We start from the raw sequence: 47019 nt of genomic DNA on the forward strand, positions 1-47019 counted from the left end.
TCTATTTAGCCGAGTTTTACAGGCGGATTTTGGACAATAATTCTTTAAAACTGGTTTCAACTCTGGACAATAATTCTTTAAAACTGATTTAATTGCTGAAAGCCGCATAACTACGTAACTTATGCCCCTAAACTTGGAAAAAATGGACATTAATTCTTTAAAAGTGACAATAATTATTTTGTACATTCGCATATTAAATGTCGCAATTCGCAGATGTGTCGCAACAGCATCTAAATAGCTAAAACCATTATCCTGTAAGGATATAAACTATTTAGTGACATAGGAAATAAAATTGCTTAATTCGCATTTTCTAAGTCGCAAATCCTAGATTCTCAAATTAAATGTCGTTTGTTAAGACTTAGGTATTTATCAAATTGTATGTCGCATTCTTAGTTAGATAATGGTACATTAGTACCTTAATTATTCATGAGTGTTTTTCACTCCAATGGCAGACAAACAATTTGAATCCACGGAAGAATTAACGCAAGCTCCAGATGCTATTTTTCTTGACAAGAGTAATTTTGTTGTAGATCCATCTCAAATTATTCTGGAAACATCAGATAGGCATAAACTGACATTTAATCTGATCCAGTGGCTTGCTGAATCACCGAATCGCACGATTAAGTCTCAGAGAAAGCAAGCTGTTTCAAATACTCTTGGTGTTTCTACTCGCCAGGTGGAACGTCTCCTCAAGCAATATCATGATGACAAGTTATCAGAATCAGCAGGAGTACAGCGCTCAGATAAGGGAAAACATCGAGTCAGCGAAGACTGGCAAGAATTTATCAAAGCAATTTATGAAAAAAGTATTAAAGACAAACATCCAACTTCACCAGCATCTATAGTTCGAGAAGTAAAGCGACACGCGATCATTGACCTTAAGCTGAAACCAGGAGATTATCCTCATCAAGCTACTGTTTATAGGATTTTAGATCCTTTAATCGCACAACATAAACAGAAGACAAAAGTCAGAAATCCGGGTTCGGGATCTTGGATGACAGTTGTAACACGAGATGGGCAACTACTGAAGGCTGACTTTAGTAACCAAATTATTCAATGCGACCATACCAAGCTGGATATTCGCATAGTTGATAGTGATGGTAATTTATTGTCTGACCGTCCTTGGCTAACTACTGTTGTGGATACTTTTTCAAGCTGTGTTGTTGGTTTCCACTTATGGATCAAACAACCAGGTTCTACAGAGGTGGCTTTAGCCTTAAGACACGGCATTTTGCCCAAAAACTATCCTGACGACTATAAGCTAAATAAAGCATGGGAGGTATGTGGGCCTCCTTTTGAATATTTTTTTACTGATGGTGGAAAAGATTTGGGATCAAAACATCTAAAAGCCATTGGTAAGAAACTAGGATTTAAGTGTGAACTACGTGATCGCCCTCCCGAAGGCGGTATTGTAGAACGGCTTTTTGGAACTATTAATACTCAAGTTCTCAAAGATTTACCTGGTTATACAGGGTCAAATGTTCAGGAACGGCCTAAAAATGCAGAGAAAGAAGCGTGTTTGACAATACAAAATATAGACAAGATATTAGCTAGTTTCTTTTGTGATATTTATAACCACGAACCATATCCCAAAGATCCCCGCGAAACAAGATTTGAGCGCTGGTTTACAGGAATGGGAAGAAAACTACCTGAACCTTTGGATGAGCGAGAATTAGATATCTGTTTGATGAAAGAAGCGCAACGAGTTGTTCAAGCGCATGGATCTATACAGTTTGAGAACCTGATTTATCGAGGAGAATCACTCAAGGCATATAGAGGTGAATTTGTAACGCTTAGATATGATCCAGACCATATTCTGACTTTATACATCTACAGTTGCGAAACTAATGATAATGGAGAAGAATTTTTGGGTTATGCTCATGCCGTCAACATGGATACCCATGATTTGAGCGTAGAAGAATTGAAAGCCTTGAATAAAGAGCGAAGTCAAGCTCGTAAGGAGCATTTTAACTATGATGCCTTATTAGCATTAGGTAAACGGAAGGAACTTGTAGAGGAACGTAAAGAAGACAAAAAGGAAAAAAGACGCTCAGAACAAAAGCGTCTACGTTCAGCTTCCAAGAAAACCTCAAATGTTGTTGAATTGAGGAAAAGTAGAGCTAATGTTTCTTCAAAGAAAGATGACAAGCTGGAACTCTTGCCAGAGAGAGTTTCAAGGGAAGAAATACAGGTTCAGACAACAGAACTTCAACCAGAACTATCTGGTCAAGTTGACACTCAAGAGCAGGAGAGACACAAGCTGCTTGTCCCTAACCGTAAACAACATTTGAAGAAGATTTGGTAATTAATTTATGGCGCGATCGCAACTTTCTATTCAGTCCTCCGTTGAAGCCTTAGCTCCTGAGCTAGATTTAAATGCTCAACTTGCTAAAGTCGTTGAAGTTGAAGAGATATTCAATAATTGCTTCATACCAACTGATCGTGCTTCAGAATATTTCAGATGGTTAGATGAGTCGCGGATATTGAAACAATGCGGTCGAGTAATTGGCCCCAGAGATGTGGGGAAAAGTCGAGCGTCTCGTCACTATCGAGAAGAGGATAGGAAAAAACTTTCGTATGTAAGAGCTTGGTCAGCATCGAGTTCCAAGCGTCTATTTTCGCAAATTCTTAAGGATATTAACCACGCAGCACCAACAGGTAAGCGGGTAGATTTACGTCCAAGATTGGCTGGTAGTCTTGAATTATTTGGGATAGAACAGGTCATTATTGACAATGCTGAAAATCTCCAAAGAGAAGCACTGCTAGACCTCAAGCAACTTTTTGACGAATGTCATGTTCCTGTCGTCTTAGTTGGAGGACAGGAGCTAGATAAAATCTTGGCCGATTTTGATTTGTTGACTAGCTTTCCAACACTGTATGAGTTTGACCGCCTAGAATACGATGATTTTAAGAAAACACTAAGTACAATTGAATTCGATATTCTGGCTTTGCCCGAAGCTTCTAATTTATCTTGTAGTCCTATATTCGAGATTCTAGCTGAAAGTACAGGTGCGCGAATAGGGCTGCTAGTCAAAATACTCACTAAGGCAGTTTTACATTCACTCAAGAATGGCTTTGGCAAAGTTGATCGAGGCATTTTAGAAAAAATCGCTAGTCGGTATGGCAGAAAATACATTCCCCCAGAAAACAGAAATAGCAATAAATGAAGATTATGACATTCTGCCAAGGTTAGGCTATGTTGAGCCATACCCAAATGAAAGCATCAGTCATTATCTGGGACGCTTGCGCCGATTTAAGGCTAACAGTCTTCCTTCAGGATATTCTTTAGGAAAAATTACTGGTCTTGGTGCTATCACAACGCGATGGGAGAAGCTTTATTTCAATCCCTTTCCGAGTCTTGAGGAATTAAAAGCTTTGAGTAAGCTAATTGGTGTGCAGGTCGAGAGGTTATATGAGATGCTGCCACCCAAGGGTGTGACTATGAAACCTAGACCAATTCGGTTATGTGGTGCTTGCTATGCAGAAGTTCCTTGTCACCGCATTGAGTGGCAGTTTAAGGAGAAAATGAAGTGCGATCGCCACCAGTTGGGTTTATTAACAAAATGTACTAACTGTGAGACACCATTTCCAATCCCTGCTGATTGGGAGCTAGGGGAATGCGCTCATTGTTCCTTGTCTTTTGCAAAAATGGTGAAGCGTCAGAAGCGCTATTGAAAAAACTCTAAATAAGAAAAAGACGTGATTCAGTTCACGTCTCCAGGTAATGGAAAATTAATGTATGAAAGTTATTAGGCTACATCCGCTACTAGCAAACCGTTGACAGCGACGATGAAAATCTGTGCTAACTCAGGAGTGTTGCAACAAGGTCTTTCATCTCTATTACAGGGTTGTGCTACCCATTTGCCCTCAAAATTTTGATAAAAAGTTCCCAGAAGCTGAGAACCATACCAAACTCGGTACATTTCTCCAAGATCATCTGGCACTGAGTCGATTTCAATTTCTGGTGCTACTGCATCAGCTAACTCGTCAACGTATTCCTCAAACTCTGATTGTGCCAAAGTTTGGTTGTCAAATACTTCTTGTGTAATCATGTGAATGACCTCATCAATGGGGTTGTACAAAAGGCGATCGCAGTCTCTTCCCGGAGTGGCGATCGCTTTTGTTTTGTCTATAACTTAATCTACGTGACACGTATAAATACGTCAAGTGTAGATTAATAAAACTTAGAATGTTATATATCTACTTGTTAAAATCAAATACTGAAGAGTAGATAAATCTACATCTAGCAGCGACTAAACTGGTGATGTAGTGTATGTCTGAGAATCAAGTGATTCGCTGGAAATTAAATGAAGTGATGGCACGAAAGCGGGTTAAAAATAAGGATCTAGCCAAGCTACTTGGTATAACTGAAAACTCAATTTATAGATTACGTAAGGTTGATGAAATGCCAAGATTAGCACCGGAACGATTGAATGGCATTTGTAAAGCGTTGAATTGTCAACCAGGGGAACTGTTGGAATACGTATCAGATGAAGGTGAAGAGAATGTTGTTTCTCAGGTTGATATAGTTTGAGTGCGATCGCTACAACAATCAAATCCCAGGAATAGGACGCAGGATTTTGTGAGACACCGAACTGTCAAACTACAAGCGCAAGGCTTGGGCTGTTGCTGAATCAGTGAGCAACACACCTGCTTCAATATTGCGTTTCTGGGCGGTTTCTGTATCTGTCGCAAACATTTTTTGAATTAGTATAAGTTTTTAAAGGAATTGCTTTTTTGGTATCATTTTTTTAGCAATTATCCTTAGTTAAATTTCCTTTGAAAAAAATATTTACCTAAAAATCCTAGATAAATTTATTTGAAAAATTACTTAATTGATACTTTTACAGATATTCACAAGCTAATTGAATTATGACTCGTAAACTTTTAGAACTGAATACAGAGGATGGCGGAACGATTTTGGTAGCAGTTGATGTCCCAGATGTATCAGTGGGCCGTGTATCTGCTCCTGGTGAGTTGCCTATAGAAAAAATAGAGGCGAGCTTTGATGCAGTGAGGGATTTGATTGTTCATGGGTGTCGCCCAATTACAAAGGCATTTCGTACTTTGCAGCAAGAATCGCAACCCATGAGTGGAGAAGTTGAGTTTGGCGTGAATTTTACTGCCAAAGGCTCAGTCTATGTAGTCGAATCTGCTGGACAAGCATCACTTAAGGTGAAAATCACATGGAATCTGACACCAGAAGTAAACAAGTAATAAATTTTCATGAGTTGGGATTTAGTTAAAGCTTGTACAGTGGCGATCGCTACTCCAGAAGGTAATATCCAAGGTACAGGCTTTTTCGTCTTACCTACAGGATATTTACTTACCTGCGCTCATGTAGTTGAGTCAGTTGGTGGTTGGGAAAAAATCCGAATCAATCGTCAGAGAGTTGAGTTAATTTATTTGGGCAATCGCACCAGCGATGATTTTGCCATCTTGCAATTACCTGGTTATCAGGGTGCTTCAGCGCCCATATCTTTAAATTTTCAGCCAATGGATCGATTTTTGTCTATTGGCTATGGACGGCTAGATTTTCCTCTAGGCGCTTCGATTGATGGCACGATCACTGACATTAACTCCCAGTCCGAATTTGGCAACTTGCCAATGCTGCGATTGCGTGTCAAGGCGAATTCTCAACAGGTACAAGGAGGTTACAGTGGTTCACCTGTGTTTGACGCGGAAACTCAACGAGTCATTGGATTAATTGCAGCTTACGACAACACAGAAGGTGCATTGGCTCTACCACTATCGACAGTGTTAGAAAAATGGTCAAATTTGTCAAAATTTATAGATATTCATCCCAATGTGCCACCATTACCACCAGCCAGCAAAACTGCCAGAGTTTTCATTAGCTATCGCAGTCAAGATCCAGATTTGAGCCTCGCCCAGAATTTTTACGAAGCTATCAAAGCTGCTGGGCATCAAGTATTCATGGCGGGGGAGAGTATTCGCTTAGGAGAAAACTGGCCCCAACGTATTGATAGAGAATTAGAACGTTGTGATTACTTCTTACTGCTGTTGTCTCCACAATCAGCCACTAGCGAAATGGTGACAGAAGAGGTAAGACGGGCAAAACAGTTGCAGGATTTACGTTCAGAACATAAACCAGTAATTTTGCCGATTCGCGTCAACTTTCCTTGGAGTGAACCACTCAATTATGATTTGCGAGGTTATTTAAATCAGATTCAGCAGCGAGAATGGAAGTCGCCTGCCGATACTTCTAGAATTTTGCACGAAGTCTTGAGTTTACTGACAGGTAGTGAGGAAGCTAAAGACTTTACCACTCGCATAGAGGAGAAAATCATCCTTCTGCCTTCAGATCCACCCATGCCAGTAGCAGAACCAGAATTACCTGAAGGACAGGTGGATTTAGCTTCAGAGTTTTATGTTGAACGTCCTCCTATTGAATCTCGCTGCAATGAGGCAATTTTGAAGCCAGGTTCTCTCATTCGGATTAAAGCGCCTCGGCAAATGGGTAAAACCTCTCTCATGGCGCGGATTCTTCATCAAGCTTCACAACAAGATTATTTAACTGTACCTTTGAGCTTTCAGTTAGCGGATGGAAAGGTTTTTGCTGATTTGGACAAGTTCCTCCGGTGGTTTTGTGCAAGTGTAGGACGGAGGTTAAGGATACCCAACAAGTTAACAGATTACTGGGACGAGATTTTTGGTAGTAAAGATAATTGTACTGCTTATTTTGAGGAGTATCTTTTGGCAGAAATCAACCAACCGCTAGTGTTGGGATTGGATGAAGTTGATTGTGTATTTCAATATCCCGAAATTGCTGCCGACTTTTTTGGACTACTACGCGCTTGGCATGAAGATGGAAAAAATCGGGAGATTTGGAAGAAACTGCGGTTGGTAGTGGTGCATTCTACCGAAGTTTATATTCCGTTGAATATTAACCAATCACCTTTTAATGTAGGCTTGCCAATTGAATTACCAGAGTTTAATGCCCAACAGGTACTAGATTTAGCACAAAGGCATGGACTTAATTGGAGTTTTAATCAAGTTGAGCAGTTAATGACAATGGTAGGAGGACATCCCTATCTTGTACGGATGGCAATTTATCGCATTGCCAGAAAGGATATTACCCTTAACTTGCTCTTACAAAAAGCACCCACAGAAGCTGGGCCTTATAGCGACCATTTACGAAGGCATTTGTGGAATTTAGAACAGCATCCGGAATTAGCTGCTGCAATTAAGAAAGTAGTTGCCGCTACTAGCCCTGTTCGCTTGAATTCGATAGAATGCTTTAAATTACTCAGCATGGGCTTGCTACTACAGCAAGGAAATGATGTCACGCCACGTTGCAATTTGTATCGTCAATATTTCTGCGATCGCCTGAGAGTCAATTAATGAACACAGCACCAAACCCAGCCTACGAATATCAAGTCGGGGGAAGTTTGCCAGTTGATGCTCCCAGTTATGTGGTGCGCCAAGCAGATACAGATTTGTATGAAGCGTTGAAGGCTGGCGAGTTCTGTTATGTTTTGAATTCGCGGCAGATGGGCAAGTCTAGCTTGCGAGTGCAAACAATGCAACGACTACAAAACGAAGGTATTGCCTGTGCTGTAATCGACTTGACAAAAATTGGTAGCCAGCACGTTACATCAGATCAATGGTATGCGGGTGTAGTGCGTATTTTAGTCAGTAGTTTTGAGCTTTCAAGCAAGTTTAATTTACGAAGTTGGTGGCGCGATCGCGATTATCTTTCTCCGGTACAGCGACTAAGTGAATTTATTGAAGAAGTTTTGCTGGTTGAAGTTTCTCAACCTATTGTCATTTTTATAGATGAAATCGATAGCGTTCTTAGCCTGAATTTTTCGACTGACAACTTTTTTGCTTTAATTCGAGACTGCTATAACCAGCGTGCTGACAAGCAACAATATAAGCGTCTTACTTTTACGCTGTTAGGAGTGGCTACACCCTCAGATTTGATTCAAGATAAAAACCGCACGCCATTTAATATTGGTAGAGCAATTGAACTAAAGGGCTTTGAACTGTTTGAAGTTCAGCCTTTACTTGAGGGATTGGTGGGAAAAGTCAGTAACCCTCAAACGATTCTGCAAGAGGTTCTAGATTGGACGGGTGGGCAACCGTTTCTCACTCAGAAACTTTGTCAAATTATTCCTGCTGATATAGAAGTGGGGAGAGTTGAAGAATTGGTGCGATCGCACATCATCGAGAACTGGGAATCACAGGATGAACCGGAGCATTTAAGGACTATACGCGATCAAATCCTCAAAAATGAGCAACATGCAGGACGGCGACTGGGGTTGTATCAGCAAATTTTGCAACAAGGAGAAATTGCATTTGATGAGACTTCAGAACAAATGGAATTGCGACTATCAGGGTTGGTAGTTAAGCAACAGAATAAGTTAAGGATTTATAACCATATTTATAAGGCTGTTTTTGACGACAATTGGATTGATAAAGTTTTAGCTAAAATGCGTCCCTATGCAGAATTAATTCAAGCATGGTTAGATTCCTATTGTCAGGATGAATCACATTTATTGCGTGGCCAGAATTTACAAGACGCACAAATATGGGCTATCGGTAAAAGCTTGAGCGATCGTGATTATCAGTTTTTAGCTGCTAGCCAGGAATTGGATAAAAGAGCAGTAGAAATTGCTTTAGTCTTTGAAAAAGAGGCAAGCCAAATATTAGCGGAAGCGAATAAAACATTGGCTGATTCTCAGAAAAAAGCAAATTTGAAGATTCGTATAGGGATTTTCGTATTGGCTATGACCTCAGTGTTATCAGCAATAATAATAATAATAGCCCGACAAGCACAGCGAAAATTAGAGACAGCAAATAACCAACTTGTAAATTTAGATAAAGAAGTACAAAAGAAGCGTTCAGAGTCTATTCAACTTTTATTAACAAATCAAAATTTGAATATACAAATCAAAAATGCTGAGGAAAAATACCAACAAGATAGAAAAAACAATCAACAAAAAAGCCAAGATTTGGAAATAAAAATTGCAATATATAAAGATATTCAAAAAAAAGCAGAACAGAGAGTTAATAAGCTACAAAATAATATAGGAAAAGCAAAATTTGAAAATCAAAATTTATTTGAAGCGAACGATAAACAAAAAATTAAAATACAGAGAATAGTTATAGAGCAAATAAATGCTGATAATATAATTAAAAAAGTTAAACAGAAAGCACATGATACATACGCAGAATTAGATAAAGTTAGAAATCAAATAGCAGATTTTAATGCACAATTGCAAAAGGTAAAAGTAGGAGGAGAATCAACACAATTTTTAATTCAAGAAGTCCAAAGTAAACTTGAGAGTACTCAAAATGGACTAGAGGAAACTCTTAATATATTAAATAATAATCTTCCCTCTAAAGATGGCGAGAGTGAATCTCCAAGTATTAATACCAACAGTACACTGCAACTGAATAGCAGAGGTTCGGCAGTCTCAAGGCTACAACAAGATTTGCGAGAGTTAGGATATTTTAACGGCCTGAACACAGGCTATTTTGGCTTAGAGACTCAGCAAGCAGTAATCCGATTCCAGCAATCTGCTGGAATTCCTGCTAATGGTATTGTCAATACCAGAACTCAACAAGCAATATCCAGTGGTCTTGGTACAGGTGGTGAGTATTCTTCTCTAAGAGAAGGCAGTAGTGGTTCGGCAGTAATAAAGCTACAACAGCGTCTACGGCAGTTAGGCTACTTTAATGCTAATCCGACTGGGAATTTTGGACGAATTACTAAAGATGCTGTAATTGCATTCCAGCGAAGTTATCGCATAACCGCTAACGGGATTGTGAATCGACAAACTTGGAACGCACTAATGGGTTCTTCTCCGACTTCAGAAAGATCGAGTCTTTCCACTCAACAAGTCAAAGAACTCCAGGTGCGTTTGCGGCAGCTAGGTTATTTAAATGCTGATCCCACTGGGAATATTGGCCCAATAACTAGAGAAGGTGTAATTGCATTCCAGCGAAATAATGGACTACCCGTTGATGGCATTGCTAATGCCCAAGTTTTGGACTTAGTGCGTAGATTCTCTACAGGTGGCATTCAACAACCAGATAGAAATTATCTAACTGTAGGCGATCGCGGAGAAAATGTCAGATTAGTTCAAGAGCGTTTAGCACAGTTGGGTTTCTCTAATACGAATCCTGATGGACTTTTCAGCGATTACACCAGACAATCTGTGATTGCATTCCAGCAATATTCTCGAATTAATTCGACTGGAAATGTAGATTGGCAAACTTGGGAAGCATTAGGGTTGAATAGCTCGATTGGGAGCAATTATACTCAAAACAGTGACTATGTAGTACCTGTTACCAATGGCAACACATTAGTTGCTAATTATCCTTACAGAGTAATAATTCCCATCTCTAGTAATGAGACTCTAAGTAAAGTGCAACAATATATACCCAATGCTGTTACAGAGCAATCCAGTCTAGGAGATTATGTGAATGCTGGAGCATTTAGCGATCGCTCACTTGCTGAAAGTCTTGTTAAGCTATTGCGAGCTTATGGACTAGATGCACGAGTAAGTTGGTTTTAAGACAGTCGCTACCCATCTGTCGCATTCTTTTCTGGGATTGGTATAAGATTATCTAATAGTTATTGAAATTCTGCTGTAGAAGGAATTGCGATCGCATCCTCACTACAAAACAAGCGATCGCCATTTTTAGCTACGGTTATATGGCTCTGAGTTGATCCTCTAACTGAGGTGCTTAATTTTAGCCATCTGCCTAATTAAGCTGCTATGTCCTGTGAATACAAATACTGCTGAAACTCGATAAATACTTCACTGATATTCGCAACGCTTCCTAGTTCTTCAACAGCATCACGAACGGTATGATATTTCAACTCTAAAAGTTGAGGTAATTTAGTGCGATCGAGTTCCCCCACCCCAGCTTTGATGTATTGTTCGAGTATAAAGTCGAGAAATTCTTGCTGTTTGCCGATATAGCGCGAGAAAATTAATGATTTGTGAGCGAGGACACGCTCTCGGCGGCTCATAGGTGGAGAGGCATAGGCGATATAAGCCAGCACATCATATAAATCGCTTTTCTCGGCATCAATTAAGCGGCTAATTTCCGTGAGTTGTTCTTCCCCATAGCCCTTCTCTCTCAGTCCTTCTAATAAAGCTCTACGGGTGTCAGGGCGACTCCAAATTGCTCTTAATTCGTCTTCATCTTTGAATAGTTCAGGAATTTCACCAAAGAGACGTTGCACAAATTCTGCGGCGCTCATAGGTTTACCATCTGGACTCCAGAAGCTAGTAGATATCCGGTGCTGGAGAGTCCGTTCTTTACCATCGGCGAGTTTGATTTTGATGGTTTTAGGGCTGGGAACTTCTGTAGTTTCGTTTTTAGTTCTGCCCCCATTTATACCACTATCTGTTGTAGAGTCGTTGTATGCACCTGATTTCTCTCCCCCTCTGGCAATTTTGACGAGAACAGGTTCCTGGGGTTCGCCATCCCATTCAGGATCTTTGAAGTGTTCATAAGCTTTGACGAAATCATAAATAGTGAAGTAGTCTTTCCCATCAAATAGGCGAGTACCGCGACCAATAATTTGCTTAAATTCAATCATCCAGTTGATGGGGCGCATCAGCACAATGTTACGAACATTCCGAGCATCAACCCCAGTGGACAGCTTTTGGGAGGTGGTGAGAATGGTGGGGATAGTTTTCTCGTTGTCTTGAAAGTTGCTGAGGTGCTGTTCTCCCAGTTTCCCATCATCGGCGGTGACGCGGACACAGTAATTAGGGTCACTGCTAATCTTCATTTGGTTGATTAAATTCCGCACAGCTAGAGCGTGGGGTTGGTTGGCACAAAACACCAGAGTTTTTTGATTCTGGTCGATTTCTTCCATGAACAACTGCACCCGATAGCGTTCGCGATCGCTAATTTCAATGATGCGGTTGAAGTCAGCTTCAGTGTAGGTTCTGGCTTCGTCTACTGTACCTTCGATCAGTTCATCTTCGGTGCTGTAAATATATTCATCTAGGTTAGTTTCGATTTGCCTGACTTTAAAGGGAGTAAGAAACCCGTCGTTAATGCCGTCTTTGAGGGCGTAGGTATAGACTGGCTCGCCGAAGTAGGCGTAGGTGTCTGCGTTATATTTTCGTTTAGGAGTGGCGGTGAGTCCCAGTTGTACTGCTGGGGAGAAGTATTCTAAAATGCCCCGCCAGGTGCTTTCGTCACTGGCTCCGCCTCGGTGACATTCATCAATGATAATAAAGTCAAAGAAGTCGGGGGGATAGTCGCTGAATTTGGGCGTAGGATTCCCAGCGTCGTCCCGTCCGGTCATAAAAGTCTGGAAAATGGTAAAAAAGATACTGCCATTTTTGGGGACTCGACCGCGTTTTTTGATAGCTTCGGGGTCGATGCGGACTAGGGCATCATCGGGGAAGGCAGAGAAAGAGTTATAGGCTTGGTTGGCTAAGATATTGCGATCGCTTAAAAACAAAATTCGCGGACGACGAGTGGGTTGTCGGCTGAGGTTCCAACGACTTTGAAAGAGTTTCCAGGCTAGTTGGAAGGCGATGAAGGTTTTACCTGTGCCAGTTGCCATCGTTAACAAAATCCGGTTTTGTCCTTGGCAGATTGCTTCTAGGACGTGCTTAATGGCATTGTGTTGGTAATAACGGGCTTCCCATGTGCCGCTTTTGTCTTCAAAGGGGATGGCAGCAAAGCGATCGCGCCACTCATTATCTTCGCTAAAGGTGGCTTGCCACAATTGCTCTGGGGTAGGATATTGGTTGATGTAGCCTTCTGCCCCTGTGTGCATATCTACTTGGTAGATACCGATGCCATTTGTGGAGTAGGCGAATCGAGTCTGCAATTTTTCGGCGTATTTTTTGGCTTGTCCTAAACCTTCGGTATCTGGTAAGTCGCGTTTTTTGGCTTCGATAACGGCGAGTTTTTCACCACGATAAACCAGGACATAATCGGCGATGTCTGACTGAGCGCGTTTACCATTGCCAACTAAGCGACCAGGGGCAATAACTTCGCGGCGGATGCGACTATCTTCAATAACTCCCCAGCCTGCGGTTTTTAGTGCGGGGTCAATTAGTTCGGCACGGGTTTCGGCTTCGTTCATATCTCGCTCATCTCGATTTGCGTTAAAACACTTTTTTGTTGATTCTGCAAGGGTTTGAGGATTTGAGAGTGACTCACCTCGATTTGCGTTAAAACACTTTTTTATGGGTTCTGCACAGGTTAGAGGTTTTGCGTTAAAACACTTTTTTATGGGTTCTGCACAGGTTAGAGGTTTTGCGTTAAAACACTTTTTTGTTGATTTTGCAAGGGTTTGAGGATTTGGGAGTGGCTCATCTCGGTTTGCGTTAAAACACTTTTATGCCCAAAAAGGGAGATAGCGAGCATAGCGGGTAGAGGTTGATTCGGATTCGTCAGCCTTGATCAAGCCAGCTTCTTTAGTAGCTTTTATAATCAGAGAAACGGTTGCTACTTGCGAGTCACTTAGACGGAACCGCTCCCGTAGGGTTTGGTTAGACATTCGTTGATTGCTAACATACAGCAGACAGCAATGCTGATAGCAGGCTCGAATTCGATCGCTCTTGCTCATACCAGCGAAATCTTGATGGGCAAACAGCACTGCTGTAGTGCGTGTGTCACCTACTCGAAAATCTGGTGCGGGTAGTTGAGAATCTTCTGCTGCGCTAACAACTTTGTCAATGCCACTGCCTTTTTCTTCACATATACCGAAACGTCGCATTATGTCTGCGAGTTGTTCGTTACGGGAGCGATTTTCATCAATAAATCGCTCTACCTTAATAGGCGGAATGCCGGGATTAGATATCTCAATGCGATCGCTATACATCTCGATCATCACTGAAGTACCTGTTGCTAGAAAATCCTGATGCACCAAAGCATTAGCAATAAGTTCTCTTAAAGCCTGTTCTGGAAACATCTTTACTTCTTCCCGCACAACTTCCTCGATAAAGCGATTTTGAGGTGCTGCTGAGTGGACGAAATCTACTAATCCGTTAAAGCCAACAGCATATCCTCGGATGCCTGTCGTATCATTACGAGTTTTTAGCTTATTAATACCTTCGTAGATTACGACACGGGGAGCTTTACGAGCCAAGGTAGGGGAAAAGGCATCCAGTTTTTTTGCCAACAGGATCGCAGCTAGGTTTGTGATTGTCCAACCATGTGCTGTTGGTTTAATTAACTGTTGGCTCTGCAATCTTTCTAGGACAGCATCGCGGGTAGTTGGATAGGGAATTTTTAGCAGTTCAAAGTATGCTTGGGTATCTAGGAGGGCGATTACATCGTCGGCACTAGCATCACATCGAGCAGCTTGGCAAAACCAATCTTGTTGATCTTCTGCAAAAATTCTCTTGAGTACATCTGGTGTCATCGCCACCAAATCTTCTCCCGCTCTCATTAGGTAAGCTCCATCAAACGCTAATGGTTGCCCGACAGGACGGGTTGGCACTTCAAAAACCAGCACTCGTCCATCAGGATGCAGCAATTCTGTAGCGTCTACCCGAAATCTGAGTTTCTCCACAATGCGAGCTTTGATATCGTTGAGGGCGGTTGAGGATGGAAAAGCTTGGGAACCTACGACACGACGCGGGAGCTTATCGGTTACGCCCAAAACCAGATATCCACCACCTTCGTTGGCTAAAGCCACGCAGTAGCGCAACAATTTGGTTGTATCATACTGTTGCTTGGCTTCTTTGAATTCTAGCCGTTCTGTTTCTGCGGGTGCATTCAGCCATTTTTCAAGGTTTTCAAGGGTAATCATGCAGCATTTACCTCTTGAGCGGCTTTTGTTGTCTGGTTGGCGGTGTCTGCGGTGAGTTCGCCAGTGAATGCTTTTTGCAGAATGGATTGTTTGAGTTCGTTAAGGGCGGTGATTTTTTGGCGGTAGATGGTTTCGAGGCATTGGGTTTCTGCTTGAAGGGCACGAAAGTCTGAAACTAGTAATTTTTGAATTTCTACAGGAGGCAAACTAATCGGTATTTTCTTCATCGATAAACTTGACAAATTTGCTTGCCTAACACCCCGCGAAGAGTTATACAAAGCATTCAAAAAAGATTTGGATCTCAATAAATGTAAAAAGAATTTTTTATCTACGTAGCTAGTATCGATATTGATAAATTTAGCAATTCGCTGATTAAGAAGAAGTATCTTTTCTGTTTTCGGAACTTCAACTGTATATCCATAATCTTCTTTATCAACTGTTCCCGTGAGTGACATTATTAGATCGCCGCTTGAAAGAACATATTTTGCATAAATTTCTCGAAATCCATTTGGATAAAAGACTGGATTTCGTTCCAGATCAAGGATATTTTGATATAAATTGCCCATTCGGATTAGCTGGATATTAGAAGTATTGACTGTATCTGTACTTTTGAAAGCAAATCCATTAAGAAAATCACACACATCTCCTAGCTTTTTTTCTACCCATCCGTCGCCTTTCTCCGTAAAGATGGCGTTTAGATAGCTTTCAAATAGTTCGCGAGAGTTGGCGAGGTTTTTTTTGGTGTTTGCGATCGCTCTATCAATCCCCTCAAACGTCTCATCCAAAATCGCTACAATCCGCTTTTGTTCAAGCAGAGATGGAATTGGTAAAGCAATATTTTTTATTTTGGCTAGACTTAGATTTTTCTGTCGTACTCCACGTCTTTGATTAAGTATCTCAAACCTTCTAGAATTAATAGCAAATAAAATAAACTTTAAGTCAATATTTTCATTGGGTTTTACTCCAGCTATTGCCTGATTAAATGCTGCATCTCTATCTAAAATAGACATTTTAAGAGCAGCAGTGTCGTACATTCCAATTAGCAATGAACCCTTTGGAAAAAGTTTTGCATTAGACTCTTCAAGCCCTTTTGGTGTTATGAGTTCTTTAGATGCCTTGGTGAAAGTGTCATTCAGTTCACCTGATGAATACCAGGGAATATCACCAAACCAATACTCATTGCGTGATTTAAGTGGTGTACCGCCACTTTGAACCTCTGCAATCTCTCCAAGCGTTTTTAGCTTCCAGCCTTGCATCACAGAATCCCTCCAATCCCAGCCAAAATCTCTGCACTTTCCGCATCTAAGGCAGCAATTTCATCCAAAATTTCCTGCGGTTCTCGTAAGGTCGAGTCCTCAGCCTTATTTGGATTCTTCACCGACAAATCAAACGTCACTCGATCCAAATCAGCAATATCCACTAGCCAAGACTTTTCTGTTTCTGCAAACCTAGCCTGTAACTCCACAAACTCGCGCAAATCCTCATCATTCAAAGAATTGGTTTTACCCATATTCCGCCCCGGATCGAGTTGGTAATACCAAATTTTCTGAGTAGCCATTCCCTGAGTTAAAAGTTTTCCCTGAGAAAATAAAGGCGTTCCCTGAACGGAGTCAAAGGGCTTTCCTTTCTCAAAAAACAGTACCACCGTTCGTCCCAGCAAGCCTAATTATCAAGGTCAACCCTCAATCCTAGTTGGCGTTAGTTTTGGCCTAGAAAGGCCAGTCACAGTAGCGGTGGTAGATGTTGTTAAAAATGAAGTTCTAGCTTATCGCAGCGTCAAACAACTACTTGGTGAAAACTACAATCTTCTCAATCGTCAGCGACAACAACAGCAACGCCTATCTCACGAACGACACAAAGCTCAGAAACAGAATGCGCCAAACTCCTTTGGTGAATCAGAGTTAGGGCAATATATAGATAGATTATTAGCAGATGCAATTATTGCGATCGCCAAAACCTATCAAGCAGACAGCATAGTTATCCCAAAACTCCGCGATATGCGTGAGCAAATCAGTAGCGAAATCCAATCCAGAGCAGAGAAGAAATGTCCTGGTTACAAGGAAGCTCAACAAAAATATGCCAAAGAATATCGTATGAGCATTCATCGCTGGAGTTACGGTCGATTAATTGAGAGTATTAAATCCCAAGCTGCAAAAGTCGGAATTTCTACTGAAATTGGTACACAGCCAATCAAAGGTAGTCCACAAGAAAAAGCGCGAGATGTAGCCGTCTTTGCTTACCAAGAACGTCAAGCCGCTTGAGTTTTATTCACTAATCCGAACCTTGACAATATAATATTTTTATAACAGCGCCGCAGTTCATGCTTTTTTGAGCCAATGTACTGTGAAAAATCTGGGTTAGTTTGGCGGTTGGAAGATCGTCATGCTTTCTGACCCTGGTAGCTGCCCGCTTCTGATGCTGCTGTCGCAAGACAGGATAGGTGCGCTCCCAGCAATAAGGAGTAAGGCTTTTAGCCATAGTCGTTATTCATAATGGTGTGGATTACCACAGTGGTGGCTACTGAATCACCCCCTTCGTCGGGGGAACCCTCCAAATATTTTTTTGGCGTGTCAAAGCGGGGGCAAAATCCCTGGAGTCCCGCCAAAACTTTAAAACCCTTATCCAGTCTTGACTTAAGAAACTAATGTGTCAATGCATTTAGTTTTTTAATTTGCAATTCGAGACATTTTAAGCTGACCTGCCAAATTATGTGTATGGAAAGCTTTTATAGCAAGGGTTCTAGACGGGTAGAGTTTCAATAACCATCCCGGCTAGGGGTGGGTTGAAAGATTGGGACTGAATTTACAGCTACACTATGCTGAGTTTCAATAACCATCCCGGCTAGGGGTGGGTTGAAAGAAATATGTTGCCGAATTTCTTGTAGAAGAATACACGTTTCAATAACCATCCCGGCTAGAGGTGGGTTGAAAGAAGCTACGGTTTATTTGCTGATCTTTCAGCCAAACGTTTCAATAACCATCCCGGCTAGGGGTGGGTTGAAATTAATCTTCTTCTCCGCTAGCAAAAAACTCAATAATGGTTTCAACAACCACCCCGGCTAGGGGTAGATCGAAAAAATAAGCAATAGAAAATATGTACTCGTACTAACCAGATTTGAAAATGGTTAAAAAGTACAACTAAGTTATTAGGAGGGCTGAAAGGAGTGCTGCGATCGAACAAATATTAAGGAAAAATAATTTGCTTGTGGTAAATTTGACAGTTAATACCGAAAGAAGACGACGTTAATTTGCGAAAACCTAATATACTAAAATTAATGACACAAACTTACGAAATCGACCTTAATTGGCAAAAAACGACACTATCTGCGAATCGCGACATTTAATTAGCGAATGTACACAAATGGAGAATAACGGATTCGAACCGATGGCCTCTGCGGTGCGATCGCAGCACTCTACCAACTGAGCTAATTCCCCAAAATCTATGCAAAGTCAAGAGTAATATTACTCATTAACTCAATACATTATCACCATAAATTATTTTAACATTCAGTTGCCGATGGCTGAGGCTGTTTTTGAGAATAAATTTTTTGCACCCGTTCGAGTTCCAATTCGCTGAGATAATCAACAGTCCAGTTACAGCAGCGCTGGAGCATGTGGAATGGGTAAGTATTCGCTACACCAACAACTTGCATTTGCGATCGCTTCGCTGCTGCAATTCCTGCTGGAGTATCTTCAATGGCCAGACACTCGTGTGGTTGAAGATTCAATTCAGGATATTCTTTATTTAGGCGTTTTACTGCCAGTAAATAACCATCGGGTTCTGGTTTACTAGTGGTGATGTCATCACCGGCAACAATAATTTTAAAGTGTTGGGCTAGTTTGGCGCGATCAAGTACCAATTCTATTTCTTTACGAATAGCGCCACTAACTAAACCTAGTTTCAGATTCCGCGATCGCACCTGATATATTAAATCTTCGACACCTGGATATAAAGGCAGTTTCTCTATTTTTCCTAGTTCCACCACATAGGCTTCTGCTTTGCGGTACAGCAACTGAGTTAAATAGTTTTCATCGCCTACTCTACCACGATTAGCGAGTAGTTGCTGAAAACAAGCGCGATCGCTGCGTCCTAAAGAAGCTTGACGCTCACTCACCTTTTGGGGTTGGAGATTTTCTTGAATGAGAATCTCATCGATCAGTTGCAGGTGGATTGGCTCATCGTTAATGATGACACCATTAAAATCAAAGAGAACTGCCTTTAAACTCATGCCATTATGCCAAACGCTGGAGATCCAAGTTCCTCCAAATTATTATTATCTATTGATGTGGCAGTATACTGACGGACATTTTCAGCTGCAATCGGTTTAACGCCGCTAGTGATCTGATTTATCCACCATACATCCTGCGATCGCACAGCTTCAAATCCGGCTGCGCCCATATTCGCGTCTACGCTACCAGCAGCATACTCACGAATATATGGCTCCTCAAAAACATCATTAAGCCATTCTAACTGACGCAGAGTCTTCTGATTTCCATCTAAAATTAATACTTGCCCTCCAGTTACCAGCAACCTAAAGCTTTCCCGCAAAATTGCTAGAGACACCTCATTTGGTGTTTCGTGGAATAGCAAAGAAGCTGTAACCAAGTCAAATGTTGCGTCACTCAAACCAGTTTTTTCAGCATTCCCATGTCGCCAGACTATATCTAAACCAGCATTTCTAGCTTTATCTTCTGCCCTTACCAGCATATAGGGTGATAAGTCCAAACCAATAACTTCTGCTTCGGGGAAAGCCTGTTTTAACATTAAGGTAGTGGAACCAGTGCCACAACCTAAGTCAAGTATGCGTCGTGGTTTTACCCTGACGGCATCAACTAAAGCCTGACGGACAATAGTTTCATTCGGTGGCACAACATATTGAGTAATCGGATCGTAAGTAACTGCTGCACCGTAAGTCAGGTATCCCCCTGTAATCCCGTGAAAATTTTGGTTGCTGTAGTACGCGGGAATTATGACATCATCTCGTCGATAGCGATCGCACTCTTTCTCCCAGTCAATACTATCAGCGTAACGCTGTAATCCATCTTCATCAATCAAAAGACGTACTACAGGGGATAAAAAACGTTCCCAGATTGTATCTTGACGCACTGCCATATTGTGTCAGAACTTTAAGGGTTATTTAAGCAGAGTAATTTCCTTTACAAATTTTAATATATTTGGCAAACATCTGCTTTCCCTCTGCGGTATGGGCTTGACTTTTGTAACTCACCTGGTTACATTTGTAGTATAAACGTGTTACTCCCTAAGATTAGTTGTTCAGGTTCACGAAAACTGAGCCAATGAAATGAAAGACAATACAACATTAAATTGCTACAACTAACGAGGTAATGGGTTATAAGTCACACTGAGAATTATCAGTGCCATATACCCAATCCAAAATTTAAAATTTAAAATCCAAAATACAAAAAATTATGCCCTACGAAAAGTTAGAAATTACCACACCAGCACCCGTCTTATCTTGGGCAAATCACTCTTTGGGCCCAGAAGAAACCAAGATGGCAAAAAATGTTGCATCGCTACCATTTGTGTTTAAGCACGTCGCATTAATGCCAGATGTTCACTTAGGAAAAGGTGCTTTAGTTGGTTCTGTAATTGCAACCAAAGAGGCAATTATACCAGCTGCTGTCGGTGTGGATATTGGTTGTGGAATGAGCGCTATCAAAACATCATTTACCGCCGAACAACTAGAAGGTAAACTAAAGAAAATCCGCCTGGATATTGAAGCAGCAATTCCTACTGGATTCAACGAAAACAAAGACGTTGAAAAATCTGTTAGCAATTGGCAACACTGGGATGATTTTAAAGACTTGCATCGCGGCGTGCAAGACTTACAAAGTAAAGCGATGAAACAGATGGGTTCTCTGGGTGGAGGAAACCATTTTATTGAAGTGTGTCTTGATACAGAGAATCAAGTTTGGTTGATGCTGCATTCTGGTTCGCGCAACATTGGCAATAAACTTGCACAGTGTCATATTCATACAGCTAGAGAATTAGCAAAAATGGCAGGTAATAAATTGCCTGACCCTGATTTGGCTCATTTTATCGCTGGTACGCCAGAATTCCAAGCATACTGGCACGATTTGCAATGGTCACAAAACTATGCGCGTGTCAACCGCGATGTGATGATGGCGCGTTTTAAGCACATAGTAGAGAAGCATTTAGCAGGTGGGAAGGCAACTAAACCTTTATTGCAGGTTAATTGTCATCACAATTATGCCGAAAAAGAAGTGCATTTTGACGAGGATGTATACGTTACTCGTAAAGGTGCAGTCCGCGCCCAGACTGAAGATTATGGGATTATTCCTGGTTCTATGGGGGCAAAGTCTTTCATCGTTAAGGGTAAAGGTAATGCCCACAGCTTCTGTTCTTGCTCTCACGGTGCAGGGCGTTTGATGTCTAGAAATAAGGCAAAAAATGTCTACACACTTGATGATTTGATAGAGCAAACAAATGGTGTAGAATGCCGCAAAGATGAGGGGGTATTAGATGAGATTCCTGGTGCTTATAAGCCGATAGAACAAGTGATGCAAAATCAAGCAGATTTGGTTGAAGTTGTAGCAACACTCAAGCAAGCTCTTTGTGTGAAGGGATAAGTTTGTTGGGTGGGCAATGCCCACTTTTTTTATTTTTTTAAACGCAAAGGGACGCTGAGGTATAAATGATTGTTTTAAGTGAATCGACTGAAGAAATACAGCTATCTACTAGCGCTAGCGAAAATAAATTAATGACTGAAACTGCCCAATTCTTACTTGATGTAGAGATTGTTGGGTGGTATTATTTATATCTTAAAGTATAAGTATATGATAAATTCATAGTGTTTATGGTAAGCTAAAAATATTATTCATTTACATCTTTATTAAACTCTGATATTTTTTCATTTGGGATAATTATTTGAATCATTGAAATACACTTTTGTTGTTTTTGAAGGGCACTTTAATACACCGCTTGTGTACTCTGGTAAAGATAAACTTTTTCTAGAAAGATAGGCCGTATTATTCTCTTTGCAAATAACACTCACCATTTTCAGTTGCTTGCTATCAGGGACTTTAACGGCAAAAACAGCACCAACATATAAATTAAGTGTAAAGCCCGGAAAGCCCCAATGACCTTTACAAGCATCTTGAAATGCATAGACGTAAATACTATCAGTAATATTATTAATATTAATGTTAGTGTTAGTGTTAGTCTTAACATTTTCCGTTCTAGTGTAGTATCCGTAACAGCTTTGTGGATCGCCAATAACCCAATCTTTCAATGATGGTTCTTGTCCTTTTTGATCGGGAATTATCACAAAACTTTTCTGCTTTGAAAAAACAGCTTCTTGAGTAGTAATCATTGATATTAACTTTTTTTTAGCGTTGATAGTTATTCTGTCTATCTTTTCACTCATCGCTTGGTTTCCACCGTCTTCACTTGAGCATCCAGTCAAGAACAAGCTCAGGAAAGCAATACTAAAAATTAATAATTTACAAGGCGAATAAATAATTTCTTTTTTAGCCATAAAAAATAATTACTAACAAAAGTAGGGATAAATAGTTTCTAGTCAAGCACTCGATTACCAGAGTGTCTGACTAGAAAATTTATTTAAATTTTAACTAGGTTATAACAAAAATGTCATTATTACCAATTGTTGGTCTAATTGAAGTGAGGACTCAACAACTAAGTTTATACGGCAATTTAGAGTAAGCTAGAGGATGGTTTCATCCCAGAGAAAATACTTTGTTACAGGTTTCATCAGAGCAAATGGCAAAATTAAAAGCAGAGTATCGTCAAAAAATGCAAGCATAAGCAACCGAGCAAGGAGCTTGGTATGAAAATCTGAATTTTTTTGTAACTGGTAGAAAGGTTTAGAGCAAACTCTAATTTTCTATTGAATTTAGCCAATTCATCAAATCAGCTTCACTGACAAAATCTAGTAATACTTCACCCAAGTCCTCTAACTGAGTCAGGGACAACTCTTGCAACTGAGATTGTAACTGAGAATTAATTGAACCGAGCCGACGATTTAACAGACGCATCACTAGCCTCAGTTCTGATTGTCTTCCTTGTTCAATACCTTGTTCAATACCTTGTTCAATACCTTGTTCAATACCTTGTTCAATGCCTTGTTCAATACCTCGTTGTCTCCCTTCTTGCAGTCCTTCTTCGAGAATTTCTTGATAAATGGCAGATTCTCTCATATCTTCTCTCCTCAAAAACTGACGAATTAGTTCTGGCTCGAATACCAACCCTGCTAGAAGTTGGGTACATACCGAGATACTCTGCTTGGTGGCTTCTTCTTCAATCATACTCACCTGAACTGCTACCTGTTGAAGTAATCTTTGAGGAGAATCTGTTCGCGCCAAAATTGCCAGAGGTAATAAACCAGGAGATAACAGTAAGGGTTCTGGATCTTGTTCCCAAATTCGGATGACGCGATAACGGTGGGTAGTATTGCGAGCAGTAAATTGATCTACAAAGACAGCTTCTGAAGTAGTCGGTTTAAGAAAAATTACTACCTGCTCGATATCACAATTGTATTGTCGATATAGCCGCACCCAATAGTCCAACATCCGCAGTGGCAAAGGTGGAGTCGATGCTGGTAAAGTTTGAAATTCTAAATGCAGTATTTGATTGGCAGTTTGCAAAAAGGTTACTGAGTCTGCACGAATTGGCTCTTGATTTAATTCTGTTTTGAGAATCTGGATATCCGTTGCCTCAGATGCAAGTAAGTAACGGATAAAATCTTCTGGATACTGCTCAACCAGATATTTCAGGGTGTTATCGTATGTCACTGTGATATCAGTTTGGACATAAACTCATGTAGAGACATAATATCGTCACATAGTTTGTCCATCAACAATTTAGTTTAAGTATTGTTTATTGTTAGCGCTACTCTACGAAAAACTGCTTTTCGCTGATAGCGCTAACATTTAAATTTGGTGTCTTTTCAAAATTACATCGTCAAAGATTGAGGATTTGTCTCAATCAATTTTGCCAAATCTTGCAAGAATGCCGCAGCATGGGCACCGTAAATAATGCGATGGTCAGAAGTAATATTGACTTGCATTTGTTGCCGCACGCCAAATAAACCGTCAGGTGTTGCTACCACTTGCGGACGGGATGCCCCGATCGCTAAAATTGAACCTTGTCCAGGCGGCAAAATCGCATCAAATGTGTCTACACCAAACATCCCCAAATTGGACAGGGTAAAAGTTCCACTGTTATATTCTTGAGGCTGTAGTTGTTTTGCCCTCGCACGTTCTACCAAAGACTTCCAAGTACGCGACAGAGAATAAATATCCACTGCGTCTGCATTTTGCAGCACAGGTGTAATTAATCCGCCATCATCCATCGCTACTGCGACAGAAATGTTGATATCAGAATGATAAACAATACCCTGGTCTGAGTAACTAGCATTTAACAATGGGTGTTTTTGCAATGTCACTGCTACAGCTTTCGCCAGTAGCGCTGTCATTGTCACGCCTTTGGATTTAATTTGTTTATAAAGTTTGTCTAATCCATCGGTGGTAATTGTATAACCTACACGGAAGACGGGCACGGATATGGTAGCTACCATGTTCCGCACTACAGCATTCTGGAAGGTAGTTAGAGGCACGGTTTGACCAGGAACAGCCGCCGCCACGGGTGCGGGTGCGGGTGCTGGTGTCCGAGGTGCTGGGGGTGCAACTGGGACGCTGGTTGGTACTGGTGCTGGTGGGGCAGATGGGGCGGTTTGCTTGCCTTTATTGGACAATGCTTCTACATCTTCGGCGACAATGCGACCGAAGGGGCCACTGCCTTGGAGTGTAGTTAAATCAACTTTAAGTTCTTTGGCTAACTTACGGGCACGGGGTGAAGCGACAAGCCTTCCTTCTTTGTGGTTAGACCCGTTTTGAGACGCTAAGGCAGGTGTTGCGGCTGAGGCTGTGGCGGCAACTGGTTCAGGAGAAGAGGTAGGAGTAGCCGCCGCGCCGCCAGAATTGGCAAGAGATTTCGCCTGTTCAATTTCAGCTTCCGTTTCGGCTATGAAGGCGATCGCAGATCCTACCGGGGCAGTTTCACCAGCTTCAACTATGATATGGGCAAGAAAGCCTTCGTAAAAGGTTTCTACATCCATATCTGCTTTATCTGACTCTACAACCACCACTGTTTCCCCTTTTTCCACTTTGTCCCCTGGCGATTTCACCCAGGAGACGATTTTGCCTTCGGTCATGGTAGAACTCAGAGCCGGCATAAATACTTCGTGAATGCTCATAGGGTGGTTTGGGAATCAATGGTTTATGGACTTTAACAGCTTTTATCAGATCGAATTGTATCTTGGCAGGAGAGTTTTGGACTGGAGATTTTATATTTTTAGTTGGGAATTGGGAATGGGGAGAGTTTCAAACTCCTAACTCCTAAAGACAGACGCGGTTAATCGTGTTTCTTAACCCCAGGAACCTAAATATGAATGGGAGGTCTATAATACAGAGCCACCCTCAAGGTTAGCCAATACCTCGATCTCGTTTCAGTGGTTGACTTGCAAAAACCACCACGAGTTTTTCACAGATTAAATGGGATTGCTATTTATACTCCTGATACCCATTGCTTAAAATACAAGAGCTTCTTGCAGGTAGAGGATATGGGATGCAGTTCAATCTAGAATTCAAAATTGGTAATAAACCTATTTGAAATTCCTGTTTATTTGTTATGTCGGTAAAGCTGAAATTTTTTTTGATTGTGATATTAGGTATCTTTGCCACTGCTGGCGCTGGAGTATATGTTACCCAGCAGCAGCAATCTGCACCGATTGTTGAGACAAGTTATGGGCAAACCCAGCAAGTGGGAGCAATACATCAGTCTCAAGAGGTTGTGGCATATCCAGAGCGTTTCGATTACAAAACTATACCTTTAGAAAATATCAACTCATCTCTTCAAGGGAGCGATCCTGCTACCCTCGCTCTAAATGCCTTTGACAACATAGCACCAGTAGGAGGAACGCGAAAGGTAGAGGTAGCTTATCCGCAACGAAATCAAGCTTTAGTCACGATTACGCAAATCAAGCGGGGTAATGATTCAGTTGGTGTTCAATATCGAGTTGAGATGACTACCTTCGGGCGATCGCTATTTATTAGCTCTCCTCCAGTCTGGCAAATTGTTTGGGCTGGAGTGAAGAATTAGTTAGGAGTTAGAAGACGCGGTTAATCACGTCTTCTAACTCCTAAATTTACTAAATGTCGCCGCGAATTTCTTCTACAACGCCATCGCGCAGAACGATTTCTACCTGCATTTTGCTAATCAGGTTATCTCCTGTCTCTACCCGGAAAAAGCCTTCCATTTGGAATTGGTTGACTTCCTGATCTTGCTGGAGAAACTGCACTTGCTGGAGGTTTTGCAGCAACTGATTTTTCTGCTCTAGAAATTCACTTTTCTTTTGATTGACTTGGAGTTGGATATTGTCAATTTGTTGAAGAGTCTGGGGGCCTGGTGGTTGCAGACTCTGCTTTTGAATTGCCGCGATCGCTCTTTGTCCTTCTACGTCTAGCTGTTGCAGTTGCTGATCTAGTTGATTGATCTGGGTTTGCAACTGCTGTTGTACTTCCTCTTTCCACAGGGGAGTCACAATAACTTTGACGTTAACGACGCGTTTCAGAAGCAAATTAGATTTGGAGACATCCATAAATATTTCACGTTCACTCTTTACAGTTCTTTACAGTTGGGAAGTGGAATTATCAGGCAAACATGCCGTCAATAATATCGTGATAACGTTCCGTGACGACATGCCGGCGAACTTTTAGTGTTTGTGTCATCAAACCATTTTCAATAGAAAACGGTTCTGGAATGAGTTTGAATGTCCCAATGCGGTCATCCGGTCGATAGCCTGGACGATTTTGCACTTCTCGATTCAATTCTTGCCGAAATAAATCCTGGATCATTCTACTCTCGAAGTCAATTTTTTGACTAGGTGAAGAAGTGGCGGGATTGTTCTGCACCCATTTTTCTAGGGCTTCGACATTGGGGACAATTAAGGCTCCCAGGCTGCGCTGATCTTGGCCGACGAGCATAATTTGATCGATGTATGGCGATCGCAAACAAGCATCTTCGATCGGCTGTGGCTCGATGTTTTCCCCGTTAGTCAATACAATCGTATCCTTTGCTCTGCCAGTCAGCACTAAGTCGTTTTTGGGGGTCAGCCAGCCCAAATCGCCGCTATCAAACCAACCTTCGGCATCAATCGCTTTCGCTGTTGCTTCGGGATTTTGATAATAGCCTTGCATAATTTGTGGCCCCCTCAACAATACTAAGCCTCGCTTCTCTGTTGGCAAAGGCTTTTTTGTCTCAGGATCTACAATTTTAGCTTCTGTAGCAGGGAGCGGTAGCCCTGATGCACCAATCAAATTTCGCCAAGGACGGCGCACATGGGTTACAGGAGAAGTTTCGGTTAAGCCATAGCCTTGCAAAATCTGCACACCAATAATTTCAAAAAAGTTATCGATGTGTCTGGGAAGCGCACCACCGCCGCTAATCATCTGCTTGACTTGTCCTCCTGTGGCTTCTCGCACTTTGGCATAAACGAGTCGTTCTCCCAAGGCGTGGAGGGGTAATAAAGCCGATGCTTGGATTTTAGCTGTTAATCGCTCGATGGCTGAGGCATGAAGATTATTTAAATCCAATCCCTGAGCAACCCGCCGCGCTTTGATATATTTATCGCTAATGCCCAACAAAAAGTTAATTAGGCGTTGCTTTTTGGCTGGTTGTTCGCGGAACTGCTTTTGTACTCCTTCATAAATCGATTCCCACAGCCGGGGTACACCCACCATGTAGTTGGGTTTAAATTGTCTCAAATCTGCTTTGACAGAGCGTAAGTTGGTATAAACTTGCGTGCAACCTTGAGATAGTAGGTAATATTCAACAGTTCGTTCGTAGCTATGCCAGGAAGGTAAAATACTGAGAACGATATCGCCAGGGATTGGTTGCAATACTGTGCCAAAGGTTGTTACTTGGTGCATCAAATTGCTATAAGACAGCATTACACCCTTCGGTTTACCCGTAGTGCCAGAGGTATAAATTAGGGTTGCTAAAGCGTCACGATTTTGTTTAACTGGCACAAAATTATGATTTTTCCCAATTTCGAGCAACTGGGCAAAATTCAGCACCTTTAGAGTTAGAGTTTCGTCTGTCGGTGGTGCTTCATCTGAAAGTAAGATCGCAAACTGAATTGGTAAATCTTGAAGGCGATCTTGTAGTTTTTTTAGTGTCTTTAAATCTTCAATTACTATTGCCGTGCTACCGCTATTGGCGATGATAAACAGTAATTCCTCTTTTTCTGCTTGGGAACTACGCACCGCATCAACTCCGCCAGCAGTCATGATGCCTTGATCGGCAATAAACCATCGGGGACTGTTGTCAGAAATTAAGGAAATGCGATCGCCTACTTTCACTCCCAAAGCCTGTAAACCAGCAGCAAATAATTGCATTTGCTCCGCTAACTGTGTATAAGTAATCACAGCTTCTGGTTTACCGTGAGGGCTGCGGAGGGCAACAATATTACCAAATCGTTGAGCCGCTAAAGGCCAAATTTCTGGTAGTGATTCCACATTTGTGTAATCTACCAACCGCTTTAAACCCTCACGTTCTCGCTCACTGATGTTAGATAAAAAAGAAGACGCGGTTTGGATTCTTGACATAACACCTTACCTAAATATCGTAAATTAATTGTTTTTCTAGTTTATTTTGTTATCCCGCTACAATGACCATCCTTATTATCCACATTCCCTTCTGTGTATAATAATTCCAGAAATTCCACGTTTATATTTACAAAAATTTATGTTAAAGTTAGTTTACATAGAGTGCAAGCAATAGATGGACTGAACATCAATCCTATACATAATATTATGGTTGCACCTCAATACAGCGATATCTACGACGGGCTACGCCTACGCCTATTTGTCACAGGAGATGATCACCTATGAATTTGATAGATATTACACTACTAACGCTGCTCAATATTACTATCTGCATGGCGTTACCTAAGCTTATAGCTATGCTTATGGCTGATAAAACCAAACCTAATGAAGTGTCGGGGAATGGTTCAAAATTGCAAGCAGCCAAAATTCAACTTACGAGTTTTCCTTATTGTACAACTCACTTATTAACGAGTAGTCAACACTGCAAATTTAGTCCTGATTTTTGTTCCAAATGCTCTCCGAACTGATGGACTATTTATCAAGCTGGAAAATTTCTGTATTCCAAATGATAATTCATCTATGAGTACTCCAAGTAAAAAAATGCTCAATTGTCATTGCGAGCGAAGCGAAGCAATCGCAAGGGCTGGGATTGCTTCGCTTCGCTCGCAATGACGGGTTTTGGATCATTTATTTTTTGGAACACTCTATAGGACTCTTATTTGATTTTTGAACAAAACTCAGTACTGATGTATCTCTTGTTTTTCCCAATTCTCAATTCCCAATCCATGCAAGTAAATTTAGGAATCAAACCGGATTCCTATAGTTATTCAAGCGAATTTAACTAGTTTGCACTGTAATTTGTTTTTCCATTCAATCTAAAATTTATACAGGAAAAAACTGGTCTACAGTACAGCTAAAACCAGGCAATAGCGAAGAAATTATATTATCGTTACTAAATAAGGTTGCTACCAAGCTAAGTTGACTTTGTTCGCGTCGGTAGACCTCTAGTTTACGCGATCGCCAATCAGCAATCCAATATTCTTTTACTCCTCTGGAAGAATAAAGTTTCAGTTTAGCTTCTTTATCTCGTCTTAGGTCTTCGTTGCTAGCAGACAAAACTTCGACTACTAAATCTGGTGCGCCAGTTAAATGTCCTGCTTCATCCAATGTTAGGGCCAAGGTTTCTTTAGTAACCCAAACTACATCAGGAATCACATTATCTGATTCGGAAAACAAAACGCCAGGGTTGATTACAGCTTCTCCTAAACCAGTAGAATCTGACCAAACATCAAGCTGTCGAAAAATCTTGCCGCAAGTTTGCTGATGTTTAAAGTGAGGTGCCCTGGTCATAAATAATTCTCCATCAACTATCTCGTAGCGCGTCCCTTCATTTTCTGGTAATAATTCCACATCCTGAGTTGTCCAGCGTACTCCTGTATTAAGCATCTGACTCATTAGGTAACTCCTTTAATCTTGCTTTTGTATTTTAATAAAATAGAATTCAGCATTCATACGAATTGATTCTGTATTCTGTGTTCTTCTTAAATCATCACTTGCGATTGTCACGCCGCCACTTACACCGTACTAAGCGAATTTCATCAAAAGTATAGCTTTCGCCTAATTGTTCTTTGATGGGAGTGAGTGAAATGTCACCGAGTACTTCTAAAACTTGCCAAATTTTTTGTTGATGTTCTAAAGGTACTAATTGATTTAAATCAACTGGCTGATTTTTCTCAATTAGTTTTTCTAGATGAGTGCTAACTGTTGCCGGACTAAGGTTGCGTTTTTGGGCAATTTGAGCAATATTTAAACCTTGTTGATGCAATTGTAATGTCTGTAATTCGGTGTAAGAAGAAGATGATTTGGCTGAAGATACGGAAGTAGCAGATTTATTTTGCAAACCTTTTTCTTGGCGGTAGGCACGAATTTCTGTAATGAACTTTTCGCCATATTGAGCGAGCTTGTGACTACCTACACCAGAAAGTTTGGCAAATTCAGCTAAGTTTTGGGGTTGCACCTGTACCATCACCTTTAAAGTGGAATCGTGGAAGATGACGTAAGGTGGTACAGATTGCTCATCAGCTAATTGTTTACGTAGCGATCGCAACTTCTGTAATAATACTTCTGCTTCTTCTGCTTTTTCGCTCCCCTGTTCCCAAGTTATCTTTTGGACTGTAGTTACAGCTAGGGAAACTGTGCGTTGTTTTCGCATCACTTCCCAACTTAAGGCATTTAGTTTTAAAACTGAGTAACCATCGCTACTTTGTTCTATTAACCCTTGATGTAAAAGCGATCGCCCCAACATTCGCCATTCATCTAGAGTTCTATCTTTGCCAATACCGTAGGTAGAAAGTTTATCGTGTTCGTACTGGATAATTTTGTCTTTTTTTGCCCCCCGCAATACATCAATTATGTATGCCATCCCAAACCTTTCCTTGCAACGCGCCACACAAGATAAAAACTTCATGGCTTCAATTGTCCAATCTTGCATGGGTTTGGGATGACGGCAATTATCACAGTTACCGCAATTCCCAGGAAACCTTTCGCCAAAATAACCCAGTTGAATCGTTCGCCGACAATCAGTGCCTTCAGCGTAATCGATCATCTGACGCAGTTGTTGTTTAGCAATCAACTGTTCTTGAGGATCAGTTTTTTGATCGATGCTCCATTCAATTGTTTTAACATCACCAAAGCTGAAAAATATTGTACATCGAGATGCTTCTCCGTCTCTACCTGCCCTACCCGATTCTTGATAATAACTTTCTATATTTCTGGGCATATCAAAGTGAACTACCAGCCGCACATCGGGTTTATTAATTCCCATCCCAAAGGCGACTGTTGCCACCATCACCCGGACATCATCTCGAATAAATCGTGTTTGATTACTACTACGTTCCTCATCAGTTAATCCGGCGTGATAAGGCAGAACACCAACCTTATCATTTTGTAGTTTAAAAGTTAGTTCATCAACTTTTTTCCGAGTTAAAGAATAAATAATTGTCGAACCTTCAGTTTCTCTAATTAGTTCTAACAATTCAGCGTAAGCATATTTAGTTTTAGGACGAACTTCGTAATAAAGATTTTCCCGGTTAAAGCTGGCAAGATGGATGCTTGGTTGCTTTAGTCCTAGTTGTTGAATGATGTCACTACGGACGCGATCGGTTGCTGTGGCGGTGAGGGCGACGGTAGGAACATCAGGATAGCGTTTTCGCAGAGATTTTAATTGGCGATATTCTGGACGAAAATCGTGTCCCCATTCCGAAACGCAGTGCGCTTCATCAATAGCAAAACTAGAAATACCGATTTTTTCTTTAACTAAATCGAGAAACGGGAGAAACCTTTCACTGAGGAGACGTTCAGGGGCGACATAGAGTAATTTTACTTTACCACTCAGGATGGCTTCTTCCCGCGATCGCACTTGGTAAGCGTTCAAACTGCTATTGAGAAATGTCGCGTTAATATTATTATTTCGCAGTGCTTCTACTTGGTCTTGCATCAAAGCAATTAACGGCGACACTACCACAGTTAGTCCATTTTTCAACAATGCTGGTAGCTGAAAACATAGAGATTTCCCCCCGCCAGTCGGCATCACAACCATTAAATCTCGATTTTGCAGCGCATCTTCGATAATTTGCCGTTGTCCGGGGCGGAATTGGTCATAACCGAAGTGATATTTTAGCGCTTGTTCGAGATGGGGATGCTGAAGCATAGCGATCGCTTTTTCGGGGGCTGTCTGCGTGGGTAGTTATTAAAGATATCAGCATTTTAACTCACATCTTTGGCAGCTTTGCTCAGACTTGCTTTTGTGTTGCCGATCGCACTTGATAAGCTATTGAAGAAGAATTCAGAAGTCAGAATCCAGGAATCAGAATCAATCAGTCGGGGATTCAGACGGGCGCAGGATTGAAGACCACCAAATCTACGATTTTGTGGGGGTCTTAAACCCGGTTATTCATCCGCCACTCGCAAAGAATTCATTGCTGAATTCTGACTCCTGACTCCTGAATTCTATTCAATAAACATCGTCATGAGTACCAATATCTAGCAAAAGAACGACTTGTTCCTCGCTCTCGTCATCGGTTTTTAGTAAGAAAATAATGCGACAATCATATCCACAAGAGCATGAAAGCAAGCCTGATAGCTTTCCCTCTAGCTTGTGAGTGCCTAAGTTAGATGCAAATATATCATTCTCCATAGCAGCAATAGTTTCTTCTATTTTGCCTTGCAAGTCAGCATTACGACGAGCAAATTTTCGGAAAGCTCTTTTAAATTTTGCTACTAATAACCAACTTATACATCGGCTGGACTTGGATTATTCAGATATTCTCGTAATTCTTGAATCGCTTCACTAGCAGTCTGGGCTTTGAGCCTACCTGCTTGGAATTCAGCAATGGAAACTGCTGCATCTGACGCAATTTCATCTCGCCGACTTTCAATAATTCGGTTTTTGAGAATTTGTACTAGCATTTCTTGTTGCTCTAAAGGCAACTCCATTGCCGCATCTAAAACTCTATCTAGGTTACTTAATTGCTTCATTTTCTTAATTATTTGTATTGATAATATAACTCGTAATATATAAATTATAAGTCTTACACCGACCCCTTTTTTAGCTTAGTTTAACTCATGTTAACTTATGGTAATAAATCAACCTTCATACATGAGCCATCGCTTTTTCGGGGGCTGTCTGCGTGGGTAGTTATTAAAGATATCAGGATTTTCACTCACATCTTTGGCAGCTTTGCTCGGTCTTAGCATTTATCTAACCGAGAATTTGCTGTTATTACTTTCCTATGATGCTCTATTTGGTTACATTTTAACTGTGATTCTAAAGCATTGATTTTTCGTAAAAGCGACACTCCCCACACTAGAGAAATTGCCAACTTAATTGTCATGCCCGCGAGCAAGAGTGTTACTATTCTGGAAGCTTTCTTTTGTTGAGCCAGCCTTTTTTGTTGTTCTGCAAGTCGTGCTTCAACTTCTTTGGCACGTTCAGCTTCTAATGCTTGCTGCACTTCTCGCCGATCTAATTCTTCACTAGCAGCTAAAAATCGATAATCTAAGTTGCTCAAGCTTTTACCATGCGCCCAAAGCTGGGCATCAATTAGGGCTTGTCCGCGTAATAAGCGAGATTCATCTTTTTGGGTTGAGGCTATCCATGCATTAAAAGTTTCGTAGTAAGGGCGCAAGTAAGCTAATTTTTTTCCAACCCATTCTAAATTAAAAACTTCTTCATAAATTCGGTTTTTGATTTGGATAAAACCTTGCTTTTTAATTACCAAACCAGACAGCAACAGTTCTACCTGTTCTCGACTATCGTCGGTTGCTACTTCCATTCCTTGGAGGATTTGCTGATAAATTCCTAGCAATCTAGCAGCGATTTGTTCGTTTCTGAGAATGCGATCGCGAATTGTCCGTAAATGCTCCGGTTCATCTTTTGATTCCCATTGCTCAATGATGTGCGATCGCACCACATTTTCTATCCAAAATTCTTCTGTACCAGGAGGAATTTTTAGCGTTCTACCCACATCAGCTTGAGATAAATTAACAAGTAGGCGACACAGCTTTTGAGTAAGAAATGGCTGCCCTTTTGTCCAACCTAATACTGCTTTCAAAACTTTATGGGGCTGATTATCTTTAATATCTAGTCCTAAAGATAGTGGTTGAGCTTCTTCAAATGTAAAACCATTTACTTGTATGGCTTTACCAAAATTAAACGGTGTAATGTGATTTTGATATAAAATTAAGTCTGAAGGTATAGCAACACCGAAAATTGCAAATGTAATCCGATGATACTCTGGATCAGTTGCTCGTTGATTATAAAAGAACCGAATCAAGCCAAAAAAATCATCAACAGAGAAATCAAGTCCGAGAATACTATCAATTTCATCAATAAAAATAAATAGTCTTTCGTTAGGAAACTGAGCTAAGAGAATTTCTGAAATAAATCGGCTGAGTTTTTGTACCAAAGAAATATCATTTTGTTCTTGCCACCAAGTTTTTAAATTGACTTTTCCTAATAGTTTGAAACCCAACCATAAATCGCCGACAATTCCTTTATACCACTGCTCTGGAGTTATATTATCACAACCAATATTAGTCATGTCGACAGTGACACATTTAAAACCTTCTTGTTGTAGGCGATGCTTTGTTTTTACCATAAGTGAAGATTTGCCCATTTGTCTACTGCTCAGTATGTAGCAAAATTCACCTTGTTTTAAGGCTTCGTAAAGTTCCACATCGGCTTTGCGTTCAACATAGCTAGGAGCATCACTAGTTAAAGTGCCGCCAACCTGGTATCGATAATTTTTCATTTGATTGATTTTAAATTTGTTTTATATCTAAATCAATAAATTTGGATCGTGACAGTTGATAAAATTCATAGAATATCGAATTCTAGCAAAACCGTTATTACCCTGAATGCTTCCCAAGCTGTTGGCTAAAATAAAGGCGATATAATTCACACATAACTTCAGCTTGATTACCGTTGAGTTTAACCAAACCCATACTTTCTAGTTTGTAAGCAGCGATCGCGTCTAGTTCTACTTTCTCATCGGTTGCAATTACCTGTTGCATAGCTGACATTAATTCTGGGTCTTTTTGCAATAAGCTCAACAGTTCCCGTAAATGCTGACTGTAAATTCCCACTGGCGTAGATGCGGTTTCTAGTAATATCTCTAACGTCATCTCCTCCTGATATAGATGATATAAGGCCAAGCTCACCAAATAGGGATGTCCCCCTACCATTGCTTGCATAGGTGCAAGGCGTTTTGCCCCTTCGGAGCCTGCTACCCAATTTAGCCCATAACGCAATGCTAAATTCTGTACCTGATTGAGAGTAAAAGGCGGCAGCGTTATTGTTATCCCGACATTGAAAGGCGATTGGTTGAGTTTAAGTGGAATATAGATTTCTGTGGTGTGAACTACCACCATCCGTAGTTTTTGCCAGACTTCATCCTGCTTTGCTTGTTCGTGCCAAAATCGCAGCATTGGCAAAAAATCTTGGGCAATATTGGGATGTTCAAAAACTCGATGGACTTCATTCAAAGCCAAAACGAGAGGATTATGATCGATATATTGCAGCAGATAAGCTTCAAAATAGATTTTGCAGCTTACCTTGCTGCCCATTTCTATATCCCAAAAATCATCTATGGAGGGAAGCAGATTCAACTGTCTGCTGACATTAACACAAAACCAACGCAAAAATTTATCAAGAGAAGCAAAAATATCTTCATCGGCTTCTTGAAAGTCTAGATAGACAGTTTGATAACCTTGCTCTCTAGCAGAAGCAATCATCCGATTGAGTAGTGAACTTTTTCCTGTCTTTCTAGGTGCTTTGATTCTGATTAAACAACCAGGGTATAAAATCTCGTTACAAACAAGTTCTTCTAGAGGAGGGCGATTGATGTAAAGAGGAGAACCTAGTGGTACGGGGCCGCTAGGAAATTCAATCTTACTAGCTGGAAAAAAGTCTGGAGAAACTATTTCTATAGATTCTTCACCGAACTCTTGTTGCCTCTGTTCCTGTTCGCCTATTTTGTCTTGTACGTATTTCTTCAAGGCTAAATGCAGGTTTTTTTTTGTGATTTTTTTTCCCAACGCTATGGAAAGGTCTTGCCACAACTCAGAGCCAACTTCCTTAATATAATTGTCACGGTAGCCTGATTCCTCTGCCATTTCACCGTAAGTTTTGCCCAACCACGATTGAGAAAGGACAAAGCACTGAATGGAAGCAAGAGGCTTATCTGGCAAAATTCTTTCTACTGCTTGCAGAATATCTTCCACGGAACTAAAGGTTAAACAATTAGTAGATATATTTATCTACTTTGGTCTATTAATAATATACAACCGAATAAATATTTAAAAAAGGAAAAATAAATATGTATGGATACAATTTTATCTACCTGATTAATTTGCAGATAAAGAAAATTAATCAGGGTAAAGGTCAGTCATTGTCATTATAAATTGTAAAAGCGATACCACGGCAGCTTCTGCGTTGTTAGCAAATGGATAAATGAGGATTCATTCCAATACATTACTTCTTTAGTGCTAGAGTCAAGCCATCTGCGATCGCTACTAAACTAAGATTCACTCGCTCGTCTTGATGCAGCTTTTGATTAAAGGCACGAATCCTTTTAGTTCTATTATCCTGCACTTGGGGGTCGGCAACCCTACCTGACCAGAGGACATTATCGATCGCAATCAGTCCGCCTCTTCGCACTAATTGCAGCGATCGCTCATAATAAGCATCATAGTTGCTCTTGTCTGCATCGATGAAAGCAAAATCAAAGCTTTCCGCCTCTCCTATTGCCAGTAACCGATCCAAAGTCTCCAAAGCTGGGGCAATGTGCAGTTGAATTTTATCAGTCACTCCAGCTTGTTGCCAATAACGCCGAGCGATCGTTGTAAATTCCTCACTCACATCACAGGCTACCACCTTCCCGTCGCTTGGTAACGCCAATGCCACCACCAGAGAACTATAACCTGTAAATACCCCAATTTCCAAAGTTTTCTTAGCTCCTAGCAACTGCACCAGTAACGCTAAAAATTGCCCCTGTTCAGGAGCAATCTGCATTCTCCCGACTGGGTGCTGGGCTGTTTCCTGCCTCAATTGGGTTAAAATTTCCGGCTCTCGCAGAGAGATTGATAGTAAATAATTATACAGACTTTCTTCAATTCCTAATGTTTGAGTTGTCATGAGATTAGATATGGGGAAGAGTTTTGGATACTCGCCAATGATTTTTTTTAAATGCAACTCGGTATTATAAGCAGAGCGATCGCTGGAGATTCTACATTCTATATGTAGAGATATTGCATACCAAGCGTTTACTTGAGTTACTGGTCTAAACCCTTCTAGAATAAAAACTATTGTAGGGAAATTGTATTAATAAACATTACTTATATTCTGGGAGGTATGATGAGCCGTCCAATAATTCTTGGTATTGTCGGCGACAGCGCTGCCGGTAAAACAACACTAACGCGAGGAATCGCTCAGGCACTTGGCCCAGAAAATGTCACAATCATCTGTACAGATGATTACCACCGTTACGATCGCCAGCAACGTGCAGAAATTGGTATTACTGCCCTCCACCCGGACTGCAACCACCTGGATATTATGCAGCAACATCTATCGTTGCTACGCACAGGGCAGCCAATTCTTAAACCAGTTTATAGTCATAAAACAGGCACATTCGAGCCACCGCAGTATATCAAGCCTAGTAAATTCGTGATTATTGAAGGATTACTTGGTTATTCTACTCGTGCCGCCCGTGATTCTTACGATGTAAAAGTCTACCTCGCACCTCCTGAAGAGTTACGTGCTAAGTGGAAAGTCAAGCGAGATACCCAAAAGCGGGGTTACACACCTGAACAGGTGCTAGCAGAACTAGAAAAACGCGAACCAGACTCGTCACAGTTTATCCGTCCGCAACGGCAATGGTCTGATATAGTCATTAGTTTTTATCCACCGACTGATGAAGATGACGAAAGCAATGGACACCTAAATGTCCGGCTGGTACTGCGTCCGACAATTCCGCATCCAGATTTCACTGTAATTACCAATTCTGGTTATGGCAATTCTGACTCAGCCATCCGCCTGGGACTAGACAGGGATATGTGTAAGCCTGTGGATGTCTTAGAAGTTGATGGTCATGCCACCTTAGAACAGGTAAATAAGCTAGAGCATATTATTTGTTCTGATATGCCTCATCTCCGAAATATTTGCGATCGCGAAAGTAATCCCGAACTGGGTAAAATTGCTGGTACAACTGGGGAGGCATTACAAAGCTATCCTCTTGCTATCACCCAGCTAGTTATTACCTACCACATGCTCAAAGCAACGCAAATTCATCAGTAATTAGGGAAGATGGAGGGGTTTAAGAGTTTGCGATGTCTACGACGGGCTACGCCTACGTACTTTGCTTACTCAAACTCAGATGCAGAAACGCGCCTTTCAATGGGATCATACTCATCTTCTCTCAATTAGAGTCTGTAATAAGGCGATTACTAAAGTATTTGGTAGCCTATACCCCATAGACGTAAAATATCACGACAACCATCTTCAAAAGCTTCTTGAAAATTGATCATTTGAAAGCTCGATAACACCCAAGAAAGCTGCTCATAATCGCAATGCTGATAGATAATTGGAACAATCTTATTTTCAAAACGATTCTGTTGGAGGGCGAATATTAACTCCCGCTTAACCCACATTGAATCTACTGAGTTTGGAGAGAGCACTATAAGGAACCAATCACATCTTTTTAGTGCATTTCCAATCTCATCATGCCATTGCTGTGCGCCTAAGATATTCGTTTTACTATACCAAACAGGAATGTGATGACGACGTAGAACGTCTGCCAATTTAGAAACAAATTCTTGATCTCGGCTTGAATGGGAAAGAAAAACTTCATTTGGGATCATTTTTGGGAATTGAGAAACGTAAACCGCATTTTCTCTGCCAATGACTGCAACCGAAGGACATTCGAGAAGTTGCATCGACAATCTCCTTTAAGGATTTAATGTGTAATTTACCTTAAGCGATCGCCTTATCTATCTTCTGAACACAATTAAAAATGTTTGACAGACTGTCTTTTGACTCCACTCCTGTTAAGCAGCAGCTTTTTTGAGAGCTTGGGTAATATTTCTCAAACCTTCCTCATCGTCCTCAAGATTTGATATGTGAATTATCCCAAATTTCTTTAAAATCCAGGGAATTTCTACTTCTAATTGGGAAATTTCTTCAGAAGGAGCAGCAAGGACAGGAATTACCCGACCTTTATAGCCCTGTTCGCCCAGAGCATAGCCTACTTCGGCATTTATGTAGGGAGAATCAACTGAGTTAGGTGTCAGTAAAATAACCATTGCATCAGACTCTCTAAGCTCATTAGCAATAACTTCTGCCCAGTTATCGCCTGGGAAGATTTGAGTATCGTCCCAAACTTGGAAATCTGCATTTCGCAGAGCATCAGCAATTCGCCAAGCTAACTTTCTATCTTTAGAACTGTAGCTGATAAATACCTTCATTTCATCTCCTATCTTAAGTATGTTAGCTTAATAAGCTAAATCCAATGTTAGCCGAATCTTGTGGCAAGTATTTGGTAAGATGGTACTATTAAAGTTTTAATCAGCAAGTAATTTCAACATACATATTGCTCTGCCTTGTACTGTATTCCTGCATCAAGTTTAATTTGATGGAGAAGCTGGTTTTAGCCTAACATTCAACACTCATAGAAAACCTCGTAACTGTGCCCCTACAGAGAAACTAAGGTCTAACTATTGACCTTTATTGCATTGAGAGTAAGACGTACAGAAATAGAGAAAATTTCCTAAAATTAAAGATTTTCTCAAATAAAGATGATTTTGACAGCAAACGAGGGATAACTAAGGATAGTTTGATGTGTGGTGACGATTTTCTTAGTTTATGACCTATTGCCTCAGAATTGCCGACTTACCTACAAATGAGCGTCCACGTGAGCGATTAATGACGCATGGAGCCAAAATTTTAGCCACAGCAGAGTTAATCGCAATTCTTCTAGGCACTGGTCAAGGGCCAGGGAAACTGTCTGCTGTGGGTTTAGGACAATATATTTTGAGTGAATTAGGCAAACATCAACGCGATCCTTTGGCGGTTTTGCGAGAAGTTAGCCCCGCAGAGTTGATGCTAATTTCTGGTGTTGGCCCGGCAAAGGCGACAAGTATCTTAGCAGCAATTGAATTAGGCAAACGCGCCTTTCAATCTCGACCCAACGATGGCACATTGATTGATAGCCCACTTGCTGCTGCTGCTACCCTCAGTCAAGATTTGATGTGGCAGACACAAGAACGTTTTGCAGTGGTGTTATTAGATGTCAAGAATCGATTGTTAGGTACGCAAGTAATTACCATTGGCACAGCAACCGAAACCTTAGCCTCTCCGCGTGATATTTTTCGGGAAGTCATTCGTCAAGGTGCAACGCGGGTAATAGTTGCCCACAACCATCCTTCTGGGAACCTTGAACCCAGCCAGGAAGATATAGAATTGACGCGCCAGTTGTTAGCAGGGGCGCAGCTTTTGGGCATTCCGGTACTAGATCATCTGATTTTGGGTAATGGTAATCATCAGAGTTTACGGGAAATAACAACCTTGTGGGATGAACATCCGCAAGGGGATTAATCATTATCAATTACGACTTACGCAAAAAATAGCCCAAACCTTTATTTTCCGGTAGAGGCAATTAATAAATTCACTCTACCGCGTGTAGCTTTGCGTAAGTCATATTAATATTTAGATGCATTCGCCCTGATGGAGATCCCGATCATCAAAAACGTCTTTGTCTATTTTTTCCTACTTTATGCTTCATCTACCCAATAAAGATAATATCGTTCATTATCCACCCAGCTTCTCTCAAAATCTTTGATCGGAACAATCTTCAAATCATTGCGCTTGACATTTAGTTTTTTATTTAAAATCAGTAAAATTCTTTTTTGCTCATCTTGATTTTTGAGTAAAGAATTAATTTGGCTTAATATCTCATCGTGTTCGACATCTTTACGACCTTTTTTAAAAAGTGTAAAGCTTCCCATACTTTGAAGTTCAGGATAGTAAAACTTTCGATTTAAATAACCTGATAAAGGAGCCATATTTGCATCTCTGCTGGCAACAATAAACTCATTATTTAATCCAGATGTTTGAATATATTGAGCTGTTTCCCGACTAGCAGAGAAGGGTACAATTAAATCTCTTGAGAAACTATAAATACCTCCCCCGAACTGTATATAAAGAATCAGCATTAAAGCAATATGATGCCATTTGTTTACAAATGCAATTGAATTTGGGCGAATAGAAAACTTGTTGAGTAAAACTGGAGAATCTTGATAATAGCTTGCCAGCCACAGAGCCGCTATCAAAACTAAATATAAATGTCCAAAGTGCCGAGGCATACCGATAAATCGCAAGTATGTAAAGGCAAATATCACAAAAGTACCTAAAATATAGAAAAATAGAGGAATTTGCTTTTTAGACAATTTAAGCAAAGTTAAAACTACAATAAATAGAGTAATGAGCGCACAAACAATTAAATCTATCCATTTTTTGTGTGCAGGAATAATTAATAAATAACTACCAAATATTCTACCTATGCTCCTTAAGAAATGACGGATATCTAATTGAACTATCCAACCATTATTTAACCCACCATGAAGATAACTATCTATTGGGGGAGTAAGAATATAAACAGATGAAATAAAACAAAATATGATAATTAGAATACTTAAAAATAAGTCGAATTTTTGGCTCTGATTAAAATACTGTTGGCGATGTTCGCTATCAAAACAAAATTCAGCTAGCAAAGTCAATGATAAAGAGAATGATACAAGTAAACCATAAGCGCTACTATTGCCTAGTAAACCTAATAAAATTGCCAAGTAAACATAAGTTTTTTTTCTGGATGAAAAAACTGTGCAGAATGTAAAAACGAATAACATACTAAAGGCATAATTTCGAGAAATTAAAAGATATTCATAAAAAGGAAAAAAGCCAAAGGAAAACAGAAATTTTTGTTTATAATTAAAAGGGCTATGTAAGCATAATACAGCAACTGAAGTAACTGTAATTGCTAAATGAAATATTTGCATAATAATCGGATTATCTACTATTTTTCTCAGAATTACCAGAGAAAAATACCAGAGAACAGGATGTCCCTCATAATGAATATTTGCAATCAAATCTCCAAAAGATTTACTATCTCTGACAATCAGCCAAGGATTTAGTTCATCTCGCCACATCGAATGATTGAGAATACCTATTAAACCGAGAAAAGAAAAAAGAATGACAATAAACCAAGGAGAATGTAAAGGTAATCTCGAAGTATATTTGATAAGTTTTTTGTTTATCATTGTTAGTTTAAAGTGAAATTTATTCGCATGAAAATTATATCCATTTATTTACCACTGAATTAAATAAATTTGCAATCCTACTTAACCAATATTTTCTTAAATCTTAAGGAAATTTGACAAATTGACCTATGGCCAATTTTGATTGATTAAGCAAAAATAGCCTATAAATGGACGGTAAGAGGTAAACCTTATTGTTGATTATTCTTTCTGCAAAACATCCTCAAGCATAGATCCTAATTCCTTATTTAACCTACCAGACTTGACAAATTCTGCATAAGTATCTGCCTCAATTGCCAGTAATTCTCCTCGAAATTGTTCCGTTGTAAAACTCTGAAGGTTGGGGAACTCAAGCTGTAATTTGTCAATTTCTATCCGTAAATCTGCAAGTTCCCCTTTGATTAGTGTCTCCTGGTAGCGGCGAAATTCTGGGTCAATGCCAGGGCGTTGGTCTGCTTGGAGGTGTTGCAGAACGCGTTCTAAGGCAACATGACGGGCAACGAATTCTAAATATTGCTCACGCAAAGGTGCATCACCTAGCAAATTGAGTTTTTCTAGCAAAGGTTTAATGGTTAATCCCTGAACAAGGAGAGTAAATAAAACTACTCCAAATACTGTTGCAATAATTTTTTCTCGCTCTGGTAGCAGTGTCGATACACTCAATGCCAGGGCAATGGAAACGGAACCGCGTAACCCACCCCACCATAGGATAGTTTGTTCTGGTAAAGAAATTTTCGATTTGGTAATGGTAGTACTCAATTGGCTGAGAATCAAAAGAGCAACTCCCCGCATCAAAATTATTGCTGCTACTGTCACCATAATGATTTGCAAGTTTTCGCCCAAACTAGCAAAGCGTATTTGGTCGCCAATCAACAAGAAGACAATGGAGTTAACAAAGAACGCCAAAAAGTCCCAAAATTCGGAGACAATAACCCGCGTGCGGGGATTCATGCCGATACGAGAGCCAAAGTTGCCTAAAATCAAACCTGTGGTGACAACTCCAATTACTCCAGAACCGCCTAATTCTTCGATAATCAGGTAAGTGCCGTAGGCAGAAACTAGAGTTAAAGATTGTTCTACTAAGGGCAAATCGAAGCGCTGGGTGAGGTAAGAAATACCAAATCCAATGAAAGCTCCCATCCCTATACCAATGCCAACAACTGTAATTAACTGCAATAAAATTGGCTGGACTTCTAATTCGACAGTTCCCAAAGATAAGGCCACTACAAAACTAAAGGCAACTACAGCCATACCATCATTGAATAAGCTTTCGCCTTCCATTAAGGTGACAAGACGACTATCTACGCCCAGTTCACGGAACAAAGCGGTGACAGAAACAGGATCGGTTGCAGATAGGCTGGCTGCGATGAGTAAAGCTGTAGTCAGAGAAATACCAATGAATTGATTGAGAGCGATCGCTACCCCGGCGATCGCAATTAACACCCCAAAGACCGCATACAAGCAAATTGGTACTAAATCCCGCTTCAGTTCTACCCATCTCAAATTCCATGCAGCTTCAAATAACAACGGTGGTAAAAAAATGAACAAAATCAATTCAGGGGAAAGGGTTACTAAACGGACATCGACTAACGCCAAACCTAACCCGACAATCACCAGTAGCAAGGTGTAAGGAATATTGCGAAACCAGCTAAATACCTGCGGTAGTGTCGCCACACCTAAAGATACCGAAAGTACCAACAGAAACTGCTTAAGATTATTTGTAATGACTTCCTCGGCGATCGCTGATTCAAGCACCATAAGTAAATTCCTTGTATAATTTTACATTTATCATCATCTGACTATTTTCAGATGACACCGGTTCAATGAGAAACTTTAATTAGAGATAACCGAGCATTCAGGAGGAAGGTCTTGGGTAATAACATTCGAGACCGCTTTAAAAATTTCCGTCGCCGGGGTTCGCAACCGGAACAACTCCAACAGCTACAAACAGATTTGCTGGCAGAATCAGCCTTAGACTCAGCTTACATAATATTGATTATTAGCTCCTGTGCGATCGCAACTTTGGGTTTATTATCTAACAGTGCGGCCGTAATTATCGGCGCAATGATTATTGCCCCTCTAATGTTGCCGATTCGCGGGTTAGCTTTTGGTGCTTTACAGGCAGATATTACCTTATTTCGCAAGGGAATAATTGCTGTCGCAGTGGGCACGCTGTTAGCGGTGACGATCGCCTGGACTCTGGGTTGGCTGGTAAGATTTCCCAGCTATGGTAGTGAAGTACTGGCTCGTTCCAGACCAACGCTGTTAGATTTGGGAGTTGCGGTAGTGGCTGGTGGTATTAGTGGTTACGCCAAAATTGAAACGAAAATCTCTGGTAGTTTAGCAGGAACTGCGATCGCTGTTGCCCTCATGCCTCCCGTTTGTGTGATTGGCTTAGGCTTGGCACAAGGGAATTGGTCACTCAGTTTCGGGGCAACCCTACTTTATCTCACCAACTTGCTAGGTATTGCCCTCTCCTGTATGGTGACATTTGTGGTAGGAGGTTACACTTCAATGGCGCGGGCCCGTCGGCCCCTAATTTGGACTATGGCTTTAACAGCTATCCTGATAATTCCCTTGGGAGTCAGCTTTGCCCGACTTGTACGACAAGCGCAACTAGAAACCAGCTTACGACGGGCATTATTGAATCGAACTGTCACCTTTGGGCGATTGCAGTTACTTAACAGTAATACCAATTGGTTGACAAGTCCCCCAGAAGTCCGTTTGAGTGTCCGGGCAAGGGAACCTGTCACACCTCGGCAAGTAGAATTATTAGAACAATTTATCAAGCGAGAGATGGGGCAGCCATTCACTCTAATTTTTGAAGTTGGTGAAGTAGAGGAAATTAGAAGTTCTGAACCCACACCCTAAAGTTGCTATTTGGCATGAATGAGGAGAGAATCTATGGGAGCATCTCAGCTTTGCAAATGTACCAGGCGATTAGAAATCGCGGCTACACAAACAAAGTCCGCCTACGCGGACTCAAAGGAATTGAAACCCACGGAGGTGGGTTTTGTCTGTATAGCCGCGTTCGCGTAGCGTGCCGGAGGCTCTATTCCATTCGCTAGGGCAAACGTATTTTTACACTATCAGTCAAGTCAAACTAACTTTCTAAAACGTAATAGTGGATGTTACCGAATTAGTTAAAGTTTCAATTATTCTTTTGCTGCTTGCTACAGGTGTAGCTTTGCTATCCCGGCGGTTGCGAATCCCTTATGTGACGGGTTTAGTATTAGCAGGTTTGCCAATCACTGAATTGTTGTCTCGTCCAATTGGTTTAAATCCAACCTTGGTTTTGAATCTTTTCCTGCCAATTCTCATCTTTGAAGCTGGCATTAATACAGATGTCAGCCGCTTACGCAGCACCTTTAAACCAATTGCCCTGCTAGCTGGCCCTGGGGCTGTGCTTTCCAGTGGGATTATTGCCGCCTTATTAAAATTTGGGCTGGGGCTGAGTTGGATACCTGCGTTATTTGTCGGAGTAATTCTGGCAAATACTGATACAGTTTCCATGATTGCCGTCTTCAAGGAAATACCAGTACCCTCCCGGCTTTCCACCATCGTTGAAGGAGAAACTTTATTTAATGATGCAGCTGCTCTAGTTTCATTCAACCTAATTTTGCAAGTATATTCCACCGGTTCACTCACATTTATAGAGGGAATCCAACAACTGCTATTTATTTCTTTAGGAGGCTGCATTGTAGGGTTAGTCTTGGGCTACTTGAGCATACCTGTATTCGCCCGTTTAGATGATCCCCTTAGCAGTTTGTTATTGACAGTTGCAGTTGCATTAGGAACTTTCCAGGTTGGGCAATTTCTTGGTGTATCGGGTGCGGTGGCTGTAGTTGTCGCGGGATTAATTTTCGGGAATTTAGGGCTTTCTCAGAATACTTCTGCTTCTAGTCGCATCACTTTGTTGAGTTTCTGGGAATATGCCAGTTTTACTGTCAACACCTTTATTTTTCTGCTGATTGGTGTAGAAATAGATTTGGTAACGCTCTGGAGAACTTTACCTGCAATTATATTTGCAGTTTTAGCTTATCAAGTTGGGCGAGTTCTGACAGTCTATCCGTTGCTAGCAGGGATTCGTTTGATTGACCGTCCAATTCCGTTGCGCTGGCAACATTTACTCTTTTTAGGTAATATCAAAGGTTCGCTCTCGATGGCTCTGGCATTGAGTTTACCTGCAACACTACCAGGGCGAGATATTCTCATCGCTTTAGTTTTTGGTAGTGTGCTGGTGTCGTTAGTTGGACAAGGTTTAAGTTTGCCTTGGGTGGTAAAACGCTTACAATTATCTAAATTTTCAGAAGCTCAACAACAGGTTGAAGAATTGCAAGCCCAGTTGATGACAGGTAAGGCAGCACAAGATGAATTAGATAGTTTGTTGAAATCAGGAGTGTTACCAAAAGCTGTTTATGAAGAGATGCGTTCAGCTTATCAAGTGCGAATTGCTGGTGCAGAAAAGACACTGCGGGAACTATATAATCGTCGTCCTGATGATGTAGAGGGCAAAACTGGCAACAGTGCTAAACTTGATGCCATTCGCCGCCGTTTACTGCTGGCAGAAAAAGGAGCGCTCAATGAGGCGATGCGGAAGCGAATTCTCTCAGAAGAAATTGTGCGCGGACGGATACAAAATCTTGATGAACAATTGTTGAAGTTAGATGATGATTAAATATTGGGAATTGGGAATAGTCTGAGCTTCGTCGATGAACC

At 40.8% G+C, this 47019-nt stretch carries 37 protein-coding genes, 1 tRNA gene and 1 pseudogene; 16 read left to right on the forward strand and 23 right to left on the reverse strand.

Annotated elements, in window-relative coordinates; translation table 11 throughout:
• Positions 1-445: 445 nt before the first annotated feature.
• From VB732_RS21125 to VB732_RS21135, 3 genes are read left to right on the forward strand one after another with little or no spacing between them, the layout of a single operon-like run.
• Complete coding sequence (locus tag VB732_RS21125; RefSeq protein WP_323232861.1) at positions 446-2305, forward strand: transposase; 1860 nt, start codon at positions 446-448, stop codon at positions 2303-2305.
• A 7-nt stretch (positions 2306-2312) separates the two neighbouring features.
• The gene (locus VB732_RS21130; protein WP_323232862.1) at positions 2313-3167 is read left to right on the forward strand and encodes an ATP-binding protein; all 855 of its coding nucleotides are present in this window, start codon (positions 2313-2315) and stop codon (positions 3165-3167) included.
• A complete protein-coding gene (locus VB732_RS21135; protein ID WP_323232863.1) occupies positions 3121-3675 on the forward strand; it encodes a TniQ family protein in 555 nt (184 codons plus the stop codon). The genes VB732_RS21130 and VB732_RS21135 overlap by 47 nt, the downstream gene beginning before the upstream one ends.
• Before the next feature lie 74 nt (positions 3676-3749).
• Here the strand turns inward: VB732_RS21135 and VB732_RS21140 are convergent, their stop codons facing one another.
• Positions 3750-4052 (reverse strand): hypothetical protein, encoded by a 303-nt coding sequence (locus tag VB732_RS21140; RefSeq protein WP_323232864.1) that lies wholly within the window; start codon positions 4050-4052, stop codon positions 3750-3752.
• Here VB732_RS21140 and VB732_RS21145 point away from each other — a divergent pair, their 5' ends adjacent.
• The 5 genes from VB732_RS21145 (at position 4053) to VB732_RS21165 (ending at position 10544) form a co-directional block, all read left to right on the forward strand.
• Positions 4053-4178 (forward strand): hypothetical protein, encoded by a 126-nt coding sequence (locus VB732_RS21145; protein WP_323232865.1) that lies wholly within the window; start codon positions 4053-4055, stop codon positions 4176-4178.
• A gap of 95 nt (positions 4179-4273) precedes the next feature.
• Positions 4274-4534: a helix-turn-helix transcriptional regulator gene (locus VB732_RS21150; protein WP_323232866.1), complete on the forward strand. Its 261-nt coding sequence runs from the start codon at positions 4274-4276 to the stop codon at positions 4532-4534.
• Between the two features lie 338 nt (positions 4535-4872).
• Positions 4873-5217: a CU044_2847 family protein gene (locus VB732_RS21155; RefSeq protein ID WP_323232867.1), complete on the forward strand. Its 345-nt coding sequence runs from the start codon at positions 4873-4875 to the stop codon at positions 5215-5217.
• Positions 5218-5226: 9 nt separating this feature from the next.
• The gene (locus tag VB732_RS21160; RefSeq protein WP_323232868.1) at positions 5227-7362 is read left to right on the forward strand and encodes an AAA-like domain-containing protein; all 2136 of its coding nucleotides are present in this window, start codon (positions 5227-5229) and stop codon (positions 7360-7362) included.
• On the forward strand, positions 7362-10544 hold the full coding sequence (locus VB732_RS21165; protein WP_323232869.1) for a peptidoglycan-binding protein: 3183 nt from the start codon (positions 7362-7364) through the stop codon (positions 10542-10544). The genes VB732_RS21160 and VB732_RS21165 overlap by 1 nt, the downstream gene beginning before the upstream one ends.
• Before the next feature lie 194 nt (positions 10545-10738).
• Here the strand turns inward: VB732_RS21165 and hsdR are convergent, their stop codons facing one another.
• The 4 genes from hsdR to VB732_RS21185 all read right to left on the reverse strand — a co-directional run bounded on the left by hsdR (position 10739) and on the right by VB732_RS21185 (position 16412).
• Positions 10739-13093, reverse strand: coding sequence for an EcoAI/FtnUII family type I restriction enzme subunit R (gene hsdR / locus VB732_RS21170; protein ID WP_323232870.1), 2355 nt, complete (start codon positions 13091-13093; stop codon positions 10739-10741).
• Between the two features lie 255 nt (positions 13094-13348).
• Entirely contained in the window at positions 13349-14767 is a 1419-nt protein-coding gene (locus VB732_RS21175; RefSeq protein ID WP_323232871.1) for an ATP-binding protein, read from the reverse strand.
• On the reverse strand, positions 14764-16023 hold the full coding sequence (locus VB732_RS21180; protein ID WP_323232872.1) for a restriction endonuclease subunit S: 1260 nt from the start codon (positions 16021-16023) through the stop codon (positions 14764-14766). The genes VB732_RS21175 and VB732_RS21180 overlap by 4 nt, the downstream gene beginning before the upstream one ends.
• Positions 16023-16412, reverse strand: coding sequence for a hypothetical protein (locus tag VB732_RS21185; protein ID WP_416235764.1), 390 nt, complete (start codon positions 16410-16412; stop codon positions 16023-16025). The genes VB732_RS21180 and VB732_RS21185 overlap by 1 nt, the downstream gene beginning before the upstream one ends.
• Here VB732_RS21185 and cas12k point away from each other — a divergent pair.
• Positions 16402-17028: pseudogene (gene cas12k / locus VB732_RS21190) on the forward strand (type V CRISPR-associated protein Cas12k); the annotation flags it as partial. The gene VB732_RS21185 and the pseudogene cas12k overlap by 11 nt on opposite strands.
• A gap of 1100 nt (positions 17029-18128) precedes the next feature.
• Here cas12k and VB732_RS21195 read toward each other — a convergent pair.
• From VB732_RS21195 to VB732_RS21205, 3 genes are all read right to left on the reverse strand, one after another.
• Positions 18129-18201 (reverse strand) — tRNA-Ala (locus tag VB732_RS21195).
• Between the two features lie 65 nt (positions 18202-18266).
• Positions 18267-18995, reverse strand: a complete 729-nt coding sequence (locus VB732_RS21200; protein ID WP_323232874.1) for an HAD family phosphatase — start codon at positions 18993-18995, stop codon at positions 18267-18269.
• On the reverse strand, positions 18992-19879 hold the full coding sequence (locus VB732_RS21205; RefSeq protein WP_323232875.1) for a class I SAM-dependent methyltransferase: 888 nt from the start codon (positions 19877-19879) through the stop codon (positions 18992-18994). Before VB732_RS21205 ends, VB732_RS21200 begins: the two co-directional genes overlap by 4 nt.
• A 317-nt stretch (positions 19880-20196) precedes the next feature.
• On the opposite strand from VB732_RS21205, the gene VB732_RS21210 reads away from it, so the two are divergent.
• Positions 20197-21378 carry an RtcB family protein gene (locus VB732_RS21210; RefSeq protein WP_323232876.1) on the forward strand — a complete coding sequence of 394 codons (1182 nt, stop codon included), beginning with the start codon at positions 20197-20199 and terminating at the stop codon, positions 21376-21378.
• Between the two features lie 281 nt (positions 21379-21659).
• On the opposite strand, the gene VB732_RS21215 is transcribed toward VB732_RS21210, so the two are convergent.
• From VB732_RS21215 to VB732_RS21225, 3 genes are all read right to left on the reverse strand, one after another.
• Positions 21660-22286 (reverse strand): hypothetical protein, encoded by a 627-nt coding sequence (locus VB732_RS21215; RefSeq protein WP_323232877.1) that lies wholly within the window; start codon positions 22284-22286, stop codon positions 21660-21662.
• A gap of 358 nt (positions 22287-22644) precedes the next feature.
• Positions 22645-23559 carry an Rpn family recombination-promoting nuclease/putative transposase gene (locus VB732_RS21220; RefSeq protein ID WP_323232878.1) on the reverse strand — a complete coding sequence of 305 codons (915 nt, stop codon included), beginning with the start codon at positions 23557-23559 and terminating at the stop codon, positions 22645-22647.
• Positions 23560-23720: 161 nt separating this feature from the next.
• A complete protein-coding gene (locus VB732_RS21225) occupies positions 23721-25022 on the reverse strand; it encodes a dihydrolipoamide acetyltransferase family protein (RefSeq protein WP_323232879.1) in 1302 nt (433 codons plus the stop codon).
• A gap of 434 nt (positions 25023-25456) precedes the next feature.
• On the opposite strand from VB732_RS21225, the gene VB732_RS21230 reads away from it, so the two are divergent.
• The gene (locus VB732_RS21230) at positions 25457-25927 is read left to right on the forward strand and encodes a hypothetical protein (RefSeq protein ID WP_323232880.1); all 471 of its coding nucleotides are present in this window, start codon (positions 25457-25459) and stop codon (positions 25925-25927) included.
• A 49-nt stretch (positions 25928-25976) separates the two neighbouring features.
• Here VB732_RS21230 and VB732_RS21235 read toward each other — a convergent pair whose 3' ends face one another.
• Both VB732_RS21235 and VB732_RS21240 read right to left on the reverse strand, forming a co-directional pair.
• Positions 25977-26426, reverse strand: a complete 450-nt coding sequence (locus VB732_RS21235) for a YlqD family protein (RefSeq protein ID WP_069072569.1) — start codon at positions 26424-26426, stop codon at positions 25977-25979.
• Between the two features lie 52 nt (positions 26427-26478).
• On the reverse strand, positions 26479-28434 hold the full coding sequence (locus tag VB732_RS21240; protein WP_323232881.1) for a long-chain fatty acid--CoA ligase: 1956 nt from the start codon (positions 28432-28434) through the stop codon (positions 26479-26481).
• Between the two features lie 162 nt (positions 28435-28596).
• Here VB732_RS21240 and VB732_RS21245 point away from each other — a divergent pair, with 162 nt between their 5' ends.
• Positions 28597-28719: a hypothetical protein gene (locus tag VB732_RS21245; RefSeq protein WP_323232882.1), complete on the forward strand. Its 123-nt coding sequence runs from the start codon at positions 28597-28599 to the stop codon at positions 28717-28719.
• A 597-nt stretch (positions 28720-29316) separates the two neighbouring features.
• Here the strand turns inward: VB732_RS21245 and VB732_RS21250 are convergent.
• The 6 genes from VB732_RS21250 to VB732_RS21280 form a co-directional block, all read right to left on the reverse strand.
• Entirely contained in the window at positions 29317-29889 is a 573-nt protein-coding gene (locus VB732_RS21250; protein WP_323232883.1) for a Uma2 family endonuclease, read from the reverse strand.
• Between the two features lie 94 nt (positions 29890-29983).
• Positions 29984-32143 (reverse strand): DNA helicase RecQ, encoded by a 2160-nt coding sequence (recQ, locus tag VB732_RS21255; RefSeq protein WP_323232884.1) that lies wholly within the window; start codon positions 32141-32143, stop codon positions 29984-29986.
• A gap of 581 nt (positions 32144-32724) precedes the next feature.
• Positions 32725-32970: a hypothetical protein gene (locus VB732_RS21265; protein ID WP_323232885.1), complete on the reverse strand. Its 246-nt coding sequence runs from the start codon at positions 32968-32970 to the stop codon at positions 32725-32727.
• A gap of 212 nt (positions 32971-33182) precedes the next feature.
• Positions 33183-34745 carry an AAA-like domain-containing protein gene (locus tag VB732_RS21270; RefSeq protein ID WP_323232886.1) on the reverse strand — a complete coding sequence of 521 codons (1563 nt, stop codon included), beginning with the start codon at positions 34743-34745 and terminating at the stop codon, positions 33183-33185.
• Positions 34746-34842: 97 nt separating this feature from the next.
• A complete protein-coding gene (locus VB732_RS21275; protein WP_323232887.1) occupies positions 34843-36216 on the reverse strand; it encodes an AAA-like domain-containing protein in 1374 nt (457 codons plus the stop codon).
• 250 nt (positions 36217-36466) lie between these two features.
• Positions 36467-37129, reverse strand: coding sequence for a class I SAM-dependent methyltransferase (locus VB732_RS21280; RefSeq protein ID WP_323232888.1), 663 nt, complete (start codon positions 37127-37129; stop codon positions 36467-36469).
• A 219-nt stretch (positions 37130-37348) separates the two neighbouring features.
• Here VB732_RS21280 and VB732_RS21285 point away from each other — a divergent pair, with 219 nt between their 5' ends.
• Positions 37349-38287: a phosphoribulokinase gene (locus VB732_RS21285; RefSeq protein ID WP_323232917.1), complete on the forward strand. Its 939-nt coding sequence runs from the start codon at positions 37349-37351 to the stop codon at positions 38285-38287.
• A 149-nt stretch (positions 38288-38436) separates the two neighbouring features.
• Here the strand turns inward: VB732_RS21285 and VB732_RS21290 are convergent, their stop codons facing one another.
• On the reverse strand, positions 38437-38925 hold the full coding sequence (locus VB732_RS21290; protein ID WP_323232889.1) for a toll/interleukin-1 receptor domain-containing protein: 489 nt from the start codon (positions 38923-38925) through the stop codon (positions 38437-38439).
• 111 nt (positions 38926-39036) lie between these two features.
• On the reverse strand, positions 39037-39453 hold the full coding sequence (locus tag VB732_RS21295; RefSeq protein ID WP_323232890.1) for a toll/interleukin-1 receptor domain-containing protein: 417 nt from the start codon (positions 39451-39453) through the stop codon (positions 39037-39039).
• 397 nt (positions 39454-39850) lie between these two features.
• Between VB732_RS21295 and radC the strand changes: the two genes are divergently transcribed.
• Positions 39851-40582, forward strand: a complete 732-nt coding sequence (gene radC, locus VB732_RS21300; protein WP_323232891.1) for a RadC family protein — start codon at positions 39851-39853, stop codon at positions 40580-40582.
• A 176-nt stretch (positions 40583-40758) separates the two neighbouring features.
• On the opposite strand, the gene VB732_RS21305 is transcribed toward radC, so the two are convergent.
• Complete coding sequence (locus VB732_RS21305) at positions 40759-42303, reverse strand: hypothetical protein (protein WP_323232892.1); 1545 nt, start codon at positions 42301-42303, stop codon at positions 40759-40761.
• Between the two features lie 198 nt (positions 42304-42501).
• The gene (locus tag VB732_RS21310; protein ID WP_323232893.1) at positions 42502-44058 is read right to left on the reverse strand and encodes a sodium:proton antiporter; all 1557 of its coding nucleotides are present in this window, start codon (positions 44056-44058) and stop codon (positions 42502-42504) included.
• A 111-nt stretch (positions 44059-44169) separates the two neighbouring features.
• On the opposite strand from VB732_RS21310, the gene VB732_RS21315 reads away from it, so the two are divergent.
• Complete coding sequence (locus VB732_RS21315) at positions 44170-45171, forward strand: DUF389 domain-containing protein (RefSeq protein ID WP_323232894.1); 1002 nt, start codon at positions 44170-44172, stop codon at positions 45169-45171.
• A 253-nt stretch (positions 45172-45424) separates the two neighbouring features.
• Positions 45425-46978, forward strand: a complete 1554-nt coding sequence (locus VB732_RS21320; RefSeq protein WP_323232895.1) for a cation:proton antiporter — start codon at positions 45425-45427, stop codon at positions 46976-46978.
• Positions 46979-47019: the final 41 nt, after the last annotated feature.

It is taken from the genome of Nostoc sp. UHCC 0252, assembly GCF_034931145.1.
In the GTDB taxonomy this organism is placed as follows: domain Bacteria; phylum Cyanobacteriota; class Cyanobacteriia; order Cyanobacteriales; family Nostocaceae; genus Nostoc.

Excerpts from the sequence above, each read along its gene's own strand:
- VB732_RS21125 (WP_323232861.1), top strand. The coding sequence starts at position 446 with ATGGCAGACAAACAATTTGAATCCACGGAAGAATTAACGCAAGCTCCA.
- VB732_RS21130 (WP_323232862.1), top strand. The coding sequence starts at position 2,313 with ATGGCGCGATCGCAACTTTCTATTCAGTCCTCCGTTGAAGCCTTAGCT.
- VB732_RS21135 (WP_323232863.1), top strand. The coding sequence starts at position 3,121 with ATGGCAGAAAATACATTCCCCCAGAAAACAGAAATAGCAATAAATGAA.
- VB732_RS21140 (WP_323232864.1), bottom strand. The coding sequence starts at position 4,052 with ATGATTACACAAGAAGTATTTGACAACCAAACTTTGGCACAATCAGAG.
- VB732_RS21150 (WP_323232866.1), top strand. The coding sequence starts at position 4,274 with ATGTCTGAGAATCAAGTGATTCGCTGGAAATTAAATGAAGTGATGGCA.
- VB732_RS21155 (WP_323232867.1), top strand. The coding sequence starts at position 4,873 with ATGACTCGTAAACTTTTAGAACTGAATACAGAGGATGGCGGAACGATT.
- VB732_RS21160 (WP_323232868.1), top strand. The coding sequence starts at position 5,227 with ATGAGTTGGGATTTAGTTAAAGCTTGTACAGTGGCGATCGCTACTCCA.
- VB732_RS21165 (WP_323232869.1), top strand. The coding sequence starts at position 7,362 with ATGAACACAGCACCAAACCCAGCCTACGAATATCAAGTCGGGGGAAGT.
- hsdR (WP_323232870.1), bottom strand. The coding sequence starts at position 13,093 with ATGAACGAAGCCGAAACCCGTGCCGAACTAATTGACCCCGCACTAAAA.
- VB732_RS21175 (WP_323232871.1), bottom strand. The coding sequence starts at position 14,767 with ATGATTACCCTTGAAAACCTTGAAAAATGGCTGAATGCACCCGCAGAA.
- VB732_RS21180 (WP_323232872.1), bottom strand. The coding sequence starts at position 16,023 with ATGCAAGGCTGGAAGCTAAAAACGCTTGGAGAGATTGCAGAGGTTCAA.
- VB732_RS21200 (WP_323232874.1), bottom strand. The coding sequence starts at position 18,995 with ATGAGTTTAAAGGCAGTTCTCTTTGATTTTAATGGTGTCATCATTAAC.
- VB732_RS21205 (WP_323232875.1), bottom strand. The coding sequence starts at position 19,879 with ATGGCAGTGCGTCAAGATACAATCTGGGAACGTTTTTTATCCCCTGTA.
- VB732_RS21210 (WP_323232876.1), top strand. The coding sequence starts at position 20,197 with ATGCCCTACGAAAAGTTAGAAATTACCACACCAGCACCCGTCTTATCT.
- VB732_RS21215 (WP_323232877.1), bottom strand. The coding sequence starts at position 22,286 with ATGGCTAAAAAAGAAATTATTTATTCGCCTTGTAAATTATTAATTTTT.
- VB732_RS21225 (WP_323232879.1), bottom strand. The coding sequence starts at position 25,022 with ATGAGCATTCACGAAGTATTTATGCCGGCTCTGAGTTCTACCATGACC.
- VB732_RS21230 (WP_323232880.1), top strand. The coding sequence starts at position 25,457 with ATGTCGGTAAAGCTGAAATTTTTTTTGATTGTGATATTAGGTATCTTT.
- VB732_RS21235 (WP_069072569.1), bottom strand. The coding sequence starts at position 26,426 with ATGGATGTCTCCAAATCTAATTTGCTTCTGAAACGCGTCGTTAACGTC.
- VB732_RS21240 (WP_323232881.1), bottom strand. The coding sequence starts at position 28,434 with ATGTCAAGAATCCAAACCGCGTCTTCTTTTTTATCTAACATCAGTGAG.
- VB732_RS21250 (WP_323232883.1), bottom strand. The coding sequence starts at position 29,889 with ATGAGTCAGATGCTTAATACAGGAGTACGCTGGACAACTCAGGATGTG.
- recQ (WP_323232884.1), bottom strand. The coding sequence starts at position 32,143 with ATGCTTCAGCATCCCCATCTCGAACAAGCGCTAAAATATCACTTCGGT.
- VB732_RS21265 (WP_323232885.1), bottom strand. The coding sequence starts at position 32,970 with ATGAAGCAATTAAGTAACCTAGATAGAGTTTTAGATGCGGCAATGGAG.
- VB732_RS21270 (WP_323232886.1), bottom strand. The coding sequence starts at position 34,745 with ATGAAAAATTATCGATACCAGGTTGGCGGCACTTTAACTAGTGATGCT.
- VB732_RS21280 (WP_323232888.1), bottom strand. The coding sequence starts at position 37,129 with ATGACAACTCAAACATTAGGAATTGAAGAAAGTCTGTATAATTATTTA.
- VB732_RS21285 (WP_323232917.1), top strand. The coding sequence starts at position 37,349 with ATGAGCCGTCCAATAATTCTTGGTATTGTCGGCGACAGCGCTGCCGGT.
- VB732_RS21290 (WP_323232889.1), bottom strand. The coding sequence starts at position 38,925 with ATGCAACTTCTCGAATGTCCTTCGGTTGCAGTCATTGGCAGAGAAAAT.
- VB732_RS21295 (WP_323232890.1), bottom strand. The coding sequence starts at position 39,453 with ATGAAGGTATTTATCAGCTACAGTTCTAAAGATAGAAAGTTAGCTTGG.
- radC (WP_323232891.1), top strand. The coding sequence starts at position 39,851 with ATGACCTATTGCCTCAGAATTGCCGACTTACCTACAAATGAGCGTCCA.
- VB732_RS21305 (WP_323232892.1), bottom strand. The coding sequence starts at position 42,303 with ATGATAAACAAAAAACTTATCAAATATACTTCGAGATTACCTTTACAT.
- VB732_RS21310 (WP_323232893.1), bottom strand. The coding sequence starts at position 44,058 with ATGGTGCTTGAATCAGCGATCGCCGAGGAAGTCATTACAAATAATCTT.